This is a genomic window from Massilia eurypsychrophila (genome assembly GCF_002760655.1).
Lineage (GTDB): Bacteria > Pseudomonadota > Gammaproteobacteria > Burkholderiales > Burkholderiaceae_D > JAFCUW01.
Map to the genome: position 1 here is coordinate 1 of NZ_PDOC01000009.1, position 54018 is coordinate 54018.

Here is a 54018-nt window from a genome sequence, read left to right on the forward strand (position 1 = left end):
TCATGCCAGGCGATAACGTGTCGATCACCGTCAAGCTGATCAACCCGATCGCGATGGAAGAAGGCCTGCGCTTCGCTATCCGTGAAGGCGGTCGTACCGTCGGCGCCGGCGTCGTTGCCAAGATCCTGAGCGAAGGCAAATAATCCCGGGGGAAAGACCCTGTGGGTCTGTCCCCTCTGATGAATGCTGTCGTTTAGTAGTAACAGGGCAGGGGCCTTCGGGTTCCTGCCCTGCAGTTTCATAGTACAATGTCGGTCCCCCATATATTGCCGCGCGATAAGCGCGGTTCGCTCTTTAGAGGAAATATCATGTCCGCACCAAACCAGAAAATCCGCATTCGCCTGAAAGCATTCGATTACAAACTGATCGACCAGTCGGCACTCGAAATCGTTGAGACCGCCAAGCGCACCGGCGCCGTCGTCAAGGGCCCAGTGCCACTGCCAACGCGCATCCAGCGTTTTGACATCCTGCGTTCGCCGCACGTCAACAAGACTTCGCGTGACCAGTTTGAAATCCGTACGCACCAGCGTTTGATGGACATCGTCGACCCAACGGACAAGACCGTTGACGCGCTGATGAAGCTGGACCTGCCAGCAGGTGTAGACGTCGAGATCAAGCTGCAATAATTGCTGTGAGGGCGGTCAACGCCGCCTCAGAAAATGCCGGAGCCGCATATGCGCCTCCGGTTTTTTTTCGCCTGAATGTCTACCTTCCTGTCGATAGCCAGCAGCCTAAGATGGTCGTTCCCGCGCGGGCGGGATTCCATACCACATATGAACTGAGGCGCTATTTCCTCACTGCGATCGTTATTTTTTTCGCGCGCGCTATTGTATGGTTCCGCAATCGCCCGCTATAATGCGTCCCCTCAGGGCGGTTAGTTCAGCTGGTTAGAATACTTGGTCGACATCCAAGGGGTCGCAGATTCGAATTCTGCACCGCCCACCAGAATAGAAAAGCAGCGGCGCGTAAAGGCGACGACAAATTGGGGCCGGGTGAGTTCGCAGCGATGCGAGCGACCCCGGCCCCAATGCCGTTTACGGGCGCAAGCCGCAGGCAGTGTATGCTTTTACGATGACGCCCGATACTTACCGATTGCTTGCCAACGCGGTCCTGTTCGTCCATCTGGGCGTGGTGCTGTTCATCGTCGCCGGCCTGGTGCTGATTCTGCTGGGCGGCAAATTGCACTGGCGCTGGGTCAGAAATTTATGGTTCCGCGTGCTGCACCTGGCCGCCATCGGCTACGTCGTGGCGGAATCCTGGTTCGGCATCGACTGTCCGCTAACCACCCTTGAGCAATGGTTGCGGCTGCGCGCCGGGCAGGGCGCTTTCGCCGAAGACTTCATTGCCCACTGGGTCGGCCAGGTGATGTTCTACCAGGCGCCGCCCTGGGTGTTCACGATGGTGTACTCCCTGTTCGGCTTGCTGGTGCTGGCCAGCTGGCTGCTGGTGCGGCCGATGCCCCGCTCGCGCCAGGCGAAAACGGCAACGTCACCCTGACTTCTTGCTCGCTGCACAAAAGGACGCGATACTCGCGTCATGAAAACAATCCTGATTGCCGAGGACGAGCTCGCCATTGCCGACAGCATCGCCTACGCGCTGCGCACCGACGGCTTTCTGGCCCGCCATGTCAGCTTCGGCGCCGCCGCGCTGGACGCATTGCGCGCCTGCGGCCCCGACGCGCCGGCCCTGCTGGTGCTCGACGTTGGCCTGCCCGACATGAACGGCTTTGAAGTGTGCCGCCAGCTGCGCCAGTTTTCCGACATCCCGGTGATTTTCCTGACTGCCCGCAGCGATGAGGTCGACCGCATCGTTGGGCTCGAAATTGGCGCCGACGACTACGTCACCAAGCCGTTCTCGCCGCGCGAACTGGTGGCGCGGATCCGCGTTGTGCTGCGCCGCCTGGCCCCGCCGGCGCCAGTCAGCGCCAGTGCCGCCCGCTTCGAACTGCGCGCCGACGAAGCGCGCATCCTGTTCCGCGGCCAGCCGCTCGAATTGACCCGCTACGAATACCTGTTGCTCAAGACGATGCTCGAGCATCCCGCCCATGTGCTGTCGCGCCCGCAACTGATGGACCGCGTCTGGGACGGCGCCCCCGATACGCTCGAGCGCACCGTGGACGCCCACGTCAAGTCGCTGCGCGCCAAGTTGCGCGCGGTCGATCCCAACATCGATCCGATCCAGACCCACCGCGGCATGGGCTACAGCCTGATCGTTGCATGAAGATCGGGCTGCGCATCTTGCTCGGCTACTTCCTGATCGTCGGGCTGGCCGCGTGGTTCCTGCTCAACGTCTTCGTCGAGGAAGTGCGCCCTGGCGTCAAGGCCACGCTGGAAGACACGCTGCACGACACCGCCAGCCTGCTCGCGGTGCTGGTCGCCGACGACGTCAAGGCAGGCAAGGTCGACGGTTCCTTGCTGCTGGCGCGCGTGCGCCAGTACGCTGAAGCGGGCCAGGCGCCGAACGGCGACGGCGGGCAGCCGCCGCGCCTTAGCTACCGCATCTACGTCACCGACGAGCGCGGCATCGTGCTGTTCGATTCGGAGAACAAGGCGGCCGGCATGGATTATTCGCGCTGGAACGATGTCTACCTGACCTTGCAGGGCAAGTACGGCAGCCGCAGCAGCCGCGCCGACCCGCTTGATGACGCCAGCGCGGTGATGCACGTGGCAGCGCCGGTGCGCGACGGCGAGCGGATCATCGGCGTGCTGACGGTGGCCAAGCCGTTTTCCACCGTGCAGCCCTTCGTCAAGCGCAGCCAGGCCAATGTCATGCAGGGCGGTGCGCTGGTGATGGGGCTGTCGCTGCTGATCGGCATCGCGCTGGCGTGGCGGCTGACCCGCTCGCTCGGCAAGCTGAGCGACTACGCGGCCACGGTCGAGGCGGGCGGGAAGGCGGCGCTGCCGGCGCTGGGAAACGGCGAAATCGGCATGCTAGGACGTGCGCTGGAGGCGATGCGGGTGCGGCTGGAAGGCAAGCAATACGCCGAGCAACTGATGCACACGCTGGCGCACGAACTGAAAAGCCCGATCGCGGCGATCCAGGGTTCGGCCGAGCTGATGCGCGAAGACATGCCGGAGGAGCAGCGCGCCCACTTCCTGGGCAACATCCTGGAGCAGAACACGCGCCAGAAACAGCTGATCGAGCGCCTGCTGGCGCTGGTGCAGGTCGAGCAGCAGCAACAGCTGGCGTCGCCGGCGCCGATTGCCTTGCCGGCGCTGCTGGCGCAGGTGGCGGCCGACAGCGCAGCCCGGCTGGCGCGGCGCCAGCAGCAGCTGCGCATCGACGCCGCCGATCTGGTGCTGCGCGGCGACGCCTTGCTGCTGCGCCAGGCAATCGGCAACCTGGTCGACAACGCCGCCGATTTCGCGCCGGCCGGCAGCGAAATCGTGCTGCGCGCCGCGCGTGAAGGCGACCAGCTCATCGTGACGGTGCGCGACCGCGGCGACGGCATCCCCGAATTCGCCCGCGAACGCCTGTTCGAACGCTTCTACTCGCTGCCGCGGCCCGACGGCGCGCGCAGCACCGGCCTGGGCCTGACCTTCGTGCGCGAAGTGGCGATCCTGCACGGCGGTAGCGCGGCGGTGGCGAGCGACCCGGACGGCGGCACCTGCGCCACCTTGCGCCTGGCGGTCATTGCGCAAGCCGAGCGGCTTCACACAGAACGCATCGTCCCCACACATGCAGTTTCTACAATTGCCGCATTCCAAACAAAAGAGTCCACCATGCAAAAATCGCTGCTGTTCAAAATGCTGATCATCGGGGCGCTGATGGTTCTCATCGGCATTCCGCTGATTTTGATCCAGGCCACCATCGAGGACCGGATGGCGTTTCGCAAGCAGGCAGTCGACAGCATCGCCGCCGATTCGGTGGGCCGGCAAACGCTGGTCGGCCCGGTGCTGGTGATTCCCTACACCGACGAGTTCGAAGAGCCGGTGGTCGTCGCCAACGACCCTGCCAAGAAGGCCGAGCCCGTGCGCCGCCAGGTCGAGCGCCGCCACATCGTCTTCCCGAACGAATTGCAGGTGGCCGGCAGCTTCGACACCGACAGCCGCTACCGCGGCATCCACAAGGTGCTGGTCTTCAGCGGCCAGCATGCGTTCACCGGCAACTTCGATTTGCCGGCCAAGGAGGAGCTGCAACGCGGCAATCCAGCGTCGCGCCTGACGATCGGCCGGCCGTTCGTTGCCGTGTCGATCGGCGACGTGCGCGGCATCCGCAACACGCCCAAGCTGAACTGGGACGGCCAGCTGGTGGAGTTCCGCCAGGGCAGCGGCTTACTGTCGATGAAGAGCGGCCTGCATGCGCCGCTGGCGCCGCTGGCGCCGTTGGCCCTGGCGGCGCCGGCGCGCGCCAGATTCGCCTTCGACCTGGGCCTCGACGGCATCGAGAGCCAGCAATTTGCGCCGGTGGCGAAGCAGACGTCGGTGGCGCTGAAGTCGAACTGGCCGCATCCGCAATTTGGCGGCCACTTTTTGCCGTCGCCGAAGAACCGGGTCATCAGCGACGCCGGCTTTAGCGCCGGCTGGAGTATTTCCTCGCTGGCCAGCGACACCCAGCAGCAATTGCGGCGCGCCGAGCTGACCCCGGTGACCGACGCCAGGGGCAGCGCGATCGACAAACTCAGCGTCTCGTTCATCGAGCCGGTCAACGTCTATTCGCTGGCTGACCGCGCCACCAAGTACGGCATCCTGTTCGTCGCCCTGACGTTTGCCGCCTTTTTTGTGTTCGAGATTCTACGGCGCCTGCCGATCCATCCGGTCCAGTACCTGCTGGTCGGCCTGGCGCTGGCGCTGTTCTTCCTGTTGCTGGTGAGCTTGTCCGAGCACATCGACTTCGTGCTTGCCTACGTCGTGGCGAGCGCGGCGTGCACCGGGCTGATCGGCTTTTACCTGTCGTTCGTGCTGCACGACTGGCGCCGCGGCATGGGTTTCGGCGCCGCGCTGGCGGTGCTCTACGGCGCGCTGTACGGCCTGCTGATATCGGAGAGCAACGCGCTGATGCTGGGCAGTTTCCTGCTGTTTGCCGTGTTGGCGGCGATGATGGTGGCCACCCGCAAGGTCGACTGGTACCAGGTCGGCAAACCGGCGCCGGCGACGAACCCGAAATAGCAAAGGGTCTGACCCGTCGTGTGGGTCAGACCCCGGTTTCGTTGGCGCAGGCTGGAACTTAGTCTTTCCTGCCGGTCGTCCAGCGCAGGCCAAAGCCGAACTTGCGGTCCATCATCTCGTGCGCGCTGGTCTTGCCGTCCTGGGCGAAATACTCGGCCAGCTTGGTCACCTGCAGGCTGCCGCCGACGTTCTCGATCATGGCGATGCCGCACATCATCTGGTTGCCGCCGCCATCGAGGCGCACTTCAATCGGCGCCTGGTCCGGCATCTTGATCGACACTACTGCGTCCGTTGCAGACCAGTTCGGCGCGCCCTTGTAGATGAAAGTGAAAATCAGCGCGCGCTTGATGTCGTTGAAGTGATCGCCGTTGATGTGCAGGTTCTCGCCTTCCTTGGTCTGGCCGGTGCGGTCGTCGGCGGCCAGCTTGATGAACGGCGGCCGGTCGAGTTCGCCCCAGGCATTGCCCAGCGCCTGCACCAGGCCCTTGCGTCCGTCGGCCATCTCGTACATGCAGCCAAGGTCGAGGTCGATGCCGGTGCTGGCGGCCGCGCCGGTCAGCTTGGCCAGAAAGCCGGTCTTGGCTGGTGCCGGTGGCGTGGCGTTCTGGTTCCAGTTCAGGTTGACGTGGATGGGGCCGAAGCCGCGCGCGCCGCGCTTGTCGAGCGACACCTTGTCGCCGCGCTTGTCGAGCGTTACTTTCGACAGCGACACCGGTTTGGCGGCAGGCACGGGCACGGCTGCCGGTGCCGGCGTTGGCGTCGCAGCGGGCGCCGCCTCGGCGCCGCCGAAGTGCGCCAGCAGCGACGACAGCCCGCCATTGAAACCCTGGCCGACCGCGCCGAAGCGCCACACGTTGTCCTTGCGATAGATCTCGCCGACGATGACCGCTTTTTCATCCTGGAAGTCGGCGCCGGACCAGGCGAAGCGCACCGTCGACGACAAGGTCAGCGCGCTCGGGCCGATCGTGCGCATGGTGCCGTTGCCGTCGATGGCGGCAACGAACACCAGCTTCATGATCGACGCCGGCAGCGCTTCCAGGTTCAAGGTGAAGCGCGGCTTGCCGCCCAGCTCGAGCTTGACGGCGCCCTCGGGACTGGCGAGCTGGTTGTAGAACACCATGTAGCGCTCGTCGGACAGCTTGTCGTTGCTGTCGACGCCGAAGCACGACACGTCGACCGACATGCCGCCGGCGGCGATGTCGAGTTCGACGGTGATCGGCGAATTGCAGCCGAGGTCGGCGAGTTTGCCTTTTTGTCCGCGCGAGAATTCGTTCATGTCAGTCTCCCTGAGTAAGTTTGAGTTCGCCCGTCGTCGCCGCCGGGGTGGCTGCTTCGTGAGGATGGGCGCCAAATACATCCGACTGGTCCACCATCCGTTGCGCCCAGGCACGGTGGGTGGTGACTTCGCACATCGAATCGTGCATTTTAAACACGGCTGGCGCGTTGACGTCCAGAATCGCGCGGGCCGCCTCTAGGTCATGCGGCTTGACCCGGTAGTGCTGCTCGATTGGCGCGATCTGTGTCGGATGGATCGCGGTCTTGCCGACCATGCCGTAGGCGATGTCTTCCAGCACTTCCTGGTCTAGCAGCTCCGGCAAGTCGAGGTGCTCGAACACCGGCGCCGTCAGCACGAAGCCGTACGGGCGGAAGGTCGTCACCAGGCTGGCGATGACCGGCCCCAGCGGGGTGCGGTAGATCGTCATGCCGCGCGGCCGGCGCAGGCCCAGCAGGGCGAGCAGGTCGTTGCCGCCGATGCGCAGCGCCAGGATGCGGCTGCGCACGCCGGGCGCTTCGAGCACCTTGCGAAATTCGCGCATCTCGTCGTCGTTGAAGACCTCGGCCGTTTCCAGCGTCGGCATCAGCAGGTGGGCGGTATCGCGTATCTGGCGGAAATATGCGTCGAAATTGTGGCGGGTCGACTTCGGCAGCACGAAGCCGGTCAGCTTGTCGACGCCAGGCATGGCCAGCACGCGCGCCATCACCTCGGGATTGCGCACCCGCACCCAGCGCTCGGCGCTGCTGTCGCCGCGCATATTGGCCAGCACCACCGACAGGTTGAACAGCGCCCAGCTGAGGTCGCGGTCGGCGACCGAGTCCTCGGTGCAGAAAATCAGCGAACGTGCGTGGGCGATGCGTTCGCCGTCGGCGACCGCCATCAGGTCCTTGTGGTTTGCCGGCACATACAGTGAGGCGCCCATCGATCTAGCCATCCAAAGCACTCCTAATCAGGGAAACCGCGTGGTAGGGCAAAGCCCGGTCTTGCACCATCGGTACATTTTTTTCTTGCGCCAGCAACAGCAGGTGCGCCACTTCGGGCGCGCCGGCGTCGCGCACGATCAGCAGGCGCGGCGTGCGGCGCAGCAATACGCGCGTCGCTTCGCCGATGCCCGGCTTGACCATGTTGACATCGTTAATGCCATGCTGCGCCAAGGCAGCGAGCATGTAGGCGCGCGACACTGCCGCCGCCTGCTCCTTGTCGGATGGGGCGGCGGCCGGGCGCGGCCGGTCTGCCAGCGCCAGTGCCTGCGCGGCCAGGCTGTCGGCGAACGAACGCGACTGGTCATGCGCGGCGAACTGCTCGTAATACACGCAACCGTGAAAATCATCCGGTCCGATCGCCTCGTTCAGGATCGAACGGCTGATCAAACCGGACACAGTAGCGTTCAGGATACTCGAAGGGATCAGATAATCGTCGCACGATGCGGCGCACGCGGCCGTACCGGCCAGGTCCGACAGCACGTACAGGCCGCCGTCGATGGCGGTGCCGCGGCGCAAGTTGAATTCGGCGACAGCGCCGGCCAGCTCGCGCGAGATGACGCCTTTGCCGGTCCAGCCGTCGATGAACACGATCGATTCGGGCGCGTGGCCCTGCGCCAATATATGCTCGAGCGCCACCTGGTCGATGCCGCGGTCGCGGATGATCGACACCGAATAGTGGCTCGATGCACGGCCGAACACGGCCGGCAGCAGGCGGTTGAGCACCACGCCGACCGGCGTGCCGGCGCGTGCCAGCGAGACCAGCGTCACCGGCCCCGTGCGCCGTGCCGCGATCAGGCCGGCCAGCGCCAGGCAATCGGCGGCCATGCGGCCGAGGTTGGCCACGCAGGCCTGCTCGAACACGCTCAGGTATTTGGCTGACGGCAACGACTCCGGCGACAGCATCTCGCTGTAGTGGCGCTGGCCGGACTGGATCAGGTATTCCTTCTCGGCGACATCGACGAAGCCTTGCAGCGGCAGCGGCTTGAGCAGAAAGCTGACGTCGCTGGCCTGGTAGCTGCCGGAAAAACTCATAGCGTCCCCAATGTCAGGCTGGCCAGCTGGGTGCGGCTCGGTACGATGGCGTAGTCGCAAGCGGCCATGAAGCGGGCGTCCGATTTGCTGTCGCCGATGCCGAACGTCAGGATATCGCCATGTTCCTGGCGCAGCTTTTCCGTCACATAGGCCACCGCATGCGACTTGTTGAGCGCGTTCGGCAGCACCGCCAGGTTGTTGCCGTTGCGGTGGATGAAGTAATCGCGCGCGCCGGCGTCGAGCCACGGCTGCACCACGTCGCGCTCGATCAGCGCGAGGCGCTCGGCATTCTTCTCGGGATCTTTCACCACCGTGTAGAAAGGCGTGGCGAAGTCTTCGATGATGCGCGCGCGATGGCCGTGGCCGCTGCTGTCGCCCCAGGCGTCGATCAGCACGACCAGTTCCTGCAGGCCGTGCAGGGCGGCGTGCATGGCGTCCTGCATGCGCGCCAGCCAGACCTGGTCGACCGTGCCGTCCGGACTGAGCACGATGCCGCCGTAGTCGAGCACGGCGTAGCTGGTAAACGGCAGGTGCACGCGCTGGAATGCGTTCAGGTTGCGCGCGGTGGCCGGGATCATCGTCATGCCGTCCTGGGCGAAAGCGATAAAGGCGCGCTGCGCCGCGGTGGTAAACGAGATCGGCGCGCCGTCTTTGAGGAAGGCGGCCGGCTCCAGCGTGTCGCGGTCGTGGCACTTTTCGAGCGACTGGAACAGTGTGTCGTCCAGGTCAGCGAACAGGAATTTCTGAAACTTCTTCAATGTGTGTCTCGGTCAGGAAATGGAAAAGGCGTGCGTCGAGTTCGCCCGCAAGCTGGAACAGCGCCGCGTTCGGCGCCGTTTCATGGCAGATGAAAACGTGGTCGTACTGTCCGCGCCGCACGTTATACAGGAAATTGGCAATGCCTTCGCCGTAGTTGTCGGGAAAGCTCAAGGTGGCCGATACGGCGCCCCAGGTCAGGATCGGCGAGCGCGTGGTCGACTGCACCACCACGTCGGCGCCGTGGCGCTCCAGCGCCGCGCCCAGCAAGTAAGACGCATGCATGAATTCGCCCGTGCCCAGCACCAGCACGTTTTCGCGCGGGCCGATCTGCGCGGCCAGCAGCGAGGCCAGCGCTTCCGGCGTTTCCAGCGCGCGCTGCAGGCCGTAGCGGCCGAAGCCGGCGTTGGCACCGCGGTCGGCATCCGGATCGAAACGCTGCGCTTCGCCGCCGGACGGCGTGAACTGGCCCGGCGCGAACGAATACCGGCCGCTGGCCGACGCCCCCAGGGTCACCGGCAGGCCGAAGCGCTCGCTGAGGGCGGCGGTGGCGTCGGCGCCCATGAAGTTGGTGATGGTCGCCAGGTGCACGCGCTCGATGCCGGGGTTGAGCGTGCGGCAGGCGTCGGCCAGGTTCTGGAACGTGTTGCCGGTGCTCGCTTCGTCGTCGACGAGCACCAGCGCCCTGGCGTGCATCAGCAGCGCGCGCTCGGCGTCGCCGGCCGGCAGATGCAGGAACTGGCGCGGCGCGTGGCTGTGCGCTTCCTGAAATTCGATGATCGGAGCGTCGCCGACGCGGTAGCGCGATGTGTGCAAAAACAGCGCGTCCTGCCCCGGATGGGCGCGCAGCCAGGCTTCGAACACCCCCTGGCCGAGGCCAATGGCGGTTTCCGCCATGGCGATAAATACCAGCGGCCCCGGCATGGCCGGCACGGCGGCGGCCAGCGTTTCATGGATGGTCGTCATCAGGGACGGCTTGACCGGCCAGTGCTTGCCCAGCACCTTCGACAGGAACAGGAAGCCGCGCTTGGCGTTGTCGCGCGCGGCAAAACCCATCAGTGCCTCGAGTGGAAAATCGCTGGCGTCGATGGTCAGTTCCAGCGCGCCGGTCGGCAACGCCACACGGTGCAAGGTCATGCCAGCTCCGTGGCCGAACTCAGTTCTGCGACGCGAATGCCGTCGCGCACCGGCGGCACCACCACCTGGTCGAAGCCGTCGGCAAAGCCCGACAGCGCGATCCACGGCAGATTCGGCCCGGCCACGCAGGCCATGGCGATGCCGCCCGACATGCGCGGGTTGATTTCCAGTAGGCGCAATTCGCCGCCGCCTTCGCGGAACTGCACGTTGAACACGCCGTTCAGGCCGTGCGTGCGGGTAAGTTGCGAGGTGGCGTCGAGGATGTCCTGGCGCATGTCGATCAGCTGCCCGCGGCCGGCCGTCATCGGCTTCTTGCGCGCGATCGCAGCCACCAGACGGCCCTGGTCGCCGACGCAGTCGACGCTGAATTCATGGCCGTCGAGGTATTCCATCAGCAGCATGGTGCGAAATTCGCCCAGTTCGCCGATGCCGCGGCGGAAGTCTTCCAGGCCGATGTGGTACTCGGCGCCGGCCAGCAGCAGGGCCGCGCTGCTGCGCTCCTCGTCGAGGATGGCGAAGCCGAGGCCGAATACCGAGTTCGACGGCTTGACGCACAGCCTGGCGTGGCGCGGCCGCAATTGGGCGAAGCCGGCCTCGAATTGCGCCAGCGTCTCGAACGGCAAGAACTCGGCCACCGGGGCGCCGGGCAGGTGGGTGGTGGCGTAGAAGCGCGCCTTGTCGTGGATCAGTTCGAGCTGGTCCTGGGCGGCGGCGCTGAGCACGCGCGTGCCTTGCGCGGCGAAGCGCGCGTGCTCGGCTGCCAGTGCCGTCGAGGCTTTGCCCGGGATAAAAATGTCGACCTTGTGCTCGCGGCAGAACGCCAGGCACCAGTCGATGTAGGCGTCGGTCTCGAGCCCGGTCGGCTCGTCGTGAAACTCGTGCGCGACGCGCGCCGCGGCGACGTGCGGGTTCGCGTTGCTATATATAAGGTGGAAACGGCCATCGGTATCCGCTTCGCGGATCAGGCTGATGGCAGCGGACACGGACGAAAACGTCCTGTTGAACCAAACGCGCATGGGTACTTTCAAATGGGGGGAGGACAGGTCTGGGAGCGGCAAGGCTGCAGTCTGCGCTGCCTCGCGCCGCCCCCGGATGTATTCAATCCGACATTATGACGGTAAATCTTTGTCGAGTTCAAGACGCTGGGATTTGAAGCTAGCTAGCACCATCGCCGGTAAGCCTGACGCACTTCACACGGACTGTTCCGGCCAAGTGATACGCTGCACTTGACCCTCTTGCCCCTAACAAGCGCGCCAAGCAGGCATATACTCACCATGCGTTTCAAGTGGGATCCCAGCAAAGCGGCCGCCAATGTTTTCAAGCACTTAGTGTCTTTCGATGAGGCGGCAACCGCGTTGTCAGATTCGCCGGCGCAAACAGGCCACGGCCCGGATCATTCGCTGAGCGAACCGCGGAATCTCACGTTCGGCGTCTCATCAAGTGGGCGGTTGCGGGTGGTGGCCCACACCGAACACGGCGACACTGTTCGAATTATCAGGGCGCGCCTGGCAACAGGAGCGGAGCGAAGGGTCTATGAAGAAGGGTGAACATGCCAATGGAGACGAACTTCGGGCCGAATATAGTCGGACCGACTTCGGTGAAATGGTTCGCGGCAAATACGCCTCGCCGGTTCCAGTTCAGCGGCTGACGCTCGCGCTTGAATGCACTGAACAAGTCAGTGGAGGATGGCTCGCGCGCATCCCTGAGTTGCCGGACCTTGCGGCGCTGGACGATTGTCTGGAAACGGCGGTAGATCGCGTCGAGGCGCTCGCCACCACGCCGATTGCTGCCCGCATAGAGCGCGGTGAAATTCCGCCCACCGGACTGAATTTCGCCATTACGACTCACTTCGCCACGAGTTCAGCCGCGCGCGTTGGGGCACCTTGATAATAGCGCCTTCGCACGGGGTGCCCCAGCTCTGCGCTCTCATCGGCAATGGGGCCACGCTCGAACTCGGCTCACTGGACGTCGTCTACGCCGTCAGCAAGGAGTCCGCGTCGTTGGATCGACCGTAAAGATTCTTCGCGTCAAGCACACTTCCCAGCAATGGCCGTGAAGTGTTGCAACGCCGCGCATTCCGGTGCCACACCTCGACATACCCCCAACTAATCTGTTGCGTCAAGCCCTTTTGCACGTTATACTTGCCGGCTTCGGTATGGATTCGTCCTTTTTGAATCCGTCCTTTACTTGGTAGTTAAACAGTTAGCCCCGCCCAATCGCAGGTGGGGAATGGAGAAAAAATGAGCCTAGGCCTTCTCGGTCGCAAGGTTGGCATGATGCGCATTTTCACGGATGAAGGGGACTCGATCCCGGTCACCGTGTTGGACGTATCGAACAACCGTGTTGCGCAAGTCAAAACCCCTGAGACAGATGGTTATACCGCTGTTCAGGTCGCATTCGGTCAACGTCGCGCTTCCCGCGTGACCAAGGCAGTTGCGGGTCATCACGCCAAAGCTGGCGTCGAAGCTGGCACGATGTTGCGGGAATTCCGCGTCGATGCCGCTAAAGCTGCCGAACTCAAAGCTGGCGACATCGTCGCTGCCTCTTTGTTCGAAGTCGGTCAGAAGATCGACGTGCAAGGTGTCACGATCGGTAAGGGTTACGCTGGCGTCATCAAGCGTTACCACTTCTCTTCCGGCCGTGCTACTCACGGTAACTCGCGTTCGCACAATGTGCCGGGCTCGATCGGTATGGCGCAGGATCCAGGTCGCGTTTTCCCTGGTAAGCGCATGACCGGTCACCTCGGTGACGTCAACCGTACCGTACAGAATCTCGTAATCGCCCGTATCGATGCCGACCGTCAGCTGCTGCTGGTCAAAGGCGCGATCCCAGGTGCGAAAAATGGCCAAGTGATCGTCTCGCCTGCCATTAAATCCAAAGCACAGAAGGGAGCTTAATTATGGAACTCAAGCTTCTCAATGAGCAAGGAATTGTCGCAGGTTCGAACGTCGCCGCCGCCGATACCGTTTTCGGCCGTGACTACAACGAAGCCCTGATTCACCAGATCGTGGTCGCCTACGCCGCTAACGCGCGTTCGGGTAACCGCAAGCAGAAAGACCGTGAAGAAGTCCATCACACGACCAAAAAGCCATGGCGCCAAAAAGGCACCGGCCGCGCTCGTGCTGGTATGTCGTCGTCGCCTCTGTGGCGCGGCGGCGGACGCATCTTCCCGAACTCGCCTGACGAGAACTTCACCCACAAAGTGAACAAGAAGATGTATCGCGCCGGTATCTGCTCGATCCTGTCGCAACTGGCCCGCGAAGAGCGCCTGGTTGTGGTCGAAGGCCTGTCGATCGACGCGCCAAAGACCAAGCTGCTGGCTCAAAAGCTGCAGGGCATGGGTCTGGAATCGGTCATGATCATCACCGACACGACGGACGAAAACCTGATGCTCGCATCGCGCAACCTGCCGAACGTGCTGGTCGTCGAGCCGCGTCACGCCGATCCGATGTCGCTGGTGTTCTACAAAAAAATCGTGGTCACCAAAGCAGCACTGGCCATGATCGAGGAGATGTTCGCATGAGCGCCGTAATCAAATTCAGCGAAGAGCGCCTGATGAAGGTGCTCCAGGCGCCGGTCATTTCCGAGAAGGCCACCATGGTCGCGGAAAAGAACGAGCAGATCGTGTTCCGCGTATTGCCGGATGCGACCAAGCCTGAGATCAAGGCAGCCGTTGAACTGTTGTTCAAGGTTGAAGTGCTGTCGGTGCAGACAGTCAATCGCCAAGGTAAGCAAAAGCGTTCGGGCCGTTTCAATGGCCGTCGCAACCATACCAAGCGTGCTTTCGTGTGCCTGAAGCCTGGCCAGGAAATCAACTTCTCCGAGGAGGCTAAATAATGGCACTCGTAAAGATGAAACCAACCTCACCAGGCCGTCGTGGCATGGTGAAGGTGGTGAATCCGGACCTGTACAAAGGCCGTCCGTTCGCTGCCCTGGTTGAAAAGAAATCGAAAACTGCCGGCCGTAACAACAACGGTCACATCACCACCCGCCACATCGGCGGTGGTCATAAGCAGCACTATCGCCTGATCGACTTCAAGCGTCAGAAGGATGGTATTCCGGCAAAGGTCGAGCGTATCGAATACGATCCAAACCGTACCGCGAACATCGCCCTGCTGTGCTATGCAGACGGTGAGCGCCAGTACATCATCGCCACCAAGGGCATGGCCGTTGGCGACAGCGTGATGAACGGTTCGGAAGCGCCGATCAAGTCGGGCAACTGCCTGCCGATCCGCAACATCCCGGTCGGTACCGTGATGCACTGTGTCGAAATGCTGCCAGGTAAGGGTGCCCAGATGGCCCGTACCGCCGGCGCCGGCGTCGTGCTGATGGCCCGCGAAGGCACCTACGCCCAGGTCCGCCTGCGCTCCGGTGAAGTGCGCCGCGTCCACATCGAATGCCGTGCAACGGTAGGCGAAGTCGGTAACGCCGAGCACAGCCTGCGCAAGATCGGTAAAGCTGGCGCGATGCGCTGGCGCGGTGTTCGTCCTACCGTCCGCGGTGTGGTCATGAACCCGGTCGATCACCCGCACGGTGGTGGTGAAGGTAAAACCGCAGCTGGTCGTCATCCAGTGTCGCCTTGGGGCCAACAGACGAAGGGTAAGAAGACGCGCCGTAACAAGCGTACGACTTCGATGATCGTCTCGCGCCGCGGCAAGAAATAAGGATAAGACATGACACGTTCATTGAAAAAAGGGCCGTTTCAAGACGCCCACCTGGTGAAAAAAGTCGAGACCGCGCAAGCGAACAAAGACAAGAAGCCAGTCAAAACCTGGTCGCGCCGTTCGACGATTTCGCCAGACTTCATCGGCCTGACGATCGCGGTGCACAACGGCAAGCTGCACGTGCCGGTGTACATCTCCGAGAACATGGTAGGTCACAAGCTCGGCGAATTCGCACTGACCCGTACGTTCAAGGGCCATGCCGCTGACAAGAAGGCGAAGAAATAATGGAAACCAAAGCTATCCTCAAAGGTGTGCGCCTGTCGGACCAAAAGGGCCGTCTGGTTGCCGATCTGATCCGTGGCAAGAAAGTCGGCGCAGCACTCGACATCTTGCAGTTCAGCCCGAAAAAAGGTGCAACGATCATCAAGAAGGTTCTGGAGTCCGCCATTGCGAACGCCGAGCACAATGATGGCGCTGACATCGACGAGCTGAAAATCGTCCAGATCTATGTTGAAAAGGGCCCGATCCTGAAGCGCTTCACTGCACGCGCTAAAGGCCGGGGCGATCGTATCTCGAAACAATCCTGTCACATCTACGTGACTGTCGGTAACTAAGGGGTCACGATGGGACAGAAGATTCATCCAACAGGCTTTCGCCTGTCAGTAACCCGTAACTGGGCGTCGCGTTGGTACGCGGGCAATGGTAACTTTGCCCAAATGCTCAACGAAGACCTCGCAGCACGTGCGTTCCTGAAAAAGAAACTGAAGAACGCTTCGGTTGGCCGCATCGTCATCGAGCGTCCTGCCAAGAACGCGCGCTTCACGATCTACAGCTCGCGCCCAGGCGTGGTCATTGGTAAAAAAGGCGAGGACATCGAAGTACTGAAGACCGCGCTGACCAAGATCATGGGTGTGCCGGTGCACGTCAATATCGAAGAAATCCGCAAGCCGGAAATCGACTCGCAACTGATCGCCGATTCGATCTCGCAGCAGCTGGAAAAACGGATCATGTTCCGCCGCGCCATGAAGCGTGCAATGCAAAATGCAATGCGCCTCGGTGCTCTCGGTATCAAGATCATGTCGTCGGGCCGTCTGAACGGCATCGAAATCGCCCGTAAAGAGTGGTACCGCGAAGGCCGCGTGCCTCTGCACACCCTGCGCGCCGATATCGACTACGGCACCAGCGAAGCGGCAACGACGTACGGCATCATCGGCGTCAAGGTCTGGGTCTACAAGGGTGACCGCGCGCCAAACGGCGACGCACCAGTCATCGATACCCCGGCCGACGACAAGAAGAGCCGCGGCCCACGCCGTGACGATGGCAAACCAGCTGGCCGTCCGCGCCCAGCCGGCGCGCCGACCGGTGGCCGTCCATCCAACACTGGCGCACCTGTCGTGCGTGCCCGTCCAGCTGTCAAGCTGCCGGTTGCCGCCGCCCCAGCTGCTGAAGCCCCAGCCCCCGCTGAGAAAGCAGGAGAATAACCATGCTGCAACCAGCACGCAGGAAGTATCGTAAAGAGCAGAAAGGCCGTAACACCGGCATTTCGCATTCACGCGGCACCGCTGTCTCGTTCGGTGAATTCGGTCTGAAGGCAGTTGCCCGCGGCCGTATCACAGCGCGTCAGATCGAAGCAGCTCGTCGTGCCATGACCCGTCACATCAAGCGCGGTGGTCGTATTTGGATCCGTATTTTCCCGGACAAGCCAATTTCGAACAAGCCAGCTGAAGTTCGTATGGGTAACGGTAAAGGTAACCCGGAGTACTACGTCGCTGAGATTCAGCCAGGCAAGGTACTGTACGAAATGGACGGCGTCGACGAGACGCTGGCCCGGGAAGCGTTCCGTCTGGCCGCCGCCAAACTGCCACTGGCGACGACGTTTGTCATCCGCCAAGTCGGCCAATAAAAGGAGTTGTATATGAAAGCAACAGAACTCCGCGGCAAAGACCAGGCAGCTCTGCAGAAAGAGCTGAATGACTTGTTGAAGGCCCAGTTCGGCATGCGCATGCAAATCGCTACGCAACAGCTGAACAACACTTCGCAACTCAAGAAGGTACGCCGCGATATCGCGCGTGTGAAGACAGTGATGAACTCGAAGGATGCCAAATGACCGAAACTACTAAAGTAGCGCTGAAGCGCACGCTGGTCGGTAAAGTGGTGTCCGACAAGATGGACAAGACGGTTACCGTCCTGATCGAACGTCACGTCAAGCACCCGCTGTACGGCAAGATCATCATGCGCTCGAACAAGTATCACGCGCATGACGAGACCAACTCGGTCAAGATGGGTGATACCGTCGAGATCCAGGAAGGTCGCCCGATCTCCAAGACCAAAGCTTGGACGGTTACCAAAGTTGTACAAGCAGCACCAGTAATCTGACAAGTTGTGGGAAGGACCTGGCGTGCCAGGTCGGTCCTCAACTGATCAACTCTCTGTTCGCCCAGTGTTGCATCGGGTGCGCGGTGGGTGATCAGACAATTTAGTTCTTGCGGGCCCGCCAGTGTTATGCGATACTAGCGGGCTTCGTTCATGTGTTGCCGCGAAATTAGTCACCCCGGTGGCCAGCGGTCCGAAACGAAAGTTTTTGGAAAGTCCATCACCCAATCAGTTGCTCCAGCAGGAGCCTCTGGCGGGACCAAGACTGACCGCAGGCCCACTATGTGGGAATTCTTCGGCTTAAGTTGGGAAAGAGAATACTATGATTCAAACTGAAAGCCGGCTCGAAGTGGCCGACAATACCGGTGCCAAGGAAGTCATGTGCATCAAGGTATTGGGCGGTTCCAAGCGCCGTTATGCTGGCATTGGCGACGTGATCAAGGTGACCATCAAGGTTGCTGCGCCACGCGGCCGTGTCAAAAAAGGTGAAATTTATAACGCTGTGGTTGTGCGTACCGCTAAAGGTGTGCGCCGCCAAGACGGCTCCCTGGTGAAGTTCGACGGCAACGCCGCCGTACTGCTCAACGCCAAGCTGGAACCGATCGGTACGCGTATTTTTGGACCAGTCACGCGCGAACTGCGCACTGAGAAGTTCATGAAAATCGTGTCCCTGGCACCTGAAGTCCTGTAAGGAGTCGTAATGGATAAGATTCGTAAAAACGACGAAGTCATCGTTCTGACCGGGAAAGACAAGGGCAAGCGCGGTGTAGTTCAGCAACGTATCGATGCTGAGCATGTCGTGGTTGAAGGCGTCAACATCGCTAAAAAAGCGACCAAGCCTAACCCAATGACCGGTGTAACTGGTGGTATCGTCGATAAGACAATGCCGATTCACGTGTCCAACGTTGCATTGTTCAATGCAGCGACTGGCAAGGCAGACCGCGTAAGCTTCAAAGACGTCGACGGCAAGAAAGTCCGCGTATTTGTGTCTTCCGGCGAAGTAGTGAAAGTTTAATCATGGCCCGTCTCCAGCAATTTTATAAAGATAAGGTCGTTGCCGACCTGGTCGCCAAATTTGGCTACAAATCGGCAATGGAAGTACCGCGCCTGACCAAGATCACCCTGAACATGGGCCTTGGCGAAGCGATCGCGGACAAGAAGATCATCGAGCACGCCACTGGCGACCTGACGAAAATCGCCGGCCAGAAGCCAGTGACGACCAAGGCACGCAAGGCAATCGCCGGCTTCAAGATCCGTGAAGGCTACCCGATCGGTGCGATGGTGACGCTGCGCGGCGCCCGCATGTACGAGTTCCTCGACCGCTTCATCACCGTGGCCCTGCCGCGCGTGCGTGACTTCCGTGGTGTCAATGGCCGCTCGTTCGATGGCCGTGGTAACTACAACATCGGCGTCAAGGAACAGATCATTTTCCCTGAGATCGAGTACGACAAGATTGACGCGTTGCGCGGTATGAATATCAGCATCACGACAACCGCCAAGACCGACGACGAAGCGAAAGCCCTCCTCGCCGCCTTTAAATTTCCGTTCAGAAACTGAGATCATGGCAAAACTATCACTGATCAACCGCGAACAGAAGCGTGCAGACCTGGTGGAGAAATTCGCCCCGAAGCGTGCCGCTCTGAAAGCCATCATCGATGACCAGTCGAAGACGGAAGAAGAACGTTATGAAGCCCGTTTGAAGTTGCAGGCATTGCCGCGCAACTCGGCACCGACCCGCCAGCGTAACCGCTGCGCGATCACCGGTCGCCCGCGTGGCACATTCCGTAAATTCGGTCTGGCCCGTATCAAGCTCCGTGAATTCGCCATGCGTGGTGAAATTCCGGGTATGACTAAAGCAAGCTGGTAATAGGAGAATATGCAATGAGTATGAGCGATCCTATCGCCGATATGCTGACCCGCATTCGCAACGCCCAGGGCGTACAGAAAACGACCGTGGCAATGCCGTCGTCGAAAGTCAAAGTGGCGATTGCCAACGTCCTCAAGGACGAGGGTTACATTGAAGATTTCGCAGTCACCGAAGCCGGTGGTAAAGCGGAACTGAAAATCGGTTTGAAGTATTACGCTGGCCGTCCGGTCATCGAGCGCCTCGATCGCGTGTCCCGTCCAGGGCTGCGCGTCTACAAGGGCAAAGATGATATCCCTACAGTCATGAATGGCTTGGGCGTGGCGATTGTGTCGACCCCGCAAGGCGTCATGACTGACCGCAAAGCGCGCGCCACCGGTGTCGGCGGCGAAGTTATTTGCTACGTGGCCTAAGGAGTAGACGATGTCTCGAGTAGCTAAGATGCCAATCGCTGTCCCAGCTGGCGCCGATGTGGCGATCACTGCAGCAGCGATCACGGTAAAAGGTCCATTGGGTACGCTGGTTCAGCCCCTCAATGGCCTGGTAAAGATCGAAAACAAGGACGGCACGCTGACGTTTGACGTAGTCAACGACAGCCGCGAGTCGAATGCGATGTCCGGCACCTTGCGTGCACTGGTCAACAACATGGTCAATGGTGTGACCAAGGGCTTCGAGAAGAAGCTGACGCTGGTCGGCGTGGGCTACAAAGCCCAGGCTGCCGGCGACAAGCTGAACCTGTCGCTCGGTTTCTCGCACCCGGTTGCCCATGCGATGCCAGCTGGCGTCACCGCAACGACCCCGACCCCGACCGAGATCCTGATCAAAGGGATCGACCGTCAACAGGTTGGCCAGGTTGCCGCTGAAGTGCGCGCTTACCGCCCACCCGAGCCTTACAAAGGCAAGGGCGTTCGCTATGCGAACGAGGTGGTTAAGCTTAAAGAAACCAAGAAGAAATAATAGGGCTGACCATGGACAAGAAAGAATCACGTCTGCGTCGTGGACGCCAGACCCGCATCAAAATTGCGGAGATGAAAGTAAATCGCTTGTCGGTACATCGTACCAACCTGCACATTTACGCCAACCTGATCAGCCCGGACGCAAAGATCCTGGTTTCGGCCTCGACCGCCGAAGCCGAAGTGCGCGCCGAACTGGCAGGCAAGACCGGCAAGGGTGGCAATGCCGCCGCTGCCGCTCTGGTCGGCAAGCGCGTCGCCGAGAAAGCACTGAAAGCAGGGATTACCGAAGTTGCGTTTGACCGCTCCGGTTTCCGTTACCACGGCCGTGTGAAGGCGTTGGCAGAAGCCGCGCGTGAAGCCGGTCTGAAGTTCTAAGGAAGAATCGTCATGGCAAAAATGCAAGCTAAAATGCAAAGCGACAAGCCGGATGATGGCATGCGCGAAAAAATGATCGCGATCAACCGCGTGACCAAAGTGGTCAAGGGTGGTCGTATCATGGGTTTCGCCGCGTTGACCGTCGTCGGTGACGGCGATGGCCGCATCGGCATGGGCAAGGGCAAGTCGAAGGAAGTTCCGGTTGGTGTGCAGAAGGCAATGGAAGAAGCCCGTCGCAACTTGATCAAGGTTCCTCTCAAGAACGGCACCCTGCACCACACCGTTTCTGGCCGTCACGGCGCATCGAAAGTAATGATGATGCCTGCCAAGCCTGGTACGGGCGTGATCGCCGGCGGCGCAATGCGCGCTATCTTCGAAGTAATGGGCGTGACCGATGTCGTGGCGAAATCCACTGGCTCGTCGAACCCTTACAACCTGGTTCGTGCCACGCTCGACGGTCTGTCGAAAATGAGCACGGCTTCCGACATCGCCGCCAAGCGCGGCAAGTCGGTTGAAGACATCCTGGCTTAAGGTGAACACAATGACTAAAGCTACAGCTACCAAAACCGTCAAAGTTCAGTTGGTCATGGGCCTGATCGGCACGCGCGAATCGCATCGCGCGACCGTGCGCGGCCTGGGTCTGCGCCGCGTCAACTCGGTCTCCGAGTTGGAAGACACCCCATCGGTGCGCGGCATGATCAACAAAGTCTCGTACCTCGTTAAAGTTGTCTCGTAAGCCTTCGGGCTTGCGAACGGAGAAAACAATGGAATTGAATACAATCCAGCCAGCCGAAGGCGCCAAGCACTACAAGCGTCGCGTCGGTCGTGGTATTGGCTCGGGCATCGGTAAAACCGCTGGCCGTGGTCACAAGGGTCAGAAGTCGCGTTCGGGTGGTTTCCACAAAGTCGGTTTCGAAGGCGGTCAGATGCCTCTGCAACGCCGTCTGCCAAAGCGCGGTTTCAAGTCGCTCAATGCAACGTTCAAGGCAGAAGTTCGCCTGTCGGACCTGAACAACCTGCCTGTCGGCGACGTCGACATCCTGGTGCTCAAGCAAGCCGGCATCCTGCAAGTACTGGCGCGCGATGTCCGCGTGATCCTGTCCGGCGAAGTCACCAAAGCGGTGAACCTCAAGGGCTTGAAAGTAACTGCAGGCGCGAAAGCGGCCATCGAAGCAGCTGGCGGCTCGGTAGCCTGAGTTGGCTAACGGCTTGATCGGAGCAAAAATTGGCGACTAATTCTCAATCTGGTAAGAGTGCGGCAGCCGGTTTCCCGTGGGGCCGGCTGTGGTTTTTGCTTGGCGCCCTGGTGGTGTACCGGATCGGTGCTCACGTCCCGGTTCCCGGCATCGATCCAGTGCAGCTGGCGGCATTGTTCAAGCAGAATGAAGGCGGCATCCTGGGCATGTTCAACATGTTCTCGGGCGGCGCCTTGTCCCGCTTCACCGTGTTCGCGCTCGGAATCATGCCGTATATCTCGGCCTCGATCATCATGCAGCTGGTGTCGATCGTCTCGCCGACGATGGAAGCGCTGAAGAAGGAAGGCGAAGCAGGACGCCGCAAGATCACCCAGTACACCCGGTATTTTACGGTGGCGCTGGCTCTGTTCCAGGCATTCGGCATTGCCGTGGCGCTCGAATCGCAAGCCGGCCTGGTGCTCGATCCTGGCATGGCGTTCCGCTTCGTGACCGTGGTCACTTTGCTGACCGGTACCATGTTCCTGATGTGGCTCGGCGAGCAGATCACCGAACGCGGCTTGGGCAACGGTATTTCGATCATCATTTTTGCCGGTATCGCAGCCGGTCTGCCGTCGGCACTGGGTGGCTTGTTCACCTTGATCTCGAACGGTTCGATCAGCAGCCTTGCAGCGATCTTCATCATCGTACTGGTGGTGCTGGTAACGTACTTCGTGGTATTCGTCGAACGCGGCCAGCGCAAGATCCTGGTCAACTATGCGAAGCGCCAGGTCGGCAACAAGGTATATGGCGGTCAGACCAGCCACTTGCCGTTGAAGCTGAACATGGCCGGCGTGATCCCGCCGATCTTCGCGTCGTCGATCATCATGTTCCCGGCCACCATCGTGGACTGGTTCACCAAGGGCAAGGATTCAACCAGCCCGGTGATCGGTTTCCTGAAGGACCTGGCAGGGTCGATGGCGCCCGGCGAGCCGATCTACGCGCTGCTGTATGCAACCGCGATCGTGTTTTTCTGTTTCTTCTATACGGCGCTGGTGTTTAACAGCAAGGAAACAGCGGATAACTTGAAGAAGAGCGGTGCGTTTGTGCCGGGGATTCGTCCCGGCGACCAGACCGCCCGCTACATCGACAAGATCCTGATGCGGTTGACGTTGGCTGGCGCGGTGTATATCACGCTGGTGTGCATGCTGCCGGAATTTATGCAGGCCCAATGGAAAGTGCCATTTTACTTTGGCGGTACTTCCCTGTTGATTATTGTGGTTGTCACCATGGACTTCATGGCTCAAGTACAAAACTACGTCATGTCGCAGCAATATGAATCGCTGCTGCGCAAGGCAAATTTCAAGGGCGGAATTCCGACGCGATAAGCGCCCAGGAGTGCACAGACCGAATGGCAAAAGACGACGTCATACAAATGCAGGGCGAGATTCTTGAGAATCTCCCCAACGCGACATTTCGAGTAAAGCTGGAAAACGGCCACGTGGTGCTCGGCCACATTTCGGGTAAAATGCGCATGAATTACATTCGCATTCTTCCCGGCGACAAGGTGACGGTGGAACTGACGCCGTACGACTTGAGCCGGGCCCGGATTGTGTTCCGTACCAAGTAAACATTTTGAAATCGAACCATCCGAACTAAGAGAGTGCAAATATGAAAGTTCTCGCATCAGTCAAGCGGATCTGCCGCAACTGCAAGATCATCAAGCGCAAAGGCGTTGTCCGCGTAATCTGCGTGGAACCGCGTCACAAACAGCGTCAAGGTTAAACTTAACGTTATTTATTGAGGAATAACGAATGGCACGTATTGCAGGGGTAAACATCCCAAATCATCAGCACACTGTTATCGGCCTGACGGCGATCTACGGTGTTGGCCGTCCACGCTCGCAGAAAATCTGCGATGCAACCGGTGTAGCGACGAATAAAAAAGTCAAAGACCTGGACGATAACGAACTCGAAAAGCTGCGTGACGAAGTCGCGAAGTTTGTCGTTGAAGGCGATCTGCGCCGCGAACTGTCCATGAACATCAAGCGTTTGATGGACCTGGGCTGCTACCGCGGAATGCGTCACCGTAAAGGCCTGCCTTGCCGCGGCCAGCGTACACGCACCAATGCCCGTACCCGTAAAGGTCCGCGCAAGGCCGCTCAATCGCTTAAGAAATAACTAGGAAACAACTATGGCTAAGCAACAAAGCAGCGCCGCAGCAGCGCGCGTTCGCAAAAAAGTTAAAAAGAACGTCGCCGAAGGCATCGCCCACGTCCACGCATCGTTTAACAACACCATCATCACGATCACCGATCGCCAGGGCAATGCCCTGTCGTGGGCGACGTCCGGCGGTGCAGGCTTCAAGGGTTCGCGTAAATCGACCCCGTTCGCAGCGCAGGTCGCCGCTGAAGCTGCAGGCAAGGTCGCTGTCGAGTGCGGCGTGAAGAACCTCGAAGTACGCATCAAGGGCCCAGGTCCTGGTCGTGAGTCGGCAGTTCGCGCTTTGAACAACCTGGGTATCAAGATCACCGAAATCCAGGACGTGACGCCAGTACCGCACAACGGTTGCCGTCCACCGAAGCGTCGTCGTATCTAATACGCCGCGTTTCTGTAAAAAGATCGCCGGTGCAGTTCCCGAATAGGGTATACTGCCCGGCTGTCGTCGCCTGTGCCGCACTCGTGCGCCAGGTATTGAAGCCACCGTCCAACTGACTATCAGAATTGGACTAGCGCCTGTCGCATCCTGCGGGATCCTCGGGGCGTCACTTAAAACAAAGGAAGCATCGTGGCACGTTATATCGGACCTAAAGCAAAATTGTCCCGCCGTGAAGGTACGGACCTGTTCCTCAAGAGCGCACGTCGTTCGCTCGATTCGAAATGCAAACTGGACGTCAAGCCAGGCCAGCACGGTGTCAAATCCGGCGCCCGCACTTCGGACTACGGCAATCAGCTCCGCGAAAAGCAAAAAGTCAAGCGCATGTACGGCATCCTGGAGCGTCAGTTCCGCCGCTACTTCGCCGAAGCGAACCGTCGCAAGGGCAACACCGGCGAAACGCTGCTGCGTTTGCTGGAAGCGCGTCTCGACAACGTCTGCTACCGGATGGGCTTTGGCTCGACCCGCGCCGAAGCGCGCCAGTTGGTCAGCCATAAAGCGTTCACCGTGAACGGCAATGTCGTCAACATCGCTTCCTACGCCGTCAAGACCGGCGACGTCATCGCCGTGCGCGAAAAGTCGAAGAAGCAGGTTCGTATCGTCGAAGCACTGTCGCTCGCTGAGCAGGTCGGCATGCCGAGCTGGGTGTCGGTCGATTCGAAGAAGATGGAAGGCACTTTCCGTTCGTTCCCAGAGCGTAACGAGATCGCCAACGACGTCAACGAAGCGCTGATCGTCGAGCTGTACTCGCGTTAAACACCGGCCGCGTTTGACGCTGCCGCTGCCGTATCCCCGCCCGCTCCACAAGGAGCGGGCGTTTTCACTAATGCCATCAGCCTTATCGGCGTAACGAGCCGAGGGTATTGAAAAGGACATTTCATGCAAAACAGTTTGTTGAAGCCACGTATTATCGATGTTGAATCCCTCGGTGCCGGTCACGCCAAAGTCGTGATGGAGCCGTTCGAGCGTGGCTATGGCCACACATTGGGTAATGCGCTGCGCCGCGTCCTGCTGTCGTCGATGGTCGGCTACGCGCCAACCGAAGTGACGATCGCCGGCGTCGTCCATGAGTATTCGTCGCTGGACGGCGTGCAGGAAGACGTCGTCGACCTGCTGCTGAACCTGAAGGGCGTCGTCTTCAAAGTGCACAACCGCGATTCCGTCACCCTGACCCTGAAAAAGGAAGGCGAAGGCGCAATCCTGGCGTCCGACATCGACCTGCCGCATGACGTCGAACTGATCAACCCGGACCACGTGATCGCTCACCTGACCGCCGGCGGCAAGCTCGACATGCAGATCAAGGTCGAAAAAGGCCGTGGCTACGTTCCTGGTAACGTGCGCCGCCTGTCGGAAGACACCAACAAGACGATCGGCCGCATCATCCTGGACGCTTCGTTCTCGCCGGTGCGCCGCGTGTCGTACTTCGTTGAGTCGGCCCGTGTCGAACAGCGTACCGACCTCGACAAGCTGGTCATCAACATCGAAACGAACGGCGTGATCACGCCAGAAGAAGCGATCCGCCAGTCGGCCCGCGTCCTGGTCGATCAGCTCAACGTGTTCGCTGCACTGGAAGGCACGGAAGCTGCCGCTGAAGCGCCATCGCGCGCGCCGCTGGTCGATCCGATCCTGCTGCGTCCAGTCGACGACCTCGAGCTGACGGTGCGTTCGGCCAACTGCCTGAAGGCCGAAAACATCTACTACATCGGCGACCTGATCCAGCGTTCGGAAAACGAGCTGCTGAAGACGCCAAACCTGGGCCGCAAGTCGCTCAACGAGATCAAGGAAGTCCTTGCATCGCGTGGCTTGACCCTGGGCATGAAGCTGGAAAACTGGCCGCCTGCCGGCTTGGAGAAGTAATTTTGTCGTACCCCGGCCGTGCACATTGCCCGGCCGGCATTTTTTAACTCAATTTTTAAAACCGGTCCGCGGCGATTCATAGCAATCACCGATCGAAGAACTGGAATAAAAACACTCGAAAGGAATTACCATGCGTCACCGTCACGGCCTTCGCAAGCTGAATCGTACTTCGTCCCACCGCCTCGCCATGCTGCGCAACATGACCGTTTCCCTGCTGCGTCATGAAGCCATCAAGACCACCGTTCCTAAGGCTAAGGAACTGCGCAAAGTGATCGAGCCGATCCTGACCATGGGCAAGACCGACACCCTGGCCAACAAGCGCCTGGCATTCGCCCGCCTGCGCGACCGCGAAATGGTCCTGAAGCTGTTCGCTGAACTGGGCCCACGCTACGCCAACCGTAACGGTGGCTATCTGCGTATCCTGAAAATGGGTTTCCGCGTCGGCGACAATGCACCGATGTGCTACGTCGAACTGATGGACCGTCCAGAAGTCACCGATGTTGAAGAAGCGCCAACCGCCGAGTAATCAGCGCGTTCGTTGCACAATGAAAGCCAGGCCTAGCCTGGCTTTTTGTTTTTTGGCGCCATGGATGAATGTCGGTAATCTTTACAGCTTGTGCAAATACATTCATGACGGATTTCCAAGCTCATGTTAGCAATGAATTTAATCCATTGGCACGATAACTGCTTCGCAATTGGTTCGACCAACTAAAATAAAATCACCATGTCCTCCATGACTACTTCGAACTGCCCCTCCGTTTTAACGAAAATCGTCAAGGCGGCTTGCTTCGCCGCGGGGCTCCTATATGCCGCCATCGGGCATGCTGGCGTATTAAGCTTTACAGACACAACAGTTGGCGGCCCGACCTGGAATCGCCCGCTTTCCACGACGACCTTAAGTGCCATAGGTACAAACGTCGCCTATGACGTCACACAATTTCGCGTGGATCAAAGCGGCAGTTACTCCTTCTTTAGTCAGGGCTTGCTACCGTTAGTTTGGGATAACTATTTAGTGTTGTACGCCAACGCATTCTCCGCAACGTCGCCAACGGCCAATATCATTACGTTAAACGACGATTATCCGGGCATTGGCGGCGCGGGATTTGTAGTGAACTTAACTGCTGGTATTGACTATTTCGTGGTCGAAACTGGCTTTGGTAACAGTAATGCCGGCACGTATAGCATCGTCATCACAGGCTTGGGCAGCGGAACTGCATCGATCGTTGGCGCCAATGTGGTTCCGGAACCTGCAAGTCTGGCATTGCTGGGCCTCGGGATCTCTGGACTGTTCGCGGCGCGCCGCCGCAGCGCTCAAATTCTCTAATACCGGCATCTGGAGTATTCCATCTGCGTCCGCGACACAGATGGGGTCGCGTTTGAAAATGAACGTAGCGCTGGTCCGGCTGGCGTCAGCGTCCAGGGCGTTGCAGGGCAGCCAACGGAGCGGTAATCCGCTCGACGGCACCAAGGTCCACCGATCCTCACGTTCTAAACCTGCCACCGATGCACTCTTGAGTGCATCGACGACGCCGTGTGCCTGGGCCGATCACGCAGGGCGTGACGGCTGGCCCGTGGTAGCCGACGCGATCGTTGGCACGGGTGTACTATTCTGCCTGCGCCGTCCGGACCAGTTCGGCTGCTTACAATCAACAGGAAACCCATGGCCAGTGTCTCGACCCGTCCCGCCCGCAGTGTTGCGCCGTTTAACACGTTGATGCGCGCCTGCGCGGCGCTGCTGCTGCTGCTGTGCGCACTGCTGGCGAGCGGCCCGGCCGCGGCGGCCGACGAGTTTCTCGAGCCGGGCGTGGCGTTCAAGTTTTCGGCGCGCATGCAGGAAGGCGGCACGCTGGCGGTTACCTACGACATCGCCGACGGCTACTACATGTACCGCGAACAGTTCAAGTTCAGCGCCGACGGCGCCACCCTTGGCACGCCGACTTTCCCTGTGGGCAAAGTCAAGTTCGACGATACGTTCCAGAAAAACGTCGAGACGTACCGCAAATCGGTCACCATCACGATGCCGGTGCAGGCCGCCGGCCTGTTCACCTTGAAGGCGACCTCGCAAGGCTGCGCCGATGCCGGCCTGTGCTATTCGCCGCAGGAAGCGACCGAGCGGCTGATGGGCAACGCCGTCGCAGCGCCTGGCGCGACGCCGGCGATGAGCGTGACGCCGGCGACGCCGGCGTCCGCCGCCCCGGTTGCTATGGCGCCGGCCGGGGCCGCGCCATCCGAACTGTCCGGCATTGCCGCGGTGCTAGGTGGCGGCAAGCTCGTCGCCATCATTCCCGCCTTTATTTTGCTCGGCCTGGGCCTGGCGTTTACGCCGTGCGTGTTGCCGATGGTGCCGATCCTGTCGTCGATCATTGTCGGCGAGGGGGCCATCAAGCGCGCGCGCGCCTTGCTGCTGTCGGTCACCTACGCGCTCGGCATGGCGCTGGTCTACACGGCGCTGGGCGTGGCCGCCGGACTGGCCGGCGAAGGCCTGGCCGCGGCGCTGCAGAACCCCTGGGTGCTGGGCACCTTCGGCATCCTGATCGTCGCCATGGCGCTGTCGATGTTCGGCGTCTACGAACTGCAGCTGCCGGCCGCGCTGCAAACCCGGCTGGCCAACGCGTCCGGCCGCCAGTCGTCCGGCAAGCTGGCCGGCGTGTTCGCCATGGGCGCCATCTCCGCGCTGATCGTCGGTCCGTGCGTCGCCGCGCCGCTGGCCGGTGCGCTGCTCTACATCAGCCAGACGCGCGACGTCGTCGTCGGCGGCGCCGCGCTGTTCGCGATGGCGATCGGCATGAGCATTCCGCTGCTGCTGGTGGGTGTGTCGGCCGGCTCGCTGCTGCCGCGCGCCGGCGCCTGGATGAACTCGGTCAAGCGCTTCTTCGGCGTGCTGATGCTGGCGATGGCGCTGTGGCTGGTGTCGCCCGTGCTGCCGGCGGCGCTGCAGATGGTAATGTGGGCGGCGCTGCTGATGGGCTACGGCTTCTACCTGCTGCGTTCCACCCGCCACTGGGCAGCCATGACCTTGGCGGCCGCGTTCGCCGTGCTCGGCGTGGTCCAGCTGCTCGGCTTTGCCAGCGGCGGGCGCGACCCGCTGGCGCCACTGGCCCACCTGGCGCCCGGCGCGGGCGAACACGGCCTGCGCTTTACCCGCATCAAGACGGTCGCCCAGCTCGACGCGGCGCTGGCCCAAACCGGCGGCAAGACGGCGATGCTCGACTTCTACGCCGACTGGTGCGTCTCGTGCAAGGAGATGGAAAAGCTGACCTTCGTCGACCCCGGCGTCAAGGCCAGGCTGGCCGACAGCGTGCTGCTGCAGGTGGACGTGACGGCCAACGACGCCGACGACAAGGCGATGCTCAAGCGGTTCGGCCTGTTCGGGCCACCCGGCATCATCCTGTTCGACGCGCGCGGCCAGGAAATTCCCGACAGCCGCGTCATCGGCTACCAGAACGCCGAAAAGTTCACCGCGTCGCTGGCAAAGCTGAAATAAGGCGACGGCTGCAGGTGCGGGCCGGCATCAGGGCGTCGACCAAGTGCGGTCTTTCGCCAGCATGACCTCATGATGGCCGCACCCGGCCGGAATCATCGGAAAGCAGTTTTCGGCCTGTTCGACCACCACGTCGAGCAAAAACGGACCGGTCGACGCCAGGCAGGCGGCGAGCGCAGCGTCGAGCTCATCGGCATGCTCGACGCGTGCCGCCTGCCACCCGAACGCCCGCGCCAGGGCGACGAAATCGGGCAGCGCCTCGGTGTAGCTGTGGCTGTAGCGGGCGCCGTGGTGCAGTTCTTGCCACTGCCGCACCATTCCCATGCAGCCATTGTTTGACAGGATCACCTTGACCGGGCAGCGATGCTGCATGGCGGTGGACAACTCCTGGATGTTCATCTGGATCGAGGCGTCGCCGCTGACGCAGACCACCAGCTTGCCGGGATGGGCAATCTGCGCGCCGATTGCCGCCGGCAAGCCGTAGCCCATGGTGCCGGCGCCGCCCGAGGTCAGCCAGCGGCGCGGTGCATCGAACGGCAGATATTGCGCCGCCCACATCTGGTGCTGTCCGACGTCGGTCGCCACGATGGCGTCCTGGCCGGCAAGGGCGGCTGCCAGCCGCTGCATCAGTTGCTGGGGCACGATGGTCGAGGCCCCTTCGCCGCCAGTGAAGCCGAGCGAGCCGTGCGCGCGCCAGGCGGCGATCTGCCGCCACCACGCCGCCGTCGCGCCCGCATCGAGCGCCAGCGCGTCGAGTTGGCGATGCAGCCCGGCCAGCACCGCGTGGCAGTCGCCCGCCAGGCCGATATCGGTGGACACGACCTTGCCGATCGAGGCCGGATCGATGTCGATGTGAATGATGCGCGCACCGGGACAGAAGTCGTCGAGCTTGCCGGTGACGCGGTCGTCGAAGCGCGCGCCGACGCACACCACCAGGTCCGCCTCGTGCATGGCCAGGTTCGCCTCCAGCGTGCCGTGCATGCCCAGCATGCCGAGCCATTGCGGCTGCGAGGCGGGGAAGGCGCCAAGTCCCATCAGCGTCAGCGTGCAAGGCGCGTTCGTTCTGAGCACCAGCTCGGTAAAGCTGGCGCACGCCGCCTCGCCCGAATTGATCAGCCCGCCACCGCCGTACATCACCGGCCGGCGCGCCGCGGCGATCATGGCGGCGGCCGCCGCCAGCGCGGCCGCGGGGACATCGTGCTGCACCGGCGCCGCCGCCAAGGCAGGCAGCGCGGGCGGCGCCTGCAGGCGCTGCGCCTGCACATCCTTCGGCACATCGACCAGCACCGGGCCGGGGCGCCCGCCGGTGGCCTCGGCAACCGCGCGGCGGATGGTGGCGGCGATGTCGGCGCTGTCGCGCACCTGCACGTTCCATTTCGTCACCGTGCGTGAAATGCCGAGCGCGTCGCATTCCTGGAATGCATTGGTGCCGATCGACGTCGTCGCCACCTGGCCGCTGATGCACAGCACCGGGATCGAATCGCTGAGCGCATCGAGCAGGCCGGAGGTGGTGTTGGCGATGCCCGGGCCGGAGGTGACGAACACCACGCCGAGCCGGCCGGTCGAGCGCGCGTAGCCCTGGGCGGCGTGCACGGCCGCCTGCTCGTGGCGCACCAGCACGTGGCGCAGGCGCCCGTCCAGGTGCAGCGCGTCGTACAGCGGCAGCACAGCGCCGCCGGGGTAGCCGAAAACGGTATCCACGCCGCACTCGATCAGCGTGCGCACCAGCACCTGGGCGCCGCTGACGGCCAGGTTTTCCATCTCGTTGGGTGATATGTTCATCGCTAAATTTTATCCACGCAACCGGTGAAAGTGCTTCATAATTTCAGCGTGATTTCACCAGTTTCGGAAAATTTGATGGATATCGACGGCAAAGCCGGAAAAAAATTCGACGAGCACGACCGCGCGATCCTGCGCGTGCTGCTGGCCGACTCGCGCACCACCTTGCAGGAGATCGGCCGCGCGGTCGGGCTGTCGACCACTTCGTGCTGGAACCGCATCAAGCGGATGGAGGAGTCGGGCGCGATCCAGGGCTACACGGTCAGGGTCGACCTGGCCCAGATCGGCTACCAGGATACGGTGATCGTGCAGGTCACCCTGGAGAGCCACAGCGAGGAGACGCTTTGGGAGTTCGGTCGCGCGCTCGAATCGATCCCCGAGATTCTCGAGGCGTTCCTCATTTCGGGCGACTACGATTATTTCATCCGCATTGCGGTGAAGGATACGCGCGACTATGAACGGCTGTTGCGCGAGCAGCTGTACCAGATACCCGGCATCCGCCACAGCAAATCGAGCTTTGTGCTGCGCACGCTGAAAAAATCGGATACGCCGCTGGCTGCGGCGCCGGCGCCTACTCGGCGCTAGCGCCGGCCTGCGCCGACTCGCGCCGGCGCGCCGCCAGGTCGCGCGTCCGGGCCAGCATGCGAGCCCGCGCCGACGCCGGCAAGCGCGGCGCGGCCGAGGCGTGCTCCGGCGCGTCGTCCACTGCCGGGCCGCCGCCGACCAGCACGATGAACTGCTGCGTCAGCAATTCGTCGATGTCGGCCTCGCCCAAGCCTACCGCCGCCAGCTTGGCCAGCAGCGACGCGCGCGTGTGGCGCCCGTCGATCTGGACCAGCAGCATGCGCAGCCGGGCAGGGAGGTGGTGCTTGCGTGTGGCGATTTCCTCGCGGCCTTTGTCGCTCTTGTCGTAAATGCAGGTATTCATCAGCGGTCTCCAATTGTTGTTGGTGTTGTCGAGCCGGTGTTGCCGTGCGGATATACGAATGGATATTACACAATATTGAACGGGATGGGCAAAAAAAGGGCTATGTCGCCGCGATCCGGTCTGGTTCAGACCTCGGCCGTTGGGCGTAGTTCAATATCCCCGACTTCGCGGTGACATCGCCAAAAAAAGAGGAGCCGAAGCTCCTCTGTGGTTGCGTGCCGCGCGATCAGCCGCGCATGCCACCCTTCATGTGATGGCCGCCACCGTGGTGACCGCCGCCGTGACCGCGTCCGCGCATGGTGCTCTCGTCAAACACTTTCTTCTGCGCCGGCGTCAGCGTCGCATAGAAGGTGTTCAGCGCGGCCAGCTTCGATTCCATGGCGGCGGTGTGCTGCTTGGCCATGGCGATCATCTTCTCCATCCGGGCCGGGGCCGACAGGGTCGCCATCGCCGCGTGCTCGCCCCGTCCTGCCATTGGCGTCGGCTTGATCGCTGCCTGGTAGGCCGTCCATGCCGGCTGCTGCTCCGGCGTCAGCTGCAGCGCTGCGGCCTGTTTGGCCTGGCGCTTGGCGTAATGCTCGCTCCATTTTGCCATCCGCTGTTCCTGGCTGACGGCGTGGCCGTGGCGGCCTTCCGGCGCGGCCGCCGTTTGTGCGATGGCGACGCTGCCGAAGCCGGCGACGACCATGGCGATCAGGACCTGCTTGCGTAATGCGTTCATGTGTTTTTCCTTGAGAGTTAAGTGGGTTGTGCGTCTCAACTGCTCGGTGCACGGTTCCCATCATGGTGGCGCGGTGTTTCCACCGGATGTCCGCTGCCGCGCACTTTGTATCAATTTGTTTCGACCCCCGGCGTATATACATGATGATACAAATACCCTGTTCATGGGGACCTTAACTGGGGATAATCCCATCATGGATACTCCCTCTACCATTCTGATCGTCGACGACGACCGCGACATCCGCTCGCTGCTGGCCGACTACCTCGAGTCGAACGGCTACCGCGCCCTGGCCGCGGCCGACGGCACGGCGATGTGGAAGATACTCGACGAGGCGCGCCCCGACCTCATCGTGCTCGACCTGAACCTGCCCGGCGACGACGGCCTGACCCTGTGCCGCAAGCTGCGCGCCCATTCGACCTTGCCGGTGATCATGCTCACGGCGCGCAACGAGCCGCTCGACCGCATCCTCGGCCTCGAGATGGGCGCCGACGACTACCTGCCGAAGCCGTTCGAGCCGCGCGAGCTGCTCGCGCGCATCCGCAGCGTGCTGCGGCGCAGCCACGCGATGCCGTCGAATACGCCGGCCGACAACGCCCAGCAGATGCGCTTCTCCGGCTGGACGCTCGACCTGACCGCGCGCCACCTGCTCAACCCGGACGGCATGGTGATCATGCTGTCGGGCGCCGAATTTCGCCTCTTGCGCGTGTTCCTCGAACACCCGAACCGGGTGCTCAACCGCGACCAGCTGCTGAACCTCACGCAAGGGCGCGACGCCGATCCGTTCGACCGCTCGATCGACATCCAGATCAGCCGCCTGCGCCAGAAGCTGGGCGAAGACGCGCGTCTGCCGCAGATCATCAAGACGGTGCGCAACGGCGGCTACGTGCTGGCCGGCCAGGTCACGGTCGAGCCGCCGGCATGAAGGCGTTCTTCGGCTCGATGACCGGCCGCGTGTTCCTGACGCTGCTGCTGGGGATCGTGCTGTCGGCCGCGCTGACCCAATGGCTGGCCGACGCCGAGCGCCAGCGCGTCATCGAAGAGTACCGCGACATGCACGCGCTCGAGCGCGCCGAGCAACTGATCATGGCCGCCGAAGTGGTGCCGGCGTCGGCGCGGCTGGCGTACCTGGCGGTGGCCAACCGGCCCGGCATCCTGCTCGAGGAAGTCACCGGCGCACTGGCGCACTCGAACGCGCACTCCGTGTTTGCCGCCGCGCTGGCGCAGCGCCTCGGCCGCGCCTACCAGCTCGCATCGATCTCGGCGCGCCCGGCCGCGTGCGACGTGCCGCGCACCCAGTCGACCATGTTCGGCGAAACCAAGGCGCCGTGGCGCGGCGTCTGCGAGAGCATCGACGTGCGGCTGCGCGACGGCGAGCAGCTGCGCCTGTCGGTGCTGCCGCCGCGGCCGTCGCCGTTCGCCGGCAAGACCGACTACCGCACCATCATCGCGCTGTTCTTGGTCAGTATCGCCTTCCTCGCCTACCTGGTCGCGCGCATGACGACCCGTCCGCTCAAGCAGCTGGCGCAGGCGGCCAAGGACCTCGGCAACGACATCAACCACCCGCCTTTGAAACTGGCCGGCGCCAGCGAGATCCGCCAGGCCAGCGCCGCCTTCAACGCCATGCAGGCGCGCATCCGCCAGTACATCTTCCAGCGCACCCAGATGCTGGCGGCGATCACCCACGACTTGCAAACGCCGCTGACGCGCCTGCGCCTGCGCCTTGAAAAAGTGTCCGACCCGGAGCTGCAGGAGCGCCTGGTCGGCGACCTGTCGGCGATGCAGGCGATGGTCAAGGAAGGACTCGACCTGGCGCGCAGCGTCGACACCACCGAGGCGATGCAGCCGCTCGACTTCGATTCGCTGCTCGACAGCGTCTGTTCCGACGCCAGCGATGCCGGCCAGCACGTCGTGCTCAACGGGCGCGCCGCGATGGCGCTGCTGGGGCGACCGATGGGCTTGCGCCGCTGCCTGGTCAACCTGATCGACAACGCCGTCAAGTACGGCCAGGAAGCGGTCGTCACGGTCGAGCGCATGGCCGGCGCGGCGCGCATCCACATCCGCGACGCCGGCCCCGGCATCGCCAGCGCCGAGCAGGCCCGCGTGTTCGAGCCGTTCTACCGGGTCGAAAGTTCGCGCTCGCGCGAGTCGGGCGGCACCGGCCTGGGCCTGACCATCGCCCGCAATATTGCCGAGCAGCACGGCGGCACGCTGGCGCTGGCCAACCATCCCGACGGCGGCCTCCTGGTGACCCTGGTGCTGCCGGAGTATTACGCCGCAAAATGAACCATGCGACAATCGCGCTGACCGATTTCAATTAACTGCAACAGCCGCCCGCGCGGGCGGACAGGGAACAGCATGAACAAGAAGAATATTGGTGTCATTGCCGCCGCCATCGCCATCATCGGCGCCACCGCGTGGTACCTGCAGGGAGCCGGCGAAGCGCCCAGGGGCGCCGCCGGCGCCAAGGGCGCCGCCCAGCCGCCGACGGTGGTCAGCGTCATCAAGCCGCAGCGCCAGGACGTGCCGGTCGAAGTGCGCTCGAACGGCACCGTCACCCCGGTCAGCAGCGTCGAACTGCATCCGCAGATCACCAGCACCATCCGCACCGTGCATATCAAGGAAGGCCAGTTCGTCAAGGCGGGCGAGCTGATGTTCTCGCTCGACGACCGCGGCGACCGCGCCAACGTCGACAAGGCGCGCGCCCAGATCGCCCGCGACCAGGCCGCGCTGGCCGACGTCGAGCGCCAGTACAAGCGCAGCGAAGAGCTGGTGGCGCAAAAGTTCCTGGCCCAGAGCGCGCTCGACACCTTGAAGAGCCAGGTCGATTCGGCGCGCGCGCTGCTGGCGGCCAACCAGGCCGCGCTGCGCGCCACCGGCGTGGCGGCCAGCTACAACACGATCCGCGCGCCGATGAGCGGGCGGGTCGGCGCCATCAACGTGTTCCCCGGCAGCCTGGTGCAGCCGGCCACGTCGCTGACCTCCGTCACCCAGCTCGATCCGATCAACGTCGCCTTCACCTTGCCCGAGTCGGCGCTCGGCAAGCTGCTGGCGGCGCAAAAGAACGGCGCCGTCAAGGTCGACGCCATCGCCGGCGAGGCCGGCAAACCGGTCACCGGCACCGTCAGCTTCATCGACAACACGGTCGACCCGGTGGCCGGCACGATCCGCGTCAAGGCCCGCTTCGACAACCGCGACAGCAGCCTGTGGCCGGGGCAGTACGTCACCACCAGGCTGACCTTGCAGACGCTGGCCGGCGCTGTCGTGATCCCGCAAACGTCCATCATCACCAGCACGCGCGGCAGCTTCGTCTACGTCGTCGACGCCGACCAGTCGGCGCGCCAGGTGCCGGTGGCGCGCCTGCACGGCTTCGGCCTGCACGCGGCCGTATCGGGCCTGGCCGGCGACGAGCAGGTCATTACCGAAGGCAAGCAGAACCTGCGCCCGGGCGGCAAGGTCAAGCTTGCCGAGCCGGCCGCGCCGAAGGGCGGCCCGACCCGCGTCGCCACCAAGGACCCTTCATGAGCATCTCCGAACTGTCGATCCGGCGCCCCGTGATGGTGGTGCTGCTGTCGATCGCCATCGTGCTGATCGGCGTGCTGGCCTACCGCAGCATCCCGGTGGCCGCGCTGCCGAGCTATAACACGCCCGTCATCAACGTGCAGGCCAACCTGTCCGGCGCCAGTCCGGAGACGATGGCGTCGTCGGTCGCGCTGCCGCTGGAAAAGCAGTTCTCCACCATTGCCGGCATCGACCTGATCACCTCGACCAGCACCCAGGGCCAGACCTCGCTGACGCTCGAATTCAACCCCAGCATCGACGTCAACGTCGCCGCCATCGACGTCCAGGCGGCGCTGCTCGGCGCCCAGCGCCAGCTGCCGCAGGAAATGACGGAGCTGCCGTCGTACCGCAAGGTCAACCCGGCCGACGCGCCGGTGCTGTTCATGACGATGACGTCGCCGTCGATGAGTCTGTCGGACCTGAACGACTACGCCGAGAACCTGATCGCCCCGAGCCTGTCGACCTTGCCGGGCGTGGCGCAGGTCAGCGTCAACGGCCAGAAACGCTTCGCCGTGCGGGTGCGCGCCAAGGCCGACCTGATGAACGCGCGTAACCTGTCGATGGACGAACTGGCCATCGCGCTGCGCGCGGCCAATTCGAATTCGCCGCTCGGCATTCTCGACGGCCCCAGCCAGACCCTGACGATCCAGGGCAATCCGCAGCTGATGAAGGCGTCCGAATTTGCCGAACTGATCGTCGCCAACCGCAACGGCCAGGCGGTGCGCCTGCGCGACGTCGCCACCGTCGAGGACAGCTTCCAGTCGGTCAAGACGGCCGGCAGCTACAACGGCGAGCGCTCGATCGTGCTGCTGGTGCAGCGCCAGCCCAACGCCAACACGGTGCAGGTGGTCGACGCGGTGCGCAAACTGCTGCCGCAGTTCCAGTCGCAGGTGCCGGCCTCGATCAAGATCAACCTGGTCAACGACCGCTCGGTGTCGATCCGCGAAGCGATCCACGACGTCAACCTGACCCTCGCCGCCACCGTCGCGCTGGTGGTGCTGGTGATCTTCCTGTTCCTGCACCGCGCCGCGGCCACCTTTATCCCGGCGGTGACGATGCCGATCTCGCTGCTCGGCGCGCTGGCGCTGCTCAACTGGCTCGGCTACAGCCTCGATAACGTCTCGCTGCTGGGCATCACGCTGGCCGTCGGCCTGGTCGTCGATGACGCCATCGTCGTGCTGGAAAATATCGTGCGCCACATCGAGATGGGCAAAAAACCGATGCAGGCCGCGCTGGTCGGCTCCAAAGAGATGGGCTTTACGATCGTCTCGATTTCGATTTCGCTGGTGGCCGTGTTCATCCCGATCTTCTTCATGCCCGGCGTGATCGGCTTGCTGTTCCACGAATTCGCGGTGGTCGTCGGCCTGTCGATCCTGGTGTCGGCGGTGGTCTCGCTGACCTTGGTGCCGATGCTGGCGAGCCGCCTGCTGCCGGCCCACGTCGAAAACGGCGAAGGCGAAAAGAGCTTCATCGGCCGCCACTTCGAACGCGGTTTTGCGCGCGTGCGCAACGGCTACGAGCGCTCGCTCGACGTCGCGCTGGCGCACCGCAACGTGGTGCTGCTGGTGGCGCTGGCCACCTTCGCGCTGACGGTGGTGCTGTACGTGACGATCCCGAAGGGCTTCTTCCCGGAGGAAGACCTCGGCCAGATCCGCGTCACCACCGAGGCGGCCGAAGACACCTCGTCGGCGGCGCTGCTCGAACTGCAGGAGCGGGTCGCCGCCATCATCAAGGCCGATCCGGCGGTGCAGGACGTGACGTCGTTTACGGGCGGGGGCAACAGCGGGCGCATGTTCCTGGTGCTCAAGCCGCGCGCCGACCGCGACAAGATGCCGGCGGTGCTGGACCGCATCCGCAAGGCCACCCGCGCCGTGCCCGGCGTCGCCGTGTATCTGAGCCCGATCCAGAACCTGCAGCTCGGCGGGCGCCCGAGCAAGAGCCGCTACCAGTACACCTTGCAAAGCATCAGCTCCGATTCGCTCGGCGCGTGGGCCAGCAAGTTCCAGGAAGCGATGCGCAACGATCCGAACTTCCGCGACGTCACCAGCGACTCGCAGAACCGCGGCCTGCAGGCGTCCTTGAAAATCGACCGCGACAAGGCCAACGTGCTCGGCGTGCAGATGGCCGACGTGCGCACCGCGCTGTACGCCGCGTTCGGCGAGCGCCAGGTCTCGACCATCTACGCGCCGGCCGCCAGCTACAACGTCATCCTCGAGGCCGATGCGGCCGACCGCCAGTTCGACGATGCGCTGTCGCGCGTGTCGGTGCGCAGCAAGGACGGCCAGCTGGTGCAGCTGGCGTCGTTCGCGCGGGTCGAGCGTACCGTCGGGCCGATCTCGGTCAACCACCAGGGCCAGCTGCAGGCGATCACGCTGTCGTTCAACCTGGCGCCGGACGTGCCGCTCGGCGTCGCCACCAGCGCGATCGACAAGATGGCCAAGGACATGGGCCTGCCGCCGTCGATCATCACCAAGTACGGTGGCGACGCGGCCGTGTTCAAGGATTCGCAATCGAGCCAGCTGATCCTGATTCTCGCCGCGCTCGGCGTGATCTACGTGCTGCTCGGCGTGCTCTACGAGAGCTACATCCACCCGCTGACCATTCTCGCCGGCCTGCCGTCGGCGGCCGTCGGCGCGCTGCTGACCTTGCGCATCTTCGGCCTCGACCTGACGATGATCGCCATCATCGGCATCCTGATGCTGATCGGCATCGTCAAGAAGAACGCCATCATGATGATCGACTTCGCCATCGACGCCCAGCGCAACGGCGGCATGGCGCCGGAGGCGGCGATCCGCGAAGCGTGCATCCTGCGTTTCCGGCCGATCCTGATGACGACCCTGGCCGCGCTGATGGGCGCCTTGCCGATCGCGCTGGGCATCGGCGCCGGCGCCGAACTGCGCCAGCCGCTCGGCCTGGCCGTCGTCGGCGGCCTGCTGTTCTCGCAAGTGATCACGCTGTACATCACGCCGGTGATCTACCTGTTCCTCGACCGCTACAGCGGCAGCGGGCCGATGACCGACAAGCAGCTCGCCGCCTTCGACGTGGCCGACGAACCGCATGCGGCGCCGGAGAAACTGGTGGCGCGCGAACAGGCGCCGCACCCGGTGCGCCGCGCCGGCTAGTTGCAGTTGCTGATACACACTGTAACAAGCTGCACGGCGGTAATCTTGTAAGCTCTACAAGTGAGCCGCCGTGCGCATGCTGCGCAAAACGGTTAGACTGCGGCTCTGCCGCGTCGCATCGACGCCGTCCCAGGAGTTGTTTTCATTTTGCGTGATCATTCCCACTTTTCGCCCGACAATAACGGTATTTGCGACCACTGCGGCCAGGCTCTGCCTGCCACGGTGAGTCCGTGGGACCGTCGCGGACCGAACCGTACCGCCGTGGTGGCGACGATCCTGCTGCACTTGCTGCTGGTGGCAATCTACCTGTTGCAGCCGAAGACCGAGAAGCACGCGCCGCCGCCCGCCGGCGGGACGATGGTCTACGTCGCGCCGCTGCCGCCGGGCAAACCGAAACCGAAACCGCCGCAGCAGCAGGCGCCGAAAAAAGTGACGAAGTCGACGCCGGTGCAGGTCAAGCGCCTGCCCAACACGATCACCGTGCCGAAAGAAAAGCCGGTCGAAGTGGTGGTGGAAGAGCCAAAGCCGGTGGTCTCGCCGCCGCCGCAGGAAGTCGACATGCAGGCCTACGTCGAGGCGCGCCGCAAGGCCCGCGGCGCCAAGGAGCCGGGCGACCAGCCTGCCGAGGAAAGCGAAAATGCGCGCGCCGACCGCATCGCCAAGGCCAACATTGCCGCCGCCAACGGCCGCAGCCGCGGTGACGACAAGAACGAAACCGGCGGCGTATTTACTCTCACCAACAAGACGTCGCTCAGCGCCGATCTCAAGTTTCGCGGCTGGAACCCGAATTTCAAGCGCCGCTGGCTGCAGCAGGTGACGGTGGAAGTGGGCACCGAGCCCGACGTCGAGACGGCCGTCGTCAAGAAGATGATCGAGCTGATCCGCAAGGAAAAGACCGGCGACTTCGAGTGGGATTCGCACCGCCTGCAACGGGTGGTGACGATGAGCGCGCGGCCGGCCGACACGGCCGAGCTGCAGGCGTTTCTGTTCAAGGAAATGTTCCCGGAATACAGGCGCGGGCGCTGAGAAACCGGGGCGCGTCGCCAATGCCATTCCTACAGTGGCCTGGCACGTGCGCCTATTTTCTTGCGCCTGAGCGACGAGCCGGCCGACATTCCCGGCGGCGAGGAGCTTGCCGGCGACGCAGGCTTGGATGACGTGGCCGAGATCCAGCAAAGTGCGCAACGCGAAGGCATGGGCCGACATCGCCATCGCGGCCGCGGCCACGACCAGGCGGAGGACGCCACTGCCGACGTCGACAAGCTGGGGAGTCAGCAGCCGGGCGCCGCCAAGACGGGCGACGGCGGGCCGCGCCGCTAGCGCGGGCCGGCCGCTTCAGTAGTTGGACGTGGCTGGATCGACCGCTCCCTTGCGCCGCGGGACCTATCTAAGTCTCATCGCGTTTTGAATTCTCGATCAACGCGGCAAGATGCGGCTCGATCGGCATACGCTTGAACATGTTGACAGCACTGCTGCCCGTGTTTCCGGATGGTACAAGTCCGACTGCAGATCCCATGGCGCCGAGAAAAATGCGCATGGCTTGGCCGCAGGCATCGACAAGCAAGCGGCGCCTCGCGGCGATGCGCAACATCGCCCAATGTGTACGGACGTGGGGCCACACATAGCCTTGCCCCACGACATGCGCCCTTTCCAGGCAACCCATGGCAGCGTCGAATAGACCAGCTCGGATAAACGATTCCGCGTTGACCATTTCAGTCTCAAACCACGCTTGCAATTCATTTTTTATCGCCATGCTTGTCTCCCTGGGATGCCGCCGGCGCCACCCCCGTGTGGTGGGCTGGCGGCATCCGCGTCGGCATCAGCTGTTCGCACAGGAGCAAGCAGCTCCGCATTGGCATTGCGGGCCGCAGCTGCACGCTTTTTGTTCGATCTGCTTCTGGCAGCCGCAGGCGCAGCTAGTGCCGGGGCAGGCCGACGATTTGCAATTGCATTGTGTGGTGGTGTTCATGGCAACTCTCTTTTCGGTTAAGGTGAGAGGCCAGTGTAGGGTCGCCCGGCGGCGGCGGCTTGAACGAAACGGCTAACCTGAACCCAGGATCGGCTCGATGCCCGCCGCCGGCACGCCGAACATGCGCTTGAAGGTGCGCGAGAAATGCGCGGAGTCGGCAAACCCGCCGGCGTGAGCAGCGTCGGTCAGGCTCACGCCTGCCGCATACAATGCCACCGCAACCTCGAGGCGCAACCAGAGCACATAGGGGCGGAAACGAATGCCGGTTTCTTCCAGAAACAGATGGCGGAAGCGGTCGGGAGAAAGGTGGACGGCGTCGGCCACGTCGGCCATCACCACGGTCTGGCCAAGCCGTTCACGCAGCACTTCGACGGCACGCTCGACCCGCTTGTCGAGTGGCCTGGCGGGCGCAGTCTGCATCGAGGTCAGCCGTTCCGGTATGGCGCGGGCGCGCGCTGCCAATTCGTCGTTGGCGGCGCCTTGGTGAAACGCGGCAGCGAGCTGCGCTACGTCATCGCCGAAGGCGTCCGCCGCGAGCGGTTCGATGCCGGCCGGGTAGCGTTCGCGCAGCACGCGCCCTTGGCGCCATTCCGGTTCGGCGAAGATCATCGCGACGAGTTCGCCGCTTGCCTCGAACGCATGTGGTTGATGCGCGGCGATAATTACCGATGCATAAGATGTCCACTCTTCCGCCGGACGCCGGAAGCGGACTGCGCCAGCCGAGAGCGCGATGGTGATCTGGATGGCGTGATGCGCATGGAAGTCCGTTTCCGCTCCCGCATGGCCAATCCAGATGCTGCCGCCGCGCCACACCACGATCCGTCCAATGCCGGCAGGCTGGACGCCGCCCGATCTCCATCCGCTAGCCATGGTCTTGCCCCCGTGAAGCGTCATTGCACAAGTGACGCGTGGCCGTGCTGCCAGGCCGCTGCCTGCCGCCGTTCAGCGGCATTGTCCGAGGCTGAGTGCATTGTCGGGGTCGCAGCGCAGCGCGCCGCGCAGTTCCGTCAGCTCGCCGGCAACACGCCCGGCGCAGGCGATCTGCACTTCCCTGCCGGGCGCCGCCGTCACCCGTACGCCGGCGTTGCGCTTGCCGTTCTCGACGTAGTCGAACACCGCGTAGTCGACGCCTTCGTTGGTGAACGTCAACTCGACCCGGTCGACCTGGTGCCGAGCGTAGTTGGTCAGGTACATCGTGCTGGGCGCATTGGCCGGATCGGCGGGGAACGCCAGCTCGATGCGGCCTGGTCGGCCGAAGCGGTACTGCACCGCGTCCGTGCTGGCGCCGCATACGCCGATCCACTTCTTGCTGGCAATCTGGCACGAAAAAAAGGGCGTCTCCGAAGCGGTGCACAGCCCGCCGCCGGCCGCGCCGGTACCAGTGACCATCAGCAGCAGCAATGCCGCCCCGCGCCCCCGCATCAGTGCTGGCCCGGCGGGAATTGCTGGGCCGCCGCCTTGATGCGCGCGTACGCGCTTGCCATTTTTTCGTCGTAGCGGTTCTTCTTGTAGCCCGGGCCGTTGTAGAGCAGTGCGAACGTTTCCCAGTCATTGCGGCGCAAGGCGCCGAGCATCGGCTTGTTGTGTGCAACGAACTGCACGAATGCGCGCAGGTGTTCCGGCTCGGCGCGCGCGTGCGCCAGCACCATCGCCGCAGCCGACGTAAACCCGGCCGCCAGGAAGTTGTTGCCCATGATCTGGAAGCGTCCCCACGACGCCGAGCGCAGCGCCGCATCCGGCGCCAGGTGCCACGCTTCGGCCAGCTTGGGGTACTGCTCCCTGGATTTTCCGTAGCCGCCAGTGGTGGCCTGCGAAATGGCCGGGTGCGTCGCGTCGAACCGGCCTTGCGTCAGGCGATGAAAGTAATGGCGCTCGTAGAGGATGGTCGGCCTGCCCTGGCTGTCGAACGGGTTGCCCAGCGTCTCGACCTCGGCCACCGCCTGTATCGCCGCCACTTCGACGCCGAGCGTGGCTGCGGCCAGCAGGAAGTCATTGTCGGTGATGCCGCGTTCAGCATTGAAGTGGCCGTCAAACAGCAAGCCGATGTCGGCGATCGAGTCGATGTGGTCGGCGTGCGTGCCCGGGGAGGCCGTGCTGCGCGCATGGAGGCCAGGGCGGGGTGGTGGCCCGCCCGGTGTCGGGTGCCTGGGCCCCGCGATCAAGTACTTTTTCATCTGCTCGTTCCTCTGCAGAAACAGTCAGGAATCGATTCCTGGTGCGCCTTCAACATAGCACATTGCATGGTGATTCCTGGTTGATTTTTGAGTAGCTTTCCATAGCTCAAGTGCTCGTTCGATGGGAACGCTTGATCCATAGACCTCGTACATGGCATACCTGCTCTAGTCTGTGCAATCACAGCACCGCGCGCATCGCGTCGAGGTACTGCTCCGACTCCGAGATCGAATTGTGGCCGGCGCCGCGGATGACGACCTGCGTGGCGACGCCGGCGGCGAAGCTGGCGTGCAGGCGCTCGGTGCTCACGCGCGGGATCACGTCGTCGTGCTCGGCGCGCAAAATCAGCGTCGGCACGCGCACCGTCTGCGCGTGGCGGGCGGACTCGAACTTGTCAGTCAGCAGCCAGCGCACTGGAAAGTACGGGAACTGCGCCGCGGCAATCGCCGCCATGCTGTCGTACGGCGTGACCAGCACCAGGCGCGCGGCGGGTCGCTCGGCGGCAAGGCGCACCGCGACGCCGCTGCCCAGGCTGCGTCCAACTACCGCGATCTGCGGATGGTCCTGATGCACCTTGTCGAACAGCGCGCGCGCATCGGCATGCAGCGCCGCTTCGGTCGGCTTGCCTGCGCTGCCGCCGTAGCCGCGATAGTGCAGCAGGTAGATGGCGTAGCCGGGAAAGGCGCGCGCAAACGAGGCCAGGTTGGCCGACACATCTTCGGCATTGCCGCCGAAGTACAGCAGCGCTTTCGGCCCGGCATGCGGACGCACGGTCACACGAACGTCGGACGGCAGGATCAACGTGTCGGCAGGGCCGCCGTACGAGTTTGGCTGGGGGTAATAGATCAGTGTGCGCTGGAATGCAAACAAGGCGACGCATGCTGCCGCGTAGAGCAGCAGCACGATCAGGACAATTGCGGCAACAGCTCGCAAGGTCGGCTCCGTGGCGTTTGCGGTACGGCTGGGGGCGTGTCCGAATGTCAGACCTGACCCCAGGGATTGAGCTTAGCGCTTGTCGCGCAGCAGGCGGGCGATGTCGCGCGCGAAGTACGTCAGCACGCCGTCGGCGCCGGCCCGCTTGAACGCCATCATCGATTCCATCATCACCTTGTCGTGGTCGAGCCAGCCGTTTTGCGCGGCCGCCTTGATCATCGCGTATTCGCCGCTGACCTGGTAGGCAAACGTCGGCACCCGAAACTCGTCCTTCACGCGGCGCACGATGTCCAGGTACGGCATGCCCGGCTTGACCATGACCATGTCGGCGCCTTCGGTCAGGTCGAGCCCGACCTCGCGCAGCGCTTCGTCGCTGTTGGCCGGATCCATCTGGTAGGTGTTCTTGTCGGCTTTGCCGAGGTTGGCGGACGAACCGACCGCGTCGCGGAACGGGCCGTAGAACGCCGACGCGTATTTGGCCGAGTAGGCCATGATGCGGGTGTGGATGTGGCCGGCCTCTTCGAGCGCGGCGCGGATGGCGCCGATGCGTCCGTCCATCATGTCCGACGGCGCCACCACGTCGACGCCGGCAGCGGCGTGCGTGAGCGCCTGGCGGATCAGCATGTCGATGGTCAGCTCGTTGACGATGTAGCCCGATTCGTCCGGCAGGCCATCCTGGCCGTGCGTGGTGTACGGGTCGAGCGCGATGTCGGTCAGGATGCCCAGCTCGGGGAAGCGCTCCTTGAGCGCCTTGACCGCGCGCGGCACCAGGCCGTCCGGGTTGGTCGCCTCGATGCCGTCGTAGGTCTTCAGGGACGCGTCGATGACCGGGAAGATCGCCAACACGGGAATGCCGAGCGTCACGCATTCCTGCGCCACTTCCATCAGCAAGTCGACCGACACGCGTTCCACGCCCGGCATCGACGCCACCTGCTGGCGCTGGCCGGCGCCGTCGAGAATGAACACCGGGTAGATCAGGTCGGACGCGGTGATCGTGTTCTCGCGCATCAGCGCGCGCGAAAACGGATCGCGCCGCATGCGGCGCAGGCGGATGGCAGGGTAGGCGGCGGAACTATGGGCTGGCATGGGCGCGCTTTCAGGTATAAAAATTAGTCGTCGCTGTCGACCGGGTCGACCAGCTGGGCGTCCGGGTCGGCCGGGATGTCGGTCAGGCCGAGCAGGTCGATGATCTTGGCGTTGGCTTCGTCGATGCCGACGCGCTTTAGCGCCGAGAACAGCTGCACGGTGAACGGGAAGCCTTCGCCGTCTTCGTCGACGTAACTTTCGAGCATCATGCGCGCCTGGCGCAGCACGTTGGTCGATTCGTTGCGGTTAAGCTTGTCGGCCTTGGTCAGGATGCAGTGGATCGGCTTGCCGGTGGGGGCGAACCATTCGAGCATCTGGACGTCGAGTTCGGTGAACGGGCGGCGCGAGTCCATGATCAGCACCAGTGCGGCGAGCTGCTCGCGGCGCTGGACGTAGTCGCCCAGCAGCTTTTGCCAGTGCAGCTTGGCCGAGCCGGACACTTCGGCGTAACCGTAGCCGGGCAGGTCGACCAGGAACGCTTCGATTTCCTCGACGATGGTGGCGTCCTTGCGGTGCTGGCCGACGTGCGCGCCGCCGATCGAAAAGTAGTTGATGTGCTGGGTGCGGCCAGGCGTCTTCGACGCGAACGCCAGACCCTTCTGGTTGGTCAGGATGTTGATGGCGGTCGATTTGCCGGCGTTCGAGCGGCCGGCAAAAGCGATTTCAGGCGCCTTCGTATCGGGAAGATCGCGCAGTTGATTGACGGTGGTAAAGAAGCGGGCTTGCCAGAGTTTGGACATGGAGTAGACAGAAATTGCAACAAAAGGGGGCGATAACGCGAGAAAGCTATTGTACAATAAGGGGTTACGATTATTGCGAAGCCGTGTTCATTTGGTTCGCAGGCATGGTCGATGCCTTCCGCGTCGCGCCTTGGATCTTTGTATAAAACTAATTTTTTGACTCGTCTCAGGGTGTTTGAATGAATCGTGTTTGTTTACCGTCCGCCGGTGCGGCATTTGTAAAATCCTTATTGGTGGCAACCCTGGCGCTGTCCGGCCTGGCCTCCGCTGCCGCGCCAGCCGCGCCCGCCGCAGTCAAGGCTGATGCCGCCAAGGGCGGCACGCTGTACGACTCGGGCGACGCCGGCCGCGGCCTGCCGGCGTGCGTATCGTGCCACGGCGCCGCCGGTAACTCGACCATCGCCGCCAACCCGAAGCTGGCCGGCCAGATTGAACACTATGCCTACAAGCAGCTGGTCGACTTCACCGGTCCTGACCGCAACCATCCGGTCATGACCTTGTACGCAAAAATGCTGACGGACCAGGAAAAGAAAGACGTTGCCGCCTACCTTGGCAAGCAGACGCAGAAAGCCGGCGCCGCCAAGGACAAGGAATCGCTCGACCTGGGCCGCAAGATTTATCGCGGTGGCATCGCCGACAAGGGCGTCGCTGCCTGCGCCAGCTGCCACGGCGCCAACGGCGGCGGCATTCCGATCCAGTATCCACGCCTGTCCGGTCAGCACCAGGACTACACCGTTGCCCAGCTGGTCAGCTTCCGCAGCGGCGCGCGCAAGAACAGTGCGCCGATGTCGGCCCTGGCCAAGCGCATGTCGGACGACGAAATGAAGGCGGTTGCCGATTACATCGCCGGCTTGAAGTAACGCGCCAATCTAGAAACGAACGGTGGCGCGTCTGACAGGCGCGCCGGCCGGTACCAGCGAAAAAGGGCGGCAGCGAAAGCGGGCTGCCCTTTTTGTTGGTATCCTCGCGGCTTTGGTTTTGCCGCAGCACAGGAATTTGTCCCCATGAGCACCACCGGAATTGAACTCAAGACCAGACGCCGCGGCCTCGCCGACGCGGTCGAGCTGGTGTCGTCGATGCGCTTTGCCATCAGCCTGCTGACCATCATCTCGATTGCCGCGATGATCGGCACCGTGTTGAAGCAGAACGAGCCGATGCCGAACTACGTCAACCAGTTCGGTCCGTTCTGGTTCGAAGTGTTCCACAAGCTCGGCCTGTACGCGGTGTATTCGGCCTGGTGGTTCCTGTTGATCCTGACCTTCCTGATCCTCTCGACCGGCCTGTGCATCGCGCGCAACGGCCCGAAGATGATCAAGGACATGCGCAGCTGGCGCGAGAACGTGCGCGAGGTTTCCTTGCGCAACTTCCACCACAAGGCCGAGTGGACCAGCGCCTTGCCGCGCGCCGACCTGGCGCGCCAGACCGTTGCGCGCCTGGCCGACGCCGGCTACAGCGCCAAGATCGTCGACAAGGGCCACGGCACGCTGGTGGCGGCCAAGAAGGGCGCCGCCAACAAGCTCGGCTACATCTTCGCGCACAGCTCCATCATCATCATCCTGCTCGGCGGCATGCTCGACTCGGACCTGCCGATCCGCTTCCAGCTGTGGTTCATGGGCAAGACGCCGTTCGCCGGCAGCGGCGTCATCGCCGAAATTCCCGCGCAGCACCGCCTCGGCCTGGCCAATCCTACCTTCCGCGGCAACACCATGATTCCGGAAGGGCAGAGCAGCAACGTCGCCATCATCCCGCAGGCCAGCGGCGTGCTGGTGCAGGACTTGCCGTTTACCATCCTGCTGAAGAAATTCACCATCGATTTCTACTCGACCGGCATGCCGAAGCTGTTCGCCAGCGACGTCGTCATCCGCGACCACGAGACCGGCAAGACGTTTCCGGCCACCATCAAAGTCAACGAGCCGCTGATCTACAAGGGCGTGGCGATGTACCAGTCGAGCTTCGAAGACGGCGGCAGCAAGCTCAAGCTGACCGGCTTTCCGATGGCCGGCACCGACAGCAAGGCGTTCCCGCTGGCCGGCGAAGTCAACGCCGCCACTGACCTGAAACGCGGCGACGAGCAGTATTCGGTCGAGTGGACCGGCTTTCGCCCGTTCAACGTGGAAAACATCGGCGGCCAGGATACGCGCGCGGTGACCAAGGGCGAGAGCCTGAACGACCAGTTCGCCGCCAGCCTGGACAAGCATTCCGGCTCGGCCGCCAAGAACGCCAACAACAAGGACCTGAAAAACGTCGGCCCGAGCGTGCAATACAAGCTGCGCGACAAGACCGGCCAGGCGCGCGAATACCAGAACTACATGCAGCCCGTCACAGTCGACGGCGCCCAGGTGTTCCTGGCTGGCATGCGCGTTTCGCCGTCGGACCCGTTCAGCTTCCTGCGCATTCCCGCCGACGACAACTTCAGCGTGCGCGAGTGGATGCGCCTGCGCGCGGCGCTGGCCGACCCGGCGCTGCGCCAGCTGGCCGCCGAACGCTATGCGAAACGCGCCATTCCGCCGGATGCGTCGACCGATGCGCTGGCGCTGGCAGCCCAGCTGGAACAGTCGAGCGCGAAAACGCTGGCCATCTTCGCCGGCGACGGCAAGCAGGGCGGCTTCGTCGCGGTGTCGGAATTCATCGGTTCGCTGAAGGTGCCGCAGGAAGAGCAGCGCAAGGCCGCCAACATCTTCCTCAAGATGCTCAACGGCACCTTGTGGGAGCTGTGGCAGGCCGCCCGCGCGCGCGACGGTGAAGCCGCGGTGACCGCCGACGACAACCATGCGCGCTTCCTGCAGCTGGCCACCAATGCGCTGTCGGACAGCTTCTTCTACGGCGCCCCGGTGTACCTGCAGCTCGACGAATTCGTCGAGATCAAGGCGTCGGTGCTGCAGGTGTCGCGCTCGCCCGGCAAGAACGTCGTCTACCTGGGCTGCCTGTTCCTGGTGCTTGGCGTGTTCTCGATGTTCTATATCCGCGAGCGGCGCCTGTGGGTGTGGCTCGGCGACGGCGAGAACGGCCAGGGCAGCCAGGCGCTGATGGCGATGAGCACCCAGCGCAAGACGCTTGATTTCGAGCACGAATTTAACGACATGAAAGCGAAGCTGCCGCAATCGGCGTAAGCTGGCTGGGCGCGGTTGACCGCGCCGGCCGAATCTGGAGAGCAAGATGGAAATATCGCAACCACATACCTATTCGCAAACCCCGGGCTACTTCAAGCGCCTCGGCGCGCTCGACTGGCTGTTCGCCGCCGTGCTGCTGGGCGGCGCGCTGTTCGGCCTGTCGCGCTACGGCGCCTACATGGACGTCTACGAAAAGGCGATCCTGCTGCTGGCCGCGCCGACGTTCGCCGCGCTCGGCTGGCACTGGAAGCCGGTGCGCTGGCTGATGCCGGTCGTGGCGCTGCTGTCGCTGTGGGCGATCGCGCTGTACGCCGGCGACCTCGACATGGCGAACAAGAAATTCTTCCTCAAGTACATGCTGTCGTCGCAGTCCGCCATCCTGTGGATGAGCGCGATGTTCGTGTTCTCGACCGTGTTCTACTGGATTGGCCTGGCCGCGCGCTCGGACTTCGGTTCGGCGGTCGGCTCCAGGCTGTGCTGGGCCGGCGTGGTGCTCGGCTTCACCGGCATGATGGTGCGCTGGTTCGAGTCCTACCTGATCGGCGCCGACGTCGGCCACATCCCGGTGTCGAACCTGTATGAGGTGTTCATCCTGTTCGCACTGATCACGGCCATGTTCTACCTGTACTACGAGCAGCACTACAGCACCCGCCAGCTCGGCCCGTTCGTCATGCTGGTCATATCGGCGGCCGTCGCGTTCCTGCTGTGGTACACCGTCACCCGCGACGCCGCCGACATCCAGCCGCTGGTGCCCGCGCTGCAGAGCTGGTGGATGAAGATCCACGTGCCGGCCAACTTCATCGGCTACGGCACCTTCGCGCTGGCAGCGATGGTCGGCACCGCCTACCTGCTCAAGTCGCACGGCTACCTGGTCGACCGCCTGCCGACGCTGGAAGTGCTCGACGACGTGATGTACAAGTCGATCTCGGTCGGCTTCGCCTTCTTCACCGTGGCCACCATCCTCGGCGCGCTGTGGGCGGCCGAGGCGTGGGGCGGCTACTGGTCGTGGGATCCGAAGGAAACGTGGGCGCTGATCGTCTGGCTCAACTACGCCGCCTGGCTGCACATGCGCCTGATGTCGGGGCTGCGCGGGCGCGTGGCGGCCTGGTGGGCGCTGGTGGGCCTGCTGGTGACCACCTTCGCCTTCCTCGGCGTCAACATGTTCCTGTCGGGTTTGCACTCGTACGGCAAGTTATAAGAGTACGCGCCCCGGGGTATGTTAACTGAAACTTAAACGGGGCCTTGGTCCTTGGCCATGCGGAGCATTTTCGGCAAGAATGGTGTAAGGTTAGAGAAATGTCCACGACAAACTCTACCTACATAAATGAATTGCCGGAGAAGCCATGCTGATCAAACGTAGTCCGAACGGCCTCGACCTGCCGTTTTCTTCCGAAATCACGCCGCAGGACGTGTACGAGTCGCGCCGCAAGTTCATCAAGCAGATGGCGGCCGGCGCCGTGGCCGGCTCGGCGTTGTGGGAGATGGCCAACCGCGAGGCGTTTGCCCAGACCACCGCGCCGCAAAAGCTGGTCGGCAAGCTCAATCCCGCCTATTCGGCGCTCGACAAGCAGACGCCGTTCAAGGACGCGTCGACCTACAACAACTACTACGAGTTCGGCACCGACAAGTCCGAGCCGGCGGTCAACGCTCACACGCTCAAGACGCGGCCGTGGACGGTCTCGATCGAAGGCGAAATCAAGAAACCGATGACGCTCGACATCGACGGCCTGCTGAAGCTGGCGCCGATCGAAGAGCGCGTCTACCGGCTGCGCTGCGTCGAGGGCTGGTCGATGGTGATTCCGTGGCAGGGTTTTTCGCTGTCCGAGCTGATCAAGAAAGTCGAGCCGAACGGCAACGCCAAGTTCGTCGAATTCACCACCCTGGCCGACCCGAAGCAGATGCCTGGCCTGCGCAGCCCGGTGCTGCAGTGGCCGTATGTCGAGGGCCTGCGCATGGACGAGGCGATGCATCCGCTGACGTTGCTGACGATGGGCATGTACGGCCAGGTGCTGCCGAACCAGAACGGCGCGCCGGTGCGCATCGTGGTGCCGTGGAAGTACGGCTTCAAGTCGGCCAAGTCGATCGTCAAGATTCGCTTCGTCAAGGAGATGCCGCGCACCGCGTGGAACGTGTCGGCGCCGAGCGAATACGGCTTCTACTCGAACGTCAATCCCGAGGTCGACCACCCGCGCTGGTCGCAGGGCAGCGAGCGGCGCATCGGCGAAGACGGCTTCTTCCAGAAAAAGCGCAAGACGCTGATGTTCAACGGCTACCCGCAGGTCGCTTCGATGTACACCGGCATGGACCTGAAAAAGAACTTCTGATCCATGGCATTCAATCCCACCGCGCGGCAACTGACCGCGATCAAGGCGGCCGTGTTCGCGCTGGCGCTGGTGCCGGTGGCAAAGATGGCCTACCTGACCATCAGCGGCCAGCTGGTCGAGCCGCTCGAACACATCACGCGCGGCACCGGCGACTGGGTGCTGTATTTCCTGTGCCTGACGTTGGCGGTGACGCCGCTGCGTCGCTTCACCGGCTGGAACTGGCTCGTCAAGCTGCGCCGCGAGATCGGCCTGTTCGCCTTCTTCTACGCCTTTTTGCACTTCATGACGTTCCTGTGGTTCGATCATTTCTTCGACATCGCCGAGCTGTGGAAGGACGTCGTCAAGCGCCCGTTCATCACGGTCGGCTTCATCGCCTTCGTGCTGCTCATTCCGCTGGCGGTGACGAGCACCAACGGCATGATCCGGCGCCTCGGCGGCAAGCGCTGGCAATGGCTGCACCGGCTGATCTACCTGATCGCGCCGCTGGGCATCTTGCATTTCTGGTGGATGAAGGCGGGCAAGAACGATTTTCAGGAGCCGATCATTTTCGGCGCCATCGTTGCGCTGCTGCTGGGATTGAGGATTCACTGGAAGCTGGCAAAGCCGGCGCCGCGCGCGCCGTTGGCAACGGACGCGCGGCGCGGCGTATAACGCAATTTACTTGATCAGCGACTCGAGCGCGAACAGGTCGGCCGGGTTTTCGCGCTGGCGGATCACGTGTACCTGGTCGCCGTCGACCATGATCTCGGCGGCGCGGCCCCGCGTGTTGTAGTTCGACGACATCGTCATGCCGTAGGCGCCGGCGCTCATGATGGCCAGCAGGTCGCCGGCGTGCGCCGACAGCACGCGGTCGTGCGCCAGCCAGTCGCCCGACTCGCACACCGGGCCGACCACGTCATAGTTTTCCGCATTGCCTACACGCGGCGTGACCGATTGCACGCCCATCCACGCCTGGTACAGCGCCGGGCGCATCAGGTCGTTCATCGCCGCATCGACGACGCAGAAATTCTTCGTCGCGCCGGGTTTCAAGTATTCGATCCTGGTCAGCAGCACGCCGACGTTGCCGACGATCGAGCGGCCCGGCTCGAAGATGACCTTGATCGGCGCGCCGTCGTAGCGCGCCGCGCGCCAGGCGTCGATTTTCTCGAACAGGCGGCCGAGGTAGTCGGCCACCGCCACCGGCGCCGCTTCGCCCGCTTCGCCGTAGCAGATGCCCAGGCCGCCGCCGATGTCGAGGTGGTGCAGCACGATGCCTTCGTGGCCGAGCGTGTCGATCAGTTCGATCAGCTTGTCGAGCGCTTCGAGCAGCGGCGCGTCGTCGAGCAGCTGCGAGCCGATGTGGCAGTCGATGCCGGCCACTTCAAGGTGCGGCAGGCTGGCGGCGGTGCGGTAGGTGGCCAGTGCATCGTCGAAGGCGACGCCGAACTTGTTCGCCTTCAGGCCGGTGGCGATGTAGGGGTGGGTCTTGGCGTCGACGTTCGGATTCACGCGCAGCGACACGCGCGCCGTCTTGCCCATCTCGGCGGCGACGTCGTTGAGGCGGTGCAGTTCCGGAATCGACTCGACGTTAAAGCACAGGATGTCGTGCGACAGCGCCAGGCGCATCTCGGCGACCGACTTGCCGACGCCGGAAAAAATCACCTTGGCCGGGTCGCCGCCGGCGGCCAGCACGCGCAGCAGTTCGCCGCCGGACACGATGTCGAAGCCGGCGCCGCGGCGCGCCAGGATGTCGAGGATGGCCAGGTTCGAGTTGGCCTTCATGGCGTAGCACACCAGCGCTTCGCGCCCGCTGCAGGCGTTGGCGTAGGAGTCGAAGTTCTCCAGCAGCGCCGCCTTCGAATAGACGTAGGTCGGCGTGCCGAATTGTTCGGCGATGGCGGGCAGGGG

66 protein-coding genes and 1 tRNA gene (1 of these 67 only partly in view) are annotated in these 54018 nt (G+C 62.9%); 50 read left to right on the plus strand and 17 right to left on the minus strand.

Annotated features, from left to right (window positions below):
• The 6 genes from CR105_RS15090 to creC form a co-directional block, all read left to right on the plus strand.
• Nucleotides 1–143: EF-Tu C-terminal domain-related protein (locus CR105_RS15090; RefSeq protein ID WP_502522188.1), on the plus strand; the 143-nt coding region annotated here is incomplete at its 5' end.
• A gap of 165 nt (nt 144–308) precedes the next feature.
• The gene (rpsJ, locus tag CR105_RS15095) at nt 309–626 is read left to right on the plus strand and encodes a 30S ribosomal protein S10 (protein WP_099789501.1); all 318 of its coding nucleotides are present in this window, start codon (nt 309–311) and stop codon (nt 624–626) included.
• A gap of 242 nt (nt 627–868) precedes the next feature.
• Nucleotides 869–945: transfer RNA gene (locus tag CR105_RS15100), tRNA-Val, on the plus strand.
• Nucleotides 946–1071: 126 nt separating this feature from the next.
• Nucleotides 1072–1497: a DUF2784 domain-containing protein gene (locus CR105_RS15105; RefSeq protein WP_099789504.1), complete on the plus strand. Its 426-nt coding sequence runs from the start codon at nt 1072–1074 to the stop codon at nt 1495–1497.
• A 39-nt stretch (nt 1498–1536) separates the two neighbouring features.
• A complete protein-coding gene (gene creB, locus CR105_RS15110; protein ID WP_099789506.1) occupies nt 1537–2220 on the plus strand; it encodes a two-component system response regulator CreB in 684 nt (227 codons plus the stop codon).
• Entirely contained in the window at nt 2217–5108 is a 2892-nt protein-coding gene (creC, locus tag CR105_RS29385; protein ID WP_099789509.1) for a two-component system sensor histidine kinase CreC, read from the plus strand. Before creB ends, creC begins: the two co-directional genes overlap by 4 nt.
• A gap of 58 nt (nt 5109–5166) precedes the next feature.
• On the opposite strand, the gene CR105_RS15120 is transcribed toward creC, so the two are convergent.
• Genes CR105_RS15120 through CR105_RS15145 form a run of 6 tightly spaced genes read right to left on the minus strand, consistent with a single transcriptional unit; the run spans nt 5167 to nt 11275 of the window.
• A complete protein-coding gene (locus tag CR105_RS15120) occupies nt 5167–6384 on the minus strand; it encodes a TerD family protein (RefSeq protein WP_099789512.1) in 1218 nt (405 codons plus the stop codon).
• A gap of 1 nt (nt 6385) precedes the next feature.
• Nucleotides 6386–7318, minus strand: a complete 933-nt coding sequence (locus CR105_RS15125; protein ID WP_099789514.1) for an HpcH/HpaI aldolase/citrate lyase family protein — start codon at nt 7316–7318, stop codon at nt 6386–6388.
• Nucleotides 7311–8399 (minus strand): cysteine protease StiP family protein, encoded by a 1089-nt coding sequence (locus CR105_RS15130; protein WP_099789517.1) that lies wholly within the window; start codon nt 8397–8399, stop codon nt 7311–7313. Before CR105_RS15130 ends, CR105_RS15125 begins: the two co-directional genes overlap by 8 nt.
• On the minus strand, nt 8396–9157 hold the full coding sequence (locus CR105_RS15135) for an HAD family hydrolase (RefSeq protein WP_099789519.1): 762 nt from the start codon (nt 9155–9157) through the stop codon (nt 8396–8398). Before CR105_RS15135 ends, CR105_RS15130 begins: the two co-directional genes overlap by 4 nt.
• The gene (locus CR105_RS15140; RefSeq protein ID WP_099789522.1) at nt 9126–10292 is read right to left on the minus strand and encodes a phosphoribosyltransferase domain-containing protein; all 1167 of its coding nucleotides are present in this window, start codon (nt 10290–10292) and stop codon (nt 9126–9128) included. Before CR105_RS15140 ends, CR105_RS15135 begins: the two co-directional genes overlap by 32 nt.
• Nucleotides 10289–11275, minus strand: a complete 987-nt coding sequence (locus CR105_RS15145) for an ATP-grasp domain-containing protein (protein WP_307189632.1) — start codon at nt 11273–11275, stop codon at nt 10289–10291. The genes CR105_RS15140 and CR105_RS15145 overlap by 4 nt, the downstream gene beginning before the upstream one ends.
• A gap of 291 nt (nt 11276–11566) precedes the next feature.
• Here CR105_RS15145 and CR105_RS15150 point away from each other — a divergent pair, with 291 nt between their 5' ends.
• The 32 genes from CR105_RS15150 (at nt 11567) to dsbD (ending at nt 29692) form a co-directional block, all read left to right on the plus strand.
• Nucleotides 11567–11839 carry a BrnT family toxin gene (locus CR105_RS15150; protein WP_099789528.1) on the plus strand — a complete coding sequence of 91 codons (273 nt, stop codon included), beginning with the start codon at nt 11567–11569 and terminating at the stop codon, nt 11837–11839.
• On the plus strand, nt 11826–12179 hold the full coding sequence (locus CR105_RS15155; RefSeq protein ID WP_099789531.1) for a hypothetical protein: 354 nt from the start codon (nt 11826–11828) through the stop codon (nt 12177–12179). The genes CR105_RS15150 and CR105_RS15155 overlap by 14 nt, the downstream gene beginning before the upstream one ends.
• A 353-nt stretch (nt 12180–12532) precedes the next feature.
• Nucleotides 12533–13189 carry a 50S ribosomal protein L3 gene (gene rplC / locus CR105_RS15160; protein ID WP_099789534.1) on the plus strand — a complete coding sequence of 219 codons (657 nt, stop codon included), beginning with the start codon at nt 12533–12535 and terminating at the stop codon, nt 13187–13189.
• A 2-nt stretch (nt 13190–13191) separates the two neighbouring features.
• Nucleotides 13192–13815: a 50S ribosomal protein L4 gene (rplD, locus tag CR105_RS15165; protein WP_099789537.1), complete on the plus strand. Its 624-nt coding sequence runs from the start codon at nt 13192–13194 to the stop codon at nt 13813–13815.
• Complete coding sequence (gene rplW / locus CR105_RS15170) at nt 13812–14129, plus strand: 50S ribosomal protein L23 (RefSeq protein ID WP_099789540.1); 318 nt, start codon at nt 13812–13814, stop codon at nt 14127–14129. The genes rplD and rplW overlap by 4 nt, the downstream gene beginning before the upstream one ends.
• A complete protein-coding gene (rplB, locus tag CR105_RS15175; RefSeq protein WP_099789543.1) occupies nt 14129–14956 on the plus strand; it encodes a 50S ribosomal protein L2 in 828 nt (275 codons plus the stop codon). Before rplW ends, rplB begins: the two co-directional genes overlap by 1 nt.
• 9 nt (nt 14957–14965) lie before the next feature.
• Nucleotides 14966–15241: a 30S ribosomal protein S19 gene (gene rpsS / locus CR105_RS15180; protein ID WP_099789546.1), complete on the plus strand. Its 276-nt coding sequence runs from the start codon at nt 14966–14968 to the stop codon at nt 15239–15241.
• Nucleotides 15238–15570: a 50S ribosomal protein L22 gene (gene rplV, locus CR105_RS15185; RefSeq protein WP_180279404.1), complete on the plus strand. Its 333-nt coding sequence runs from the start codon at nt 15238–15240 to the stop codon at nt 15568–15570. The genes rpsS and rplV overlap by 4 nt, the downstream gene beginning before the upstream one ends.
• Before the next feature lie 9 nt (nt 15571–15579).
• On the plus strand, nt 15580–16437 hold the full coding sequence (gene rpsC / locus CR105_RS15190) for a 30S ribosomal protein S3 (RefSeq protein ID WP_099789550.1): 858 nt from the start codon (nt 15580–15582) through the stop codon (nt 16435–16437).
• A gap of 2 nt (nt 16438–16439) precedes the next feature.
• Entirely contained in the window at nt 16440–16859 is a 420-nt protein-coding gene (gene rplP / locus CR105_RS15195) for a 50S ribosomal protein L16 (protein WP_099789552.1), read from the plus strand.
• A gap of 12 nt (nt 16860–16871) precedes the next feature.
• On the plus strand, nt 16872–17063 hold the full coding sequence (rpmC, locus tag CR105_RS15200; protein WP_099789554.1) for a 50S ribosomal protein L29: 192 nt from the start codon (nt 16872–16874) through the stop codon (nt 17061–17063).
• On the plus strand, nt 17060–17332 hold the full coding sequence (rpsQ, locus tag CR105_RS15205; RefSeq protein WP_099789557.1) for a 30S ribosomal protein S17: 273 nt from the start codon (nt 17060–17062) through the stop codon (nt 17330–17332). The genes rpmC and rpsQ overlap by 4 nt, the downstream gene beginning before the upstream one ends.
• A gap of 319 nt (nt 17333–17651) precedes the next feature.
• Entirely contained in the window at nt 17652–18020 is a 369-nt protein-coding gene (gene rplN / locus CR105_RS15210) for a 50S ribosomal protein L14 (protein WP_099789560.1), read from the plus strand.
• A 9-nt stretch (nt 18021–18029) separates the two neighbouring features.
• Nucleotides 18030–18344, plus strand: a complete 315-nt coding sequence (gene rplX / locus CR105_RS15215; protein ID WP_099789562.1) for a 50S ribosomal protein L24 — start codon at nt 18030–18032, stop codon at nt 18342–18344.
• A gap of 2 nt (nt 18345–18346) precedes the next feature.
• Nucleotides 18347–18886, plus strand: coding sequence for a 50S ribosomal protein L5 (rplE, locus tag CR105_RS15220; RefSeq protein ID WP_099789565.1), 540 nt, complete (start codon nt 18347–18349; stop codon nt 18884–18886).
• Nucleotides 18887–18890: 4 nt separating this feature from the next.
• Nucleotides 18891–19196 (plus strand): 30S ribosomal protein S14, encoded by a 306-nt coding sequence (rpsN, locus tag CR105_RS15225; RefSeq protein WP_099789568.1) that lies wholly within the window; start codon nt 18891–18893, stop codon nt 19194–19196.
• A gap of 14 nt (nt 19197–19210) precedes the next feature.
• Entirely contained in the window at nt 19211–19606 is a 396-nt protein-coding gene (rpsH, locus tag CR105_RS15230) for a 30S ribosomal protein S8 (protein ID WP_099789570.1), read from the plus strand.
• A gap of 10 nt (nt 19607–19616) precedes the next feature.
• Nucleotides 19617–20150, plus strand: a complete 534-nt coding sequence (rplF, locus tag CR105_RS15235; RefSeq protein ID WP_099789573.1) for a 50S ribosomal protein L6 — start codon at nt 19617–19619, stop codon at nt 20148–20150.
• Between the two features lie 11 nt (nt 20151–20161).
• Nucleotides 20162–20524, plus strand: coding sequence for a 50S ribosomal protein L18 (gene rplR, locus CR105_RS15240; RefSeq protein ID WP_099789575.1), 363 nt, complete (start codon nt 20162–20164; stop codon nt 20522–20524).
• Nucleotides 20525–20536: 12 nt separating this feature from the next.
• Nucleotides 20537–21055 carry a 30S ribosomal protein S5 gene (rpsE, locus tag CR105_RS15245; protein ID WP_099789578.1) on the plus strand — a complete coding sequence of 173 codons (519 nt, stop codon included), beginning with the start codon at nt 20537–20539 and terminating at the stop codon, nt 21053–21055.
• 10 nt (nt 21056–21065) lie between these two features.
• Nucleotides 21066–21260, plus strand: coding sequence for a 50S ribosomal protein L30 (gene rpmD, locus CR105_RS15250; RefSeq protein ID WP_099789581.1), 195 nt, complete (start codon nt 21066–21068; stop codon nt 21258–21260).
• A gap of 28 nt (nt 21261–21288) precedes the next feature.
• On the plus strand, nt 21289–21720 hold the full coding sequence (gene rplO, locus CR105_RS15255) for a 50S ribosomal protein L15 (RefSeq protein WP_099789584.1): 432 nt from the start codon (nt 21289–21291) through the stop codon (nt 21718–21720).
• A 29-nt stretch (nt 21721–21749) separates the two neighbouring features.
• Nucleotides 21750–23084: a preprotein translocase subunit SecY gene (secY, locus tag CR105_RS15260; protein WP_099789586.1), complete on the plus strand. Its 1335-nt coding sequence runs from the start codon at nt 21750–21752 to the stop codon at nt 23082–23084.
• Nucleotides 23085–23107: 23 nt separating this feature from the next.
• A complete protein-coding gene (infA, locus tag CR105_RS15265; RefSeq protein ID WP_005663428.1) occupies nt 23108–23326 on the plus strand; it encodes a translation initiation factor IF-1 in 219 nt (72 codons plus the stop codon).
• A gap of 41 nt (nt 23327–23367) precedes the next feature.
• The gene (rpmJ, locus tag CR105_RS15270; RefSeq protein WP_010394471.1) at nt 23368–23481 is read left to right on the plus strand and encodes a 50S ribosomal protein L36; all 114 of its coding nucleotides are present in this window, start codon (nt 23368–23370) and stop codon (nt 23479–23481) included.
• A 29-nt stretch (nt 23482–23510) separates the two neighbouring features.
• Entirely contained in the window at nt 23511–23876 is a 366-nt protein-coding gene (gene rpsM / locus CR105_RS15275) for a 30S ribosomal protein S13 (RefSeq protein WP_099789589.1), read from the plus strand.
• Between the two features lie 13 nt (nt 23877–23889).
• Nucleotides 23890–24294: a 30S ribosomal protein S11 gene (rpsK, locus tag CR105_RS15280; RefSeq protein WP_008444339.1), complete on the plus strand. Its 405-nt coding sequence runs from the start codon at nt 23890–23892 to the stop codon at nt 24292–24294.
• Between the two features lie 189 nt (nt 24295–24483).
• Nucleotides 24484–25107 (plus strand): 30S ribosomal protein S4, encoded by a 624-nt coding sequence (gene rpsD / locus CR105_RS15285; RefSeq protein ID WP_099789591.1) that lies wholly within the window; start codon nt 24484–24486, stop codon nt 25105–25107.
• Nucleotides 25108–25230: 123 nt separating this feature from the next.
• A complete protein-coding gene (locus CR105_RS15290) occupies nt 25231–26208 on the plus strand; it encodes a DNA-directed RNA polymerase subunit alpha (protein WP_099789594.1) in 978 nt (325 codons plus the stop codon).
• Nucleotides 26209–26338: 130 nt separating this feature from the next.
• Nucleotides 26339–26734 carry a 50S ribosomal protein L17 gene (gene rplQ / locus CR105_RS15295; RefSeq protein WP_099789597.1) on the plus strand — a complete coding sequence of 132 codons (396 nt, stop codon included), beginning with the start codon at nt 26339–26341 and terminating at the stop codon, nt 26732–26734.
• Between the two features lie 198 nt (nt 26735–26932).
• The gene (locus tag CR105_RS15300) at nt 26933–27532 is read left to right on the plus strand and encodes a PEP-CTERM sorting domain-containing protein (protein ID WP_099789600.1); all 600 of its coding nucleotides are present in this window, start codon (nt 26933–26935) and stop codon (nt 27530–27532) included.
• Between the two features lie 336 nt (nt 27533–27868).
• Nucleotides 27869–29692, plus strand: a complete 1824-nt coding sequence (dsbD, locus tag CR105_RS15305; RefSeq protein ID WP_370660686.1) for a protein-disulfide reductase DsbD — start codon at nt 27869–27871, stop codon at nt 29690–29692.
• Between the two features lie 27 nt (nt 29693–29719).
• Here dsbD and ilvB read toward each other — a convergent pair whose 3' ends face one another.
• Entirely contained in the window at nt 29720–31471 is a 1752-nt protein-coding gene (gene ilvB, locus CR105_RS15310) for a biosynthetic-type acetolactate synthase large subunit (RefSeq protein ID WP_099789605.1), read from the minus strand.
• A gap of 75 nt (nt 31472–31546) precedes the next feature.
• Between ilvB and CR105_RS15315 the strand changes: the two genes are divergently transcribed.
• Nucleotides 31547–32053, plus strand: coding sequence for an Lrp/AsnC family transcriptional regulator (locus CR105_RS15315; protein WP_099789608.1), 507 nt, complete (start codon nt 31547–31549; stop codon nt 32051–32053).
• Here the strand turns inward: CR105_RS15315 and CR105_RS15320 are convergent.
• Both CR105_RS15320 and CR105_RS15325 read right to left on the minus strand, forming a co-directional pair.
• A complete protein-coding gene (locus tag CR105_RS15320; RefSeq protein WP_099789611.1) occupies nt 32040–32396 on the minus strand; it encodes a hypothetical protein in 357 nt (118 codons plus the stop codon). The two genes, CR105_RS15315 and CR105_RS15320, sit on opposite strands and share 14 nt — an antisense overlap.
• Before the next feature lie 226 nt (nt 32397–32622).
• Complete coding sequence (locus CR105_RS15325) at nt 32623–33117, minus strand: Spy/CpxP family protein refolding chaperone (RefSeq protein ID WP_099789613.1); 495 nt, start codon at nt 33115–33117, stop codon at nt 32623–32625.
• Between the two features lie 193 nt (nt 33118–33310).
• Here CR105_RS15325 and CR105_RS15330 point away from each other — a divergent pair, with 193 nt between their 5' ends.
• The 6 genes from CR105_RS15330 to CR105_RS15355 all read left to right on the plus strand — a co-directional run bounded on the left by CR105_RS15330 (nt 33311) and on the right by CR105_RS15355 (nt 41117).
• Nucleotides 33311–34039 (plus strand): response regulator, encoded by a 729-nt coding sequence (locus CR105_RS15330; protein ID WP_099789616.1) that lies wholly within the window; start codon nt 33311–33313, stop codon nt 34037–34039.
• Nucleotides 34036–35400 (plus strand): ATP-binding protein, encoded by a 1365-nt coding sequence (locus CR105_RS15335; RefSeq protein ID WP_099789619.1) that lies wholly within the window; start codon nt 34036–34038, stop codon nt 35398–35400. Before CR105_RS15330 ends, CR105_RS15335 begins: the two co-directional genes overlap by 4 nt.
• 72 nt (nt 35401–35472) lie before the next feature.
• On the plus strand, nt 35473–36639 hold the full coding sequence (locus CR105_RS15340) for an efflux RND transporter periplasmic adaptor subunit (RefSeq protein ID WP_099789622.1): 1167 nt from the start codon (nt 35473–35475) through the stop codon (nt 36637–36639).
• Nucleotides 36636–39797: an efflux RND transporter permease subunit gene (locus CR105_RS15345; RefSeq protein WP_099789624.1), complete on the plus strand. Its 3162-nt coding sequence runs from the start codon at nt 36636–36638 to the stop codon at nt 39795–39797. Before CR105_RS15340 ends, CR105_RS15345 begins: the two co-directional genes overlap by 4 nt.
• Nucleotides 39798–39944: 147 nt before the next feature.
• Entirely contained in the window at nt 39945–40823 is an 879-nt protein-coding gene (locus tag CR105_RS15350) for a hypothetical protein (protein ID WP_099789627.1), read from the plus strand.
• Nucleotides 40824–40883: 60 nt separating this feature from the next.
• On the plus strand, nt 40884–41117 hold the full coding sequence (locus CR105_RS15355) for a hypothetical protein (RefSeq protein WP_099789630.1): 234 nt from the start codon (nt 40884–40886) through the stop codon (nt 41115–41117).
• Nucleotides 41118–41184: 67 nt separating this feature from the next.
• Here the strand turns inward: CR105_RS15355 and CR105_RS15360 are convergent, their stop codons facing one another.
• From CR105_RS15360 to yihA, 7 genes are all read right to left on the minus strand, one after another.
• Nucleotides 41185–41550 carry a DUF3703 domain-containing protein gene (locus CR105_RS15360; protein ID WP_099789633.1) on the minus strand — a complete coding sequence of 122 codons (366 nt, stop codon included), beginning with the start codon at nt 41548–41550 and terminating at the stop codon, nt 41185–41187.
• Between the two features lie 288 nt (nt 41551–41838).
• Entirely contained in the window at nt 41839–42636 is a 798-nt protein-coding gene (locus CR105_RS15365) for a helix-turn-helix transcriptional regulator (protein ID WP_099789636.1), read from the minus strand.
• Between the two features lie 72 nt (nt 42637–42708).
• Complete coding sequence (locus tag CR105_RS15370) at nt 42709–43188, minus strand: hypothetical protein (protein WP_131021711.1); 480 nt, start codon at nt 43186–43188, stop codon at nt 42709–42711.
• A complete protein-coding gene (locus tag CR105_RS15375; RefSeq protein WP_099789642.1) occupies nt 43188–43940 on the minus strand; it encodes an N-acetylmuramidase family protein in 753 nt (250 codons plus the stop codon). The genes CR105_RS15370 and CR105_RS15375 overlap by 1 nt, the downstream gene beginning before the upstream one ends.
• A 178-nt stretch (nt 43941–44118) precedes the next feature.
• Nucleotides 44119–44871 (minus strand): alpha/beta hydrolase, encoded by a 753-nt coding sequence (locus CR105_RS15380; protein WP_099789645.1) that lies wholly within the window; start codon nt 44869–44871, stop codon nt 44119–44121.
• Nucleotides 44872–44943: 72 nt separating this feature from the next.
• Nucleotides 44944–45957 (minus strand): porphobilinogen synthase, encoded by a 1014-nt coding sequence (hemB, locus tag CR105_RS15385; RefSeq protein ID WP_099789649.1) that lies wholly within the window; start codon nt 45955–45957, stop codon nt 44944–44946.
• Between the two features lie 23 nt (nt 45958–45980).
• Nucleotides 45981–46697, minus strand: coding sequence for a ribosome biogenesis GTP-binding protein YihA/YsxC (gene yihA, locus CR105_RS15390; RefSeq protein ID WP_099789652.1), 717 nt, complete (start codon nt 46695–46697; stop codon nt 45981–45983).
• Between the two features lie 179 nt (nt 46698–46876).
• On the opposite strand from yihA, the gene CR105_RS15395 reads away from it, so the two are divergent.
• The 5 genes from CR105_RS15395 (at nt 46877) to msrQ (ending at nt 52782) form a co-directional block, all read left to right on the plus strand.
• Entirely contained in the window at nt 46877–47557 is a 681-nt protein-coding gene (locus tag CR105_RS15395; RefSeq protein WP_099789655.1) for a c-type cytochrome, read from the plus strand.
• 144 nt (nt 47558–47701) lie between these two features.
• A complete protein-coding gene (locus tag CR105_RS15400) occupies nt 47702–49807 on the plus strand; it encodes a cytochrome c biogenesis protein ResB (RefSeq protein WP_099789658.1) in 2106 nt (701 codons plus the stop codon).
• Between the two features lie 46 nt (nt 49808–49853).
• Nucleotides 49854–51005: a c-type cytochrome biogenesis protein CcsB gene (gene ccsB / locus CR105_RS15405; protein WP_099789661.1), complete on the plus strand. Its 1152-nt coding sequence runs from the start codon at nt 49854–49856 to the stop codon at nt 51003–51005.
• 145 nt (nt 51006–51150) lie between these two features.
• Nucleotides 51151–52131, plus strand: coding sequence for a protein-methionine-sulfoxide reductase catalytic subunit MsrP (gene msrP, locus CR105_RS15410; protein ID WP_099789664.1), 981 nt, complete (start codon nt 51151–51153; stop codon nt 52129–52131).
• Between the two features lie 3 nt (nt 52132–52134).
• Entirely contained in the window at nt 52135–52782 is a 648-nt protein-coding gene (gene msrQ / locus CR105_RS15415) for a protein-methionine-sulfoxide reductase heme-binding subunit MsrQ (RefSeq protein ID WP_099789666.1), read from the plus strand.
• A gap of 6 nt (nt 52783–52788) precedes the next feature.
• On the opposite strand, the gene lysA is transcribed toward msrQ, so the two are convergent.
• Nucleotides 52789–54018: the 3' portion of a diaminopimelate decarboxylase gene (gene lysA, locus CR105_RS15420; RefSeq protein ID WP_099789669.1), read on the minus strand. The gene runs 48 nt beyond the window's last position; 1230 of the gene's 1278 nt are visible here — the last part of the coding sequence; the start codon falls outside the window, past its right edge; its stop codon occupies nt 52789–52791.

Bases quoted from the DNA above. Each gene is read 5' to 3' on its own strand.
- CR105_RS15360 (WP_099789633.1), bottom strand. From the start codon at position 41,550: ATGGCGATAAAAAATGAATTGCAAGCGTGGTTTGAGACTGAAATGGTC.
- CR105_RS15395 (WP_099789655.1), top strand. From the start codon at position 46,877: ATGAATCGTGTTTGTTTACCGTCCGCCGGTGCGGCATTTGTAAAATCC.
- CR105_RS15370 (WP_131021711.1), bottom strand. From the start codon at position 43,188: ATGCGGGGGCGCGGGGCGGCATTGCTGCTGCTGATGGTCACTGGTACC.
- hemB (WP_099789649.1), bottom strand. From the start codon at position 45,957: ATGCCAGCCCATAGTTCCGCCGCCTACCCTGCCATCCGCCTGCGCCGC.
- CR105_RS15365 (WP_099789636.1), bottom strand. From the start codon at position 42,636: ATGGCTAGCGGATGGAGATCGGGCGGCGTCCAGCCTGCCGGCATTGGA.
- rpmD (WP_099789581.1), top strand. From the start codon at position 21,066: ATGACTAAAGCTACAGCTACCAAAACCGTCAAAGTTCAGTTGGTCATG.
- CR105_RS15400 (WP_099789658.1), top strand. From the start codon at position 47,702: ATGAGCACCACCGGAATTGAACTCAAGACCAGACGCCGCGGCCTCGCC.
- rplR (WP_099789575.1), top strand. From the start codon at position 20,162: ATGGACAAGAAAGAATCACGTCTGCGTCGTGGACGCCAGACCCGCATC.
- CR105_RS15125 (WP_099789514.1), bottom strand. From the start codon at position 7,318: ATGGCTAGATCGATGGGCGCCTCACTGTATGTGCCGGCAAACCACAAG.
- msrP (WP_099789664.1), top strand. From the start codon at position 51,151: ATGCTGATCAAACGTAGTCCGAACGGCCTCGACCTGCCGTTTTCTTCC.
- infA (WP_005663428.1), top strand. From the start codon at position 23,108: ATGGCAAAAGACGACGTCATACAAATGCAGGGCGAGATTCTTGAGAAT.
- CR105_RS15120 (WP_099789512.1), bottom strand. From the start codon at position 6,384: ATGAACGAATTCTCGCGCGGACAAAAAGGCAAACTCGCCGACCTCGGC.
- rpsJ (WP_099789501.1), top strand. From the start codon at position 309: ATGTCCGCACCAAACCAGAAAATCCGCATTCGCCTGAAAGCATTCGAT.
- rplX (WP_099789562.1), top strand. From the start codon at position 18,030: ATGGATAAGATTCGTAAAAACGACGAAGTCATCGTTCTGACCGGGAAA.
- rplF (WP_099789573.1), top strand. From the start codon at position 19,617: ATGTCTCGAGTAGCTAAGATGCCAATCGCTGTCCCAGCTGGCGCCGAT.
- rpsS (WP_099789546.1), top strand. From the start codon at position 14,966: ATGACACGTTCATTGAAAAAAGGGCCGTTTCAAGACGCCCACCTGGTG.
- CR105_RS15335 (WP_099789619.1), top strand. From the start codon at position 34,036: ATGAAGGCGTTCTTCGGCTCGATGACCGGCCGCGTGTTCCTGACGCTG.
- rplE (WP_099789565.1), top strand. From the start codon at position 18,347: ATGGCCCGTCTCCAGCAATTTTATAAAGATAAGGTCGTTGCCGACCTG.
- CR105_RS15315 (WP_099789608.1), top strand. From the start codon at position 31,547: ATGGATATCGACGGCAAAGCCGGAAAAAAATTCGACGAGCACGACCGC.
- rpsE (WP_099789578.1), top strand. From the start codon at position 20,537: ATGGCAAAAATGCAAGCTAAAATGCAAAGCGACAAGCCGGATGATGGC.
- rpsQ (WP_099789557.1), top strand. From the start codon at position 17,060: ATGACCGAAACTACTAAAGTAGCGCTGAAGCGCACGCTGGTCGGTAAA.
- rplB (WP_099789543.1), top strand. From the start codon at position 14,129: ATGGCACTCGTAAAGATGAAACCAACCTCACCAGGCCGTCGTGGCATG.
- rpmC (WP_099789554.1), top strand. From the start codon at position 16,872: ATGAAAGCAACAGAACTCCGCGGCAAAGACCAGGCAGCTCTGCAGAAA.
- rpsH (WP_099789570.1), top strand. From the start codon at position 19,211: ATGAGTATGAGCGATCCTATCGCCGATATGCTGACCCGCATTCGCAAC.
- rpsM (WP_099789589.1), top strand. From the start codon at position 23,511: ATGGCACGTATTGCAGGGGTAAACATCCCAAATCATCAGCACACTGTT.
- rpsN (WP_099789568.1), top strand. From the start codon at position 18,891: ATGGCAAAACTATCACTGATCAACCGCGAACAGAAGCGTGCAGACCTG.
- CR105_RS15130 (WP_099789517.1), bottom strand. From the start codon at position 8,399: ATGAGTTTTTCCGGCAGCTACCAGGCCAGCGACGTCAGCTTTCTGCTC.
- CR105_RS15155 (WP_099789531.1), top strand. From the start codon at position 11,826: ATGAAGAAGGGTGAACATGCCAATGGAGACGAACTTCGGGCCGAATAT.
- rplW (WP_099789540.1), top strand. From the start codon at position 13,812: ATGAGCGCCGTAATCAAATTCAGCGAAGAGCGCCTGATGAAGGTGCTC.
- CR105_RS15375 (WP_099789642.1), bottom strand. From the start codon at position 43,940: ATGAAAAAGTACTTGATCGCGGGGCCCAGGCACCCGACACCGGGCGGG.
- dsbD (WP_370660686.1), top strand. From the start codon at position 27,869: ATGGCCAGTGTCTCGACCCGTCCCGCCCGCAGTGTTGCGCCGTTTAAC.
- creC (WP_099789509.1), top strand. From the start codon at position 2,217: ATGAAGATCGGGCTGCGCATCTTGCTCGGCTACTTCCTGATCGTCGGG.
- rpsK (WP_008444339.1), top strand. From the start codon at position 23,890: ATGGCTAAGCAACAAAGCAGCGCCGCAGCAGCGCGCGTTCGCAAAAAA.
- creB (WP_099789506.1), top strand. From the start codon at position 1,537: ATGAAAACAATCCTGATTGCCGAGGACGAGCTCGCCATTGCCGACAGC.
- CR105_RS15345 (WP_099789624.1), top strand. From the start codon at position 36,636: ATGAGCATCTCCGAACTGTCGATCCGGCGCCCCGTGATGGTGGTGCTG.
- rpmJ (WP_010394471.1), top strand. From the start codon at position 23,368: ATGAAAGTTCTCGCATCAGTCAAGCGGATCTGCCGCAACTGCAAGATC.
- CR105_RS15325 (WP_099789613.1), bottom strand. From the start codon at position 33,117: ATGAACGCATTACGCAAGCAGGTCCTGATCGCCATGGTCGTCGCCGGC.
- CR105_RS15330 (WP_099789616.1), top strand. From the start codon at position 33,311: ATGGATACTCCCTCTACCATTCTGATCGTCGACGACGACCGCGACATC.
- CR105_RS15140 (WP_099789522.1), bottom strand. From the start codon at position 10,292: ATGACCTTGCACCGTGTGGCGTTGCCGACCGGCGCGCTGGAACTGACC.
- ccsB (WP_099789661.1), top strand. From the start codon at position 49,854: ATGGAAATATCGCAACCACATACCTATTCGCAAACCCCGGGCTACTTC.
- rplO (WP_099789584.1), top strand. From the start codon at position 21,289: ATGGAATTGAATACAATCCAGCCAGCCGAAGGCGCCAAGCACTACAAG.
- yihA (WP_099789652.1), bottom strand. From the start codon at position 46,697: ATGTCCAAACTCTGGCAAGCCCGCTTCTTTACCACCGTCAATCAACTG.
- CR105_RS15300 (WP_099789600.1), top strand. From the start codon at position 26,933: ATGTCCTCCATGACTACTTCGAACTGCCCCTCCGTTTTAACGAAAATC.
- CR105_RS15320 (WP_099789611.1), bottom strand. From the start codon at position 32,396: ATGAATACCTGCATTTACGACAAGAGCGACAAAGGCCGCGAGGAAATC.
- rplQ (WP_099789597.1), top strand. From the start codon at position 26,339: ATGCGTCACCGTCACGGCCTTCGCAAGCTGAATCGTACTTCGTCCCAC.
- rplP (WP_099789552.1), top strand. From the start codon at position 16,440: ATGCTGCAACCAGCACGCAGGAAGTATCGTAAAGAGCAGAAAGGCCGT.
- rplC (WP_099789534.1), top strand. From the start codon at position 12,533: ATGAGCCTAGGCCTTCTCGGTCGCAAGGTTGGCATGATGCGCATTTTC.
- rplN (WP_099789560.1), top strand. From the start codon at position 17,652: ATGATTCAAACTGAAAGCCGGCTCGAAGTGGCCGACAATACCGGTGCC.
- rpsC (WP_099789550.1), top strand. From the start codon at position 15,580: ATGGGACAGAAGATTCATCCAACAGGCTTTCGCCTGTCAGTAACCCGT.
- rplD (WP_099789537.1), top strand. From the start codon at position 13,192: ATGGAACTCAAGCTTCTCAATGAGCAAGGAATTGTCGCAGGTTCGAAC.
- ilvB (WP_099789605.1), bottom strand. From the start codon at position 31,471: ATGAACATATCACCCAACGAGATGGAAAACCTGGCCGTCAGCGGCGCC.
- CR105_RS15150 (WP_099789528.1), top strand. From the start codon at position 11,567: ATGCGTTTCAAGTGGGATCCCAGCAAAGCGGCCGCCAATGTTTTCAAG.
- msrQ (WP_099789666.1), top strand. From the start codon at position 52,135: ATGGCATTCAATCCCACCGCGCGGCAACTGACCGCGATCAAGGCGGCC.
- CR105_RS15105 (WP_099789504.1), top strand. From the start codon at position 1,072: ATGACGCCCGATACTTACCGATTGCTTGCCAACGCGGTCCTGTTCGTC.
- CR105_RS15340 (WP_099789622.1), top strand. From the start codon at position 35,473: ATGAACAAGAAGAATATTGGTGTCATTGCCGCCGCCATCGCCATCATC.
- CR105_RS15290 (WP_099789594.1), top strand. From the start codon at position 25,231: ATGCAAAACAGTTTGTTGAAGCCACGTATTATCGATGTTGAATCCCTC.